The sequence below is a fragment of the Pseudomonas reactans genome, from assembly GCF_013387025.1.
Taxonomy (GTDB): Bacteria; Pseudomonadota; Gammaproteobacteria; order Pseudomonadales; family Pseudomonadaceae; genus Aquipseudomonas; species Aquipseudomonas reactans.
This window is the reverse complement of record NZ_JACAQP010000038.1, coordinates 1-57111: the sequence shown is the minus strand read 5'-3', so window position 1 is coordinate 57111 and position 57111 is coordinate 1. Positions and strand designations below refer to the sequence as shown.

The 57111-nt window shown below is 59.3% G+C and carries 54 protein-coding genes and 1 pseudogene (1 of these 55 only partly in view); 29 read left to right on the top strand and 26 right to left on the bottom strand.

The window, feature by feature from the left end:
• From HX793_RS27290 to HX793_RS27235, 12 genes are all read left to right on the top strand, one after another.
• Positions 1-103, top strand: partial view of a DUF2388 domain-containing protein gene (locus HX793_RS27290; RefSeq protein ID WP_177096719.1) — the 3' end only. 206 nt of this gene lie to the left of the window's left edge; the window shows 103 of its 309 coding nt (coding positions 207-309); the start codon falls outside the window, past its left edge; its stop codon occupies positions 101-103.
• A 39-nt stretch (positions 104-142) separates the two neighbouring features.
• On the top strand, positions 143-463 hold the full coding sequence (locus HX793_RS27285) for a DUF2388 domain-containing protein (protein WP_028618669.1): 321 nt from the start codon (positions 143-145) through the stop codon (positions 461-463).
• Positions 460-2421: a DUF7844 domain-containing protein gene (locus HX793_RS27280; RefSeq protein WP_177052881.1), complete on the top strand. Its 1962-nt coding sequence runs from the start codon at positions 460-462 to the stop codon at positions 2419-2421. The genes HX793_RS27285 and HX793_RS27280 overlap by 4 nt, the downstream gene beginning before the upstream one ends.
• Positions 2422-2800: 379 nt before the next feature.
• Positions 2801-4108 (top strand): CitMHS family transporter, encoded by a 1308-nt coding sequence (locus HX793_RS27275; RefSeq protein ID WP_016978810.1) that lies wholly within the window; start codon positions 2801-2803, stop codon positions 4106-4108.
• 65 nt (positions 4109-4173) lie between these two features.
• A complete protein-coding gene (locus HX793_RS27270) occupies positions 4174-4941 on the top strand; it encodes a TerC family protein (protein ID WP_016978809.1) in 768 nt (255 codons plus the stop codon).
• 210 nt (positions 4942-5151) lie between these two features.
• Complete coding sequence (locus HX793_RS27265) at positions 5152-6810, top strand: Na/Pi cotransporter family protein (protein ID WP_016978808.1); 1659 nt, start codon at positions 5152-5154, stop codon at positions 6808-6810.
• A gap of 57 nt (positions 6811-6867) precedes the next feature.
• Positions 6868-8250, top strand: a complete 1383-nt coding sequence (locus HX793_RS27260) for a M16 family metallopeptidase (RefSeq protein ID WP_177096717.1) — start codon at positions 6868-6870, stop codon at positions 8248-8250.
• A 72-nt stretch (positions 8251-8322) separates the two neighbouring features.
• A complete protein-coding gene (locus tag HX793_RS27255) occupies positions 8323-9354 on the top strand; it encodes a DUF5924 family protein (protein WP_177052879.1) in 1032 nt (343 codons plus the stop codon).
• A 55-nt stretch (positions 9355-9409) separates the two neighbouring features.
• Positions 9410-10558, top strand: a complete 1149-nt coding sequence (locus HX793_RS27250) for an ABC transporter permease (RefSeq protein ID WP_095014153.1) — start codon at positions 9410-9412, stop codon at positions 10556-10558.
• On the top strand, positions 10555-11358 hold the full coding sequence (locus HX793_RS27245; protein ID WP_177052878.1) for an ABC transporter ATP-binding protein: 804 nt from the start codon (positions 10555-10557) through the stop codon (positions 11356-11358). Before HX793_RS27250 ends, HX793_RS27245 begins: the two co-directional genes overlap by 4 nt.
• 1 nt (position 11359) lies before the next feature.
• Positions 11360-12298 (top strand): MlaD family protein, encoded by a 939-nt coding sequence (locus HX793_RS27240; RefSeq protein ID WP_095014151.1) that lies wholly within the window; start codon positions 11360-11362, stop codon positions 12296-12298.
• Entirely contained in the window at positions 12295-12906 is a 612-nt protein-coding gene (locus HX793_RS27235) for an ABC-type transport auxiliary lipoprotein family protein (RefSeq protein ID WP_177052877.1), read from the top strand. The genes HX793_RS27240 and HX793_RS27235 overlap by 4 nt, the downstream gene beginning before the upstream one ends.
• Positions 12907-13018: 112 nt before the next feature.
• Here the strand turns inward: HX793_RS27235 and HX793_RS27230 are convergent, their stop codons facing one another.
• The 5 genes from HX793_RS27230 to HX793_RS27210 form a co-directional block, all read right to left on the bottom strand.
• Entirely contained in the window at positions 13019-14248 is a 1230-nt protein-coding gene (locus HX793_RS27230; RefSeq protein ID WP_016978801.1) for a nucleoside recognition domain-containing protein, read from the bottom strand.
• 98 nt (positions 14249-14346) lie between these two features.
• A complete protein-coding gene (gene gltP, locus HX793_RS27225) occupies positions 14347-15678 on the bottom strand; it encodes a glutamate/aspartate:proton symporter GltP (RefSeq protein ID WP_016978800.1) in 1332 nt (443 codons plus the stop codon).
• A 720-nt stretch (positions 15679-16398) separates the two neighbouring features.
• Entirely contained in the window at positions 16399-16866 is a 468-nt protein-coding gene (locus tag HX793_RS27220; protein WP_016978799.1) for an inhibitor of vertebrate lysozyme family protein, read from the bottom strand.
• Between the two features lie 2 nt (positions 16867-16868).
• A complete protein-coding gene (locus tag HX793_RS27215; protein WP_003170804.1) occupies positions 16869-17033 on the bottom strand; it encodes a DUF1328 domain-containing protein in 165 nt (54 codons plus the stop codon).
• 77 nt (positions 17034-17110) lie between these two features.
• Entirely contained in the window at positions 17111-17395 is a 285-nt protein-coding gene (locus HX793_RS27210) for a hypothetical protein (RefSeq protein ID WP_025999928.1), read from the bottom strand.
• Between the two features lie 378 nt (positions 17396-17773).
• On the opposite strand from HX793_RS27210, the gene algB reads away from it, so the two are divergent.
• Positions 17774-19120: a sigma-54-dependent response regulator transcription factor AlgB gene (gene algB / locus HX793_RS27205; RefSeq protein WP_016978797.1), complete on the top strand. Its 1347-nt coding sequence runs from the start codon at positions 17774-17776 to the stop codon at positions 19118-19120.
• A gap of 10 nt (positions 19121-19130) precedes the next feature.
• A complete protein-coding gene (locus HX793_RS27200) occupies positions 19131-20918 on the top strand; it encodes a KinB sensor domain-containing domain (RefSeq protein ID WP_016978796.1) in 1788 nt (595 codons plus the stop codon).
• Here HX793_RS27200 and HX793_RS27195 read toward each other — a convergent pair.
• The 6 genes from HX793_RS27195 to HX793_RS27170 form a co-directional block, all read right to left on the bottom strand.
• Entirely contained in the window at positions 20915-21691 is a 777-nt protein-coding gene (locus HX793_RS27195; RefSeq protein ID WP_177096715.1) for an N-acetylmuramoyl-L-alanine amidase, read from the bottom strand. The two genes, HX793_RS27200 and HX793_RS27195, sit on opposite strands and share 4 nt — an antisense overlap.
• An 88-nt stretch (positions 21692-21779) precedes the next feature.
• Entirely contained in the window at positions 21780-23828 is a 2049-nt protein-coding gene (locus tag HX793_RS27190) for a GGDEF domain-containing protein (protein WP_177096712.1), read from the bottom strand.
• Positions 23825-24703: an endonuclease/exonuclease/phosphatase family protein gene (locus HX793_RS27185; protein WP_016978793.1), complete on the bottom strand. Its 879-nt coding sequence runs from the start codon at positions 24701-24703 to the stop codon at positions 23825-23827. The genes HX793_RS27190 and HX793_RS27185 overlap by 4 nt, the downstream gene beginning before the upstream one ends.
• Before the next feature lie 10 nt (positions 24704-24713).
• Positions 24714-25349 carry a thiol:disulfide interchange protein DsbA gene (gene dsbA, locus HX793_RS27180; protein WP_010207835.1) on the bottom strand — a complete coding sequence of 212 codons (636 nt, stop codon included), beginning with the start codon at positions 25347-25349 and terminating at the stop codon, positions 24714-24716.
• 168 nt (positions 25350-25517) lie between these two features.
• The gene (locus HX793_RS27175) at positions 25518-26129 is read right to left on the bottom strand and encodes a c-type cytochrome (RefSeq protein WP_016978792.1); all 612 of its coding nucleotides are present in this window, start codon (positions 26127-26129) and stop codon (positions 25518-25520) included.
• 34 nt (positions 26130-26163) lie between these two features.
• Positions 26164-26385, bottom strand: a complete 222-nt coding sequence (locus tag HX793_RS27170; RefSeq protein WP_177052873.1) for a c-type cytochrome — start codon at positions 26383-26385, stop codon at positions 26164-26166.
• Positions 26386-26577: 192 nt separating this feature from the next.
• Here HX793_RS27170 and yihA point away from each other — a divergent pair, with 192 nt between their 5' ends.
• Positions 26578-27219, top strand: coding sequence for a ribosome biogenesis GTP-binding protein YihA/YsxC (yihA, locus tag HX793_RS27165; protein ID WP_016978790.1), 642 nt, complete (start codon positions 26578-26580; stop codon positions 27217-27219).
• A 269-nt stretch (positions 27220-27488) separates the two neighbouring features.
• Here yihA and polA read toward each other — a convergent pair whose 3' ends face one another.
• Complete coding sequence (gene polA, locus HX793_RS27160; RefSeq protein ID WP_177096703.1) at positions 27489-30266, bottom strand: DNA polymerase I; 2778 nt, start codon at positions 30264-30266, stop codon at positions 27489-27491.
• Between the two features lie 74 nt (positions 30267-30340).
• Here polA and HX793_RS27155 point away from each other — a divergent pair, with 74 nt between their 5' ends.
• Both HX793_RS27155 and HX793_RS27150 read left to right on the top strand, forming a co-directional pair.
• Complete coding sequence (locus tag HX793_RS27155; protein WP_016978788.1) at positions 30341-30631, top strand: DUF2782 domain-containing protein; 291 nt, start codon at positions 30341-30343, stop codon at positions 30629-30631.
• 56 nt (positions 30632-30687) lie between these two features.
• Positions 30688-31641 carry a homoserine kinase gene (locus tag HX793_RS27150; RefSeq protein WP_016978787.1) on the top strand — a complete coding sequence of 318 codons (954 nt, stop codon included), beginning with the start codon at positions 30688-30690 and terminating at the stop codon, positions 31639-31641.
• A 118-nt stretch (positions 31642-31759) separates the two neighbouring features.
• On the opposite strand, the gene znuA is transcribed toward HX793_RS27150, so the two are convergent.
• Positions 31760-32689 carry a zinc ABC transporter substrate-binding protein ZnuA gene (gene znuA, locus HX793_RS27145; RefSeq protein WP_177052871.1) on the bottom strand — a complete coding sequence of 310 codons (930 nt, stop codon included), beginning with the start codon at positions 32687-32689 and terminating at the stop codon, positions 31760-31762.
• A gap of 58 nt (positions 32690-32747) precedes the next feature.
• Here znuA and HX793_RS27140 point away from each other — a divergent pair, with 58 nt between their 5' ends.
• Genes HX793_RS27140 through HX793_RS27125 form a run of 4 tightly spaced genes read left to right on the top strand, consistent with a single transcriptional unit; the run spans position 32748 to position 35553 of the window.
• Positions 32748-33230, top strand: coding sequence for a Fur family transcriptional regulator (locus HX793_RS27140; protein WP_025854323.1), 483 nt, complete (start codon positions 32748-32750; stop codon positions 33228-33230).
• Entirely contained in the window at positions 33230-34015 is a 786-nt protein-coding gene (gene znuC, locus HX793_RS27135) for a zinc ABC transporter ATP-binding protein ZnuC (protein WP_028618647.1), read from the top strand. Before HX793_RS27140 ends, znuC begins: the two co-directional genes overlap by 1 nt.
• On the top strand, positions 34008-34796 hold the full coding sequence (gene znuB, locus HX793_RS27130) for a zinc ABC transporter permease subunit ZnuB (RefSeq protein ID WP_010207821.1): 789 nt from the start codon (positions 34008-34010) through the stop codon (positions 34794-34796). The genes znuC and znuB overlap by 8 nt, the downstream gene beginning before the upstream one ends.
• A gap of 37 nt (positions 34797-34833) precedes the next feature.
• Complete coding sequence (locus HX793_RS27125) at positions 34834-35553, top strand: PA5502 family lipoprotein (RefSeq protein ID WP_033899234.1); 720 nt, start codon at positions 34834-34836, stop codon at positions 35551-35553.
• Positions 35554-35598: 45 nt separating this feature from the next.
• On the opposite strand, the gene katE is transcribed toward HX793_RS27125, so the two are convergent.
• Positions 35599-37728, bottom strand: coding sequence for a catalase HPII (katE, locus tag HX793_RS27120; RefSeq protein ID WP_177096701.1), 2130 nt, complete (start codon positions 37726-37728; stop codon positions 35599-35601).
• Positions 37729-37956: 228 nt separating this feature from the next.
• Here katE and HX793_RS27115 point away from each other — a divergent pair, with 228 nt between their 5' ends.
• From HX793_RS27115 to HX793_RS27105, 3 genes are read left to right on the top strand one after another with little or no spacing between them, the layout of a single operon-like run.
• Positions 37957-38964 (top strand): methionine ABC transporter ATP-binding protein, encoded by a 1008-nt coding sequence (locus HX793_RS27115; protein WP_177052868.1) that lies wholly within the window; start codon positions 37957-37959, stop codon positions 38962-38964.
• Complete coding sequence (locus HX793_RS27110; protein WP_010207814.1) at positions 38964-39638, top strand: methionine ABC transporter permease; 675 nt, start codon at positions 38964-38966, stop codon at positions 39636-39638. Before HX793_RS27115 ends, HX793_RS27110 begins: the two co-directional genes overlap by 1 nt.
• Before the next feature lie 51 nt (positions 39639-39689).
• Positions 39690-40460, top strand: a complete 771-nt coding sequence (locus tag HX793_RS27105) for a MetQ/NlpA family ABC transporter substrate-binding protein (protein ID WP_016978780.1) — start codon at positions 39690-39692, stop codon at positions 40458-40460.
• Between the two features lie 143 nt (positions 40461-40603).
• On the opposite strand, the gene HX793_RS27100 is transcribed toward HX793_RS27105, so the two are convergent.
• The 5 genes from HX793_RS27100 to HX793_RS27080 are packed head-to-tail and all read right to left on the bottom strand — an operon-like array spanning position 40604 to position 44527.
• Complete coding sequence (locus HX793_RS27100; protein ID WP_177096699.1) at positions 40604-41239, bottom strand: SCO family protein; 636 nt, start codon at positions 41237-41239, stop codon at positions 40604-40606.
• A complete protein-coding gene (cyoE, locus tag HX793_RS27095; protein WP_016978778.1) occupies positions 41236-42135 on the bottom strand; it encodes a heme o synthase in 900 nt (299 codons plus the stop codon). The genes HX793_RS27100 and cyoE overlap by 4 nt, the downstream gene beginning before the upstream one ends.
• Positions 42123-43202: a COX15/CtaA family protein gene (locus HX793_RS27090; RefSeq protein ID WP_177096697.1), complete on the bottom strand. Its 1080-nt coding sequence runs from the start codon at positions 43200-43202 to the stop codon at positions 42123-42125. The genes cyoE and HX793_RS27090 overlap by 13 nt, the downstream gene beginning before the upstream one ends.
• A 10-nt stretch (positions 43203-43212) precedes the next feature.
• Positions 43213-43797 (bottom strand): PA_0111/PP_0108 family redox-active disulfide protein, encoded by a 585-nt coding sequence (locus HX793_RS27085; RefSeq protein ID WP_177096695.1) that lies wholly within the window; start codon positions 43795-43797, stop codon positions 43213-43215.
• Entirely contained in the window at positions 43763-44527 is a 765-nt protein-coding gene (locus HX793_RS27080; RefSeq protein WP_177096693.1) for an SURF1 family protein, read from the bottom strand. The genes HX793_RS27085 and HX793_RS27080 overlap by 35 nt, the downstream gene beginning before the upstream one ends.
• Positions 44528-44555: 28 nt before the next feature.
• On the opposite strand from HX793_RS27080, the gene HX793_RS27075 reads away from it, so the two are divergent.
• Complete coding sequence (locus HX793_RS27075) at positions 44556-44759, top strand: twin transmembrane helix small protein (protein WP_016978774.1); 204 nt, start codon at positions 44556-44558, stop codon at positions 44757-44759.
• A gap of 6 nt (positions 44760-44765) precedes the next feature.
• Here HX793_RS27075 and HX793_RS27070 read toward each other — a convergent pair whose 3' ends face one another.
• The 4 genes from HX793_RS27070 to coxB all read right to left on the bottom strand — a co-directional run bounded on the left by HX793_RS27070 (position 44766) and on the right by coxB (position 49160).
• Positions 44766-45653 carry a cytochrome c oxidase subunit 3 gene (locus HX793_RS27070; RefSeq protein ID WP_177096691.1) on the bottom strand — a complete coding sequence of 296 codons (888 nt, stop codon included), beginning with the start codon at positions 45651-45653 and terminating at the stop codon, positions 44766-44768.
• Positions 45654-45688: 35 nt separating this feature from the next.
• A complete protein-coding gene (locus HX793_RS27065) occupies positions 45689-46240 on the bottom strand; it encodes a cytochrome c oxidase assembly protein (protein WP_177061725.1) in 552 nt (183 codons plus the stop codon).
• Positions 46241-46387: 147 nt separating this feature from the next.
• On the bottom strand, positions 46388-47974 hold the full coding sequence (ctaD, locus tag HX793_RS27060) for a cytochrome c oxidase subunit I (RefSeq protein WP_095014128.1): 1587 nt from the start codon (positions 47972-47974) through the stop codon (positions 46388-46390).
• 58 nt (positions 47975-48032) lie between these two features.
• Positions 48033-49160, bottom strand: a complete 1128-nt coding sequence (gene coxB / locus HX793_RS27055; RefSeq protein ID WP_033899206.1) for a cytochrome c oxidase subunit II — start codon at positions 49158-49160, stop codon at positions 48033-48035.
• 367 nt (positions 49161-49527) lie between these two features.
• Between coxB and HX793_RS27050 the strand changes: the two genes are divergently transcribed.
• Positions 49528-50175 carry a hypothetical protein gene (locus HX793_RS27050; protein ID WP_177052862.1) on the top strand — a complete coding sequence of 216 codons (648 nt, stop codon included), beginning with the start codon at positions 49528-49530 and terminating at the stop codon, positions 50173-50175.
• A gap of 68 nt (positions 50176-50243) precedes the next feature.
• On the opposite strand, the gene HX793_RS27045 is transcribed toward HX793_RS27050, so the two are convergent.
• From HX793_RS27045 to HX793_RS27035, 3 genes and pseudogenes are all read right to left on the bottom strand, one after another.
• Complete coding sequence (locus HX793_RS27045) at positions 50244-51785, bottom strand: SulP family inorganic anion transporter (RefSeq protein ID WP_177052861.1); 1542 nt, start codon at positions 51783-51785, stop codon at positions 50244-50246.
• Between the two features lie 85 nt (positions 51786-51870).
• Complete coding sequence (locus tag HX793_RS27040; protein WP_095014125.1) at positions 51871-52602, bottom strand: carbonic anhydrase; 732 nt, start codon at positions 52600-52602, stop codon at positions 51871-51873.
• Between the two features lie 226 nt (positions 52603-52828).
• A pseudogene (locus HX793_RS27035) lies at positions 52829-53665 on the bottom strand (PA0069 family radical SAM protein); the annotation flags it as partial.
• Positions 53666-53703: 38 nt separating this feature from the next.
• On the opposite strand from HX793_RS27035, the gene HX793_RS27030 reads away from it, so the two are divergent.
• The 3 genes from HX793_RS27030 (at position 53704) to HX793_RS27020 (ending at position 57106) form a co-directional block, all read left to right on the top strand.
• A complete protein-coding gene (locus tag HX793_RS27030; RefSeq protein WP_177061028.1) occupies positions 53704-55323 on the top strand; it encodes a recombinase family protein in 1620 nt (539 codons plus the stop codon).
• A gap of 347 nt (positions 55324-55670) precedes the next feature.
• On the top strand, positions 55671-56267 hold the full coding sequence (locus tag HX793_RS27025) for a hypothetical protein (protein ID WP_177061026.1): 597 nt from the start codon (positions 55671-55673) through the stop codon (positions 56265-56267).
• Positions 56264-57106, top strand: a complete 843-nt coding sequence (locus HX793_RS27020; RefSeq protein ID WP_178905559.1) for a relaxase/mobilization nuclease domain-containing protein — start codon at positions 56264-56266, stop codon at positions 57104-57106. Before HX793_RS27025 ends, HX793_RS27020 begins: the two co-directional genes overlap by 4 nt.
• The last annotated feature ends 5 nt before the right edge of the window (positions 57107-57111 follow it).

The window sequence follows — 57111 nt, the reverse complement described above, 5'->3', positions numbered from 1 at the left end:
GCGGGGGGCACGGTTGGAGTCAGCGCTGGATTATCTGCGCAGCAGCCAACCAAAACTTAACGCCAGCGACCTTGAACTGGCGCAAGCAATTCTCGTCCAATAATCATCTTTATATTTCTATCTTTGTATTCGGAGTCATCCCATGCGTAGCCCGCTGATCGCCGCCGCCCTTGGCCTGCTGTTATTGGCCGATGTTGCCCAGGCACAGACCCTGGTGGCCACCAGTAACATCATTGTTCGCGCCTCTGGCCGCACCATTGATTTCACCTCGGACACCACCACTTCAATACGCGACTCCAAAGTCGTGCGCGAAGCCCACGACGACGCTGCCAGCTTCGTCGCTACCAACGGCGAGATCCGTGGCGCACGCCTGGAAGCCGCCTTCGACACCCTGCGCACACGACTGCCGGAAGCCCGCGACGCCAGTGACCAGACCCTCGCCGAAGCTATCCTCGCACTGTGAGGCGAATGGCCGCCTGGCTCCTGGCCGGGGTTGTGCTGCTGTGCGCCAGCGCAGCCCAAGCCGGGCTGCAACTGCGGCTCAAGACCGATGGCTTGAGCCCGGCTGAACAGCAGGCCAGCCAGGCGTTGCTCGACGAAGCGATGCGCGCTTTACCGCCTAGCTTCATCGAGCAGTTGGACCGCCGCATCGATGTCGGCTGGACCGACAAGATGCCCGAGAACGCCTACGGGCAAGCCTCCCTAGTGTCCGAGCTGGACCTCAACCGCAACTTGCTCGCCAGCCTGACCGACGGCAGCGCCGCCACCCAGAAAACCAATCGCCCCCATGGCACCGTGCGCCGCGAGATGCTCGCCACTGTGCTGCATGAACTGACCCACATTTATGACCGTGCACGCCTCTGGTCCAAAGCAGACCGCGCACTGATCAACCGCTGCAGCCGCCAGAACAATCTCACCGGCCTGATCGGCCTGCCTGATCAATGCCGTGGCCAGAATGGCCGACGCTTTACCCTCAGCGATGACCCGCGCCTGCTGGACCTTGCCGGCTGGCCGCAATACGTCGGTCGTCGTGGCGAGCGCGAACAGAACAACCATCAGGTCGCGCGCAGCCCGGACATCTACGAAACCACCAGCCCCTTGGAATTCGTCGCAGTCAACATGGAGTACTTCCTGCTTGACCCGAGCTACGCCTGCCGCCGTCCCTCGCTGTTCCGTTACTACAAAGAACACTTTGGCTGGGCGCCGCCGAATCAAGACACCTGCGCCAACACCTACGCATTCCTGAACGCCGGCAACGATTTCGCCAAGACGCCGCTGGGCCATGTCGACCCGGAGCGCGTCTACGAAATCGACTACCTGCTGGCCGAAGCCAACCAGAACCTGGTGAGCCGCTGGGGCCACAGCATGTTGCGCCTGGTGATCTGCGCACCGGGTCGCCCACGTGGACCGGATTGTCGGTTGGACCTGGACCAGCACCTGGTGTTGTCCTACCGGGCGTTCGTGGGTGACGTACAGCTGTCGAGCTGGGACGGACTGGTCGGCAAATACCCGTCGCGCCTGTTTGTCCTGCCGTTGGCGCAAGTGATCGACGAGTACACCAAGACCGAGTTGCGCGGCCTGGCCTCCGTGCCGTTGAAACTGACCCGCCAGGAAATCAACGATACCGTCGAGCATGCCGCCGAGATGCACTGGAGCTACGACGGCAACTACTTCTTCATTTCCAACAACTGTGCAGTGGAGAGCCTGAAACTGTTACGCAGCGGCAGCGCCAACCCGCAACTGACCGGTCTGGACAACATCACGCCCAACGGTTTGCTTGAGGTATTGAGTGCCCGCGGCCTGGCCGACACCAGCGTCTTGGACGACAAACGCCGGGCGTTACGCCTGGGCTATCACTTCGACTCCTTCCGCGAACGCTACCAGGCGATGTTCGATGTGCTGCGCAAACACCTGCCGATCAAACAGACCCAGGTCGAAGACTGGCTGTCTCTCAGCGCAGAGGAGCGCCGCCAGTGGTTCGGCCAGGCCGATCTGCGCACCAGCGCCGCGTTGTTACTGCTTGAGCAGGCGAGCTTTCGCAAGCAGTTGATGCTGGCCCAGGACGAAGTCAAACAACGCTACCTCGGCGCCCGCGAACTGAAAAACGGTGGCATGGAGAAAGCCAACGCTACGCTGCAACAGATCCTCGCCAACAGCGGTTTCCTCAGTCGCCCGGCAGAACTCTTGGGCAGCGGCGGCTATGGCCTGCCGCAACCTTCGGAAGCCCAGCGCCTGGAATCGGAAAGCGCCGAGCGCCAGAAGCAACTGCAATCACTGACTGGCGAGCTGGATAAAGAGGTGAGGGCGCTGCTGGAGCCTTCGCGCTCTGCCGAGATCGCCGCCTGCGAAGCCAACCTCAAGCAGGTCGGCGAACACCTGCGCAGCCTGCACAAAGCCGCCGGCGGCCTCGAACTGCCCTGATCAACTGGCGGTAAACACCGCTCTAATGTGGGAGCTGGCTTGCCTGCGATAGCGGTGGGCCAGGCAACGGTAATGCAGGCTGTGCTGACGCCATCGCAGGCAAGCCAGCTCCCACATTTGATCTGCGTGTGCCTTAAGACCGTGCGCCTTCCCCTCATCACCTGTTTTCTCAGCGAAAGCTGGCTGAAAGCTTACCCGTCTAGGATCGCCTCCACTGCCGGCAACAGACCGGCTGTTAACAACAACAATGGTGATTCCCGATGTCCGCTCGTACCCGCCTGTTCGCCCCCACTCCACCCGTACGCCTCGTGCCTTTCGCTCTGCGCTGACCCCCCCTCGGTTCGCCATTCCCTAGCCGCGCTACGCCTGGAGTACTCCTATGCTGACTTTCCTTGGCTTTGCCATGGTCATCACGTTCATGTTCCTGATCATGACCAAGCGCCTGTCCGCGCTGATCGCCTTGATCATCGTGCCGATCCTGTTCGCGCTGTTCGGCGGTTTCGCGCCGGAGATCGGCCCGATGATGCTTGCGGGCATCACCAAGCTCGCGCCGACCGGCGTGATGCTGATGTTCGCCATTCTCTACTTTGCCCTGATGATCGACTCCGGCCTGTTCGACCCGGCCGTGCGCAAGATCCTCAAGATGGTCAAGGGCGACCCGCTGAAAGTCTCGGTCGGCACCGCGGTGCTGGCCCTGGTCGTGTCCCTCGACGGTGACGGCGCCACCACCTACATGATCTGCGTGGCCGCCATGCTGCCGCTGTACCAGCGCATCGGCATGAGCCCGCGGATCATGGCCGGCCTGATCATCCTCGCCGGCGGCGTGATGAACATGACGCCTTGGGGCGGCCCGACCGCCCGTGCCGCGAGTGCGCTGCATGTGGACCCATCGGACATTTTCGTACCGATGATCCCGGCCATGGCCGCCGGCGTCGTCGCCATCCTGGTGATCGCCTACATGTACGGCCTGCGCGAACGTGCACGCCTGGGTGAATTGCACCTGCAAGGCGACGAGATCGACCACAGCGAAATCAGCGTGTCGCAATTCCCGGACGCCCGACGTCCGAAGCTGATCTGGTTCAACGGCGCGCTGACCTTCGCCCTGATGTGCACCCTGATCGCCGGCCTATTGCCACTGCCAGTGCTGTTCATGGTGGCGTTCAGTATCGCGATGATCGTCAACTACCCGTGCCTGCAGATGCAGAAGGACCGCGTCGCCGCCCACTCCGGCAGCGTATTGGCGGTGGTGGGGCTGATCTTCGCGGCCGGTATCTTCACCGGCATCCTGTCGGGCACCGGCATGGTCGATGCCATGTCCAAGAGCCTGCTGGCCGTTATCCCTGAAGCGCTGGGCCCGTACCTGGCCGTGATCACCGCGCTGGTGAGCATGCCGTTTACGTTCTTCATGTCCAACGATGCGTTCTACTACGGCGTACTACCAGTCCTCGCCGAAGCCGCCAGCCACTACGGCATCACTGCCGCAGAAATGGGCCGTGCGTCGATCGTCGGCCAACCGGTGCACCTGTTGAGCCCGCTCGTACCTTCAACTTACCTGCTGGTCGCTTTGGCGGGTATCGAATTTGGCGATCACCAGCGCTTCACCCTCAAGTGGGCAGTGCTGGTATGCCTGTGCATAATGGTCGCCGCGTTGCTGATGGGGATTATTCCGCTGTTCAGCACTCTATAATCGTACCAACTCAACCGCGCGGCGCTGCAGCTTGCGCGGTTTAACACTTGCTCAAAGGAATACACATGGAATGGCTGACCAATCCGGAAATCTGGATTGCCTTCTTCACCCTGACGGCCCTCGAGATCGTCCTGGGCATCGATAACATCATCATGATTTCGATCCTGGTCAGCCGCATGCCCAAGCATATGCAGGCGCGCACCCGGATCTTCGGCCTGGCGCTGGCCATGATCACGCGCATCCTGTTGCTGCTGTCGATCACCTGGGTGATGCAACTAACCGCCGACCTCTTTGTGGTCTTCGGCCAAGGCATTTCCGGTCGCGACCTGATCCTGTTCTTCGGTGGCCTGTTCCTGCTGTGGAAAAGCTCCCAGGAGATGTACCACGCGCTGGAAGGTGAAGACGAAACCCACGACGAGCCGAAGGGCGCCGGTGGCAAGTTCATCTACACCATCATCCAGATCGCGATCATCGACATCGTGTTCTCCCTGGACTCGGTCATCACCGCTGTCGGCATGGTGTCCCATGTCCCGGTCATGGTCGCGGCGATTGTCGTGGCGGTACTGGTGATGATGCTGGCGGCCGGCACCATCAGCGAATTCATCGACAAGCACCCGTCGCTGAAAATGCTGGCGCTGTCGTTCCTGCTGGTCGTAGGTACCGTGCTGATCGCCGAATCCTTCGATGTGCACGTGCCAAAAGGCTACGTCTACTTCGCCATGGCGTTCTCGCTGGCGGTGGAAGCGGTGAACATCAAGATGCGCACCGCCATCGCGAAAAAGAAAAAACAGCAGGATCCGGTGAAACTGCGCAAAGACATTCCGGGTCAATAAACCCGAGCCAGACAAAAAGGGGCTTTTCAAGCCCCTTTTTTGCATCCACAAAAAGTTGATTTCATGACAGTTTTGTTTCAATCCCCACTTTAGCTATGCGATGCTGGCGCAGAGCCCATTCGCCAACTACAGCTTAAGTACAAGACGTAGAGCGGCACGCGGCAACTTTCCTTCGCTCACTTTAGAGCGCACCCACACGGGGGGCCGAGCATGCTGACCTTGCTCAATCTGCTTTCCGCCGTGACCCTGCTGATCTGGGGCACGCACATCGTCCGTACCGGCATCCTGCGGGTCTACGGGTCCAACTTGCGCCAAGTCATCGGGCAGAACATGTCCAAGCGCTGGCTGGCGTTTATCGCCGGTATCCTGGTGACGGCCATGGTGCAGAGCAGCAACGCCACGGCGATGCTGGTGACCTCTTTCGTCGGCCAGGGCCTGATGGGCCTGATGCCCGCCCTGGCGACCATGCTCGGCGCCGATGTCGGTACTGCATTGATGGCGCGGGTGCTGACGTTCGATTTGTCCTGGCTGTCGCCGCTGCTGATTTTTCTCGGGGTGATTTTCTTCCTGTCGCGCAAGCAAACGCGGGCAGGGCAGTTGGGACGCGTGGGGATCGGCCTCGGGCTGATCATCCTCGCGCTACAACTCATCGTCGAAGCCGCCGGCCCCATCACCCACGCCCAAGGCGTGAAAGTGCTGTTCGCGTCCTTGACCGGCGACATCCTCCTCGACGCCTTGGTCGGCGCCTTATTCGCGATGATTTCCTACTCCAGCCTGGCGGCCGTCCTACTGACCGCGACCCTGGCCGGCGCAGGCGTGATCGGCTTGCACGTGGCCATCGGCCTGGTGATCGGCGCCAACATCGGCAGCGGCGTGTTGGCCTTTCTCAGCACCAGCATGCAGAACGCGGCCGGGCGCCAAGTGGCGCTGGGCAGCCTGTTGTACAAATTGATCGGCCTGTTGCTGATCATTCCTGTGCTGGACCCGCTGGTGCTGTGGATGGATGGCTTGGACTACAGCGCCCAAGGCATGGTCATCACCTTCCACCTGCTCTACAACGTCAGCCGTTGCCTGATCCTGTTGCCCACCATCGGCCCGATGGCAAAACTGTGCGCGTGGCTGCTGCCCGAGCGCGAAGAGGTCAACGGCAAGGCCAAGCCGCGCCATCTGGACCTGACGGCACTCAGCACCCCAAGCCTGGCCCTGGCCAACGCCGCCCGTGAAACCCTGCGCCTGGGCGACCTGATCGACAACATGCTGACCGCCATGCAGGAAGTGCTGCGCGGCAAACAGACCGCCATCACCCAGGAAATGCGCAGCCTCAGCGACGACGTCGAATCGCTGTACAGCGCGATCAAGCTCTACCTGGCGCAAATGCCCCGCGAAGACCTCAGTGAACAGGACAGCCGGCGCTGGGCCGAAATCATCGAGCTGTCGATCAACCTGAAACTGGCCGGCGACCTGATCGAACGCATGCTGCGCAAAGTTCAGCAGCAGAAAACTTCCCAGCGTCGCCAGTTTTCGGAAGTGGGCCTGGAAGAACTCACTGGCCTGCACAGTCAGTTGATCGCCAACCTGCGCCTGGGCCTGTCGGTGTTCCTGAGCGCCGACCCGGAAAGTGCCCGCCAATTGCTGCGCGAAAAACGCCGATTCCGCGCCCAGGAACGCCGCCTGGCCCACGCGCACGTGAGTCGCCTGCAGAGAAAAATCGTACAGAGTCTGGAGACCAGCTCCCTACACCTGGAGCTGATTGCGGACATGAAACGCCTCAACTCGTTGTTTTGCAGCAGTGCTTATGTAGTGTTGGAAACGTCCGACACCGGCGCGCTCTCCGCCGAAGATATTGCCGACATCACACACTCGCCTTGAACGGATGATGGCCCGCGAAGTCAGTTAAAACTGACCTCACTCGCCAGGAAGCTTGTTATGCGTCGCCTGTTGTTCGCCTGCCTGCTCATGGGTTCTGCCCATGCCTTCGCCTTTGACCGCCTGCAAGTCGAGGGCTACACCTTGCCCAACGGCCTGCAATTGCTGCTCAAGCCGGGCACCGAACGTGGGCATGTGGCGATCCGCCTGGTGGTGGGCGTGGGTCTGGATGACTTCAGTTGCGAGGACAAAGAGCTGCCGCACCTGCTGGAACACTTGCTGTTCAGCGGCATCGACGGCGGTGGAGAAGGTGAGCTGGAAGACCGCATGCAAGCCCTGGGCGGCGAGTGGAATGCCTATACCAGCAACGCCGACACCACCTTCGTGATCGAGGCGCCCGCGCAAAACCAGCGCAAGGTGCTGGACCTGTTGCTGGCGATCCTCACCCGCACCGAATTGACCGACGCCAATATCGACGCCGCCAAGCGGGTGGTGGAGCGCGAAGACGGCGGCCACTACTCACACCTGCAACGCCTGCTGGACCGCCAGGATCTAGGCCACACCGCCAGCAATCAACTGGCCGTCGAGCTGGGCCTCAAATGCGCCGAACGCGCCGAGGTCGACCATCTGACTCGCGACCAGTTGGAGAACCTGCGCAAAAACTGGTACGCGCCCAACAACATGACCCTGATCATCGTCGGTGACCTCGACAAATTGCTACCGGCCTATCTGGAACGTACCTATGGCCAACTCGACCCGGTCGAACCCACGGAACACCCGGCACTCCCGGAAATCCAGCGTGCCGCCGCCACCCACCGCGAACTGATCCACGGCTGGGTCGGCGATAGCGCCAAACTGCACTGGCTGTTCCCGGAGCCGGTACTGGACGACGGGCATGATGAAACCTACGACCTGCTCAAGGACTACCTCGACTGGGCGCTGTACCGCCAACTGCGCCTCAACCACGGTTTGTCCTACGGCCCGTGGAGTGAACGCGAAGTGCTCGGCGGCGTCGGCTTCCTCAGCCTGAACGCCGACCTGGAGCGGGAAAACCTGCCCGAAGCCGAACAGGTCCTTCAGGACCTCAGGGCGCAGTTGCTCAAAGACGGCCTGGACCCTGCGGTATTCGCCCGCCTGCAACAAGCCGCGGTCGCCCGCCAGGCCTGGGCCGTGCAGGGCAACAGCGCATTGGCCGACTATTACTGGAGCGCTTCCGGTGACTACAACAACGGGCATTTCAGCGACCCGGTCAAACGCATCAAGGCCGTGAGCCTGGACCAGACCAACCAGGCCATGCGCCAAGTGTTCAAGCAGCCGGGCTACTGGCGCATCGAGAAACCGCTGCTCAGTTACGACGGGCTCAGCTGGATCGGTGCCGGTGTCCTCGGGCTGATCGCCTTTGTGTTGATTGGCGTGCGGGTTTATCGCAAACGGATTGCGTAATCGGGCAACGAACAACGGGCTAAGACGTTATTCTATCTGGGATTTTTTCCTACAAAGACTGCGAACTGCCGAATGCAAAACCTCACCCGTTTGATCACCCGCATCCTCGAACTGATGAAGCGCTACCCAGGGGTGATTGCACTCGGCGGCTTCATCTCGGGCGTGGGCAGCTTCATTCTGGTGGATCGCCAGCAGGGCATGGCCAGTTGGATCGCGGTGATCATGCTGGTGAGCTGGTTGTGGCTGATGCTGGAAAACAGCTTCACCCAGCTGTTCACCAAGGTCTTCAAGCGCGAAATCCCCGAACCGCTGCTGCGCTACGCGACCCAGATGATCCACCAGGAAAGCCTGTTCTTTGTGTTGCCGTTCTTTTTCATCACCACAGCGTGGAACAGCGGCCAATCGGTGTTCACCGGCCTGCTCGGCGCGGCGGCGCTGGTGTCGATCGTCGACCCGCTGTACTACAAATGGCTGGCGCCCAAACGCTCACTGTTCCTCGCGCTGCACACCTTCACCCTGTTCGCCGCGCTGCTCACTGCGCTGCCGATCATCCTGCACCTGACCACGGCCGAAAGTTACAAACTCGCCTTGGGCGTGGCCATGGCATTGTCGATTCCAACCCTGGCCGTGAGCATGCCGCTACGCAGCCTTAAAGGCTGGGCGATGTTGCTCGGGGTCACGGCCGCCATTGGGTGCGCCGGGTGGTTCCTGCGCAGTTGGGTGCCGCCGGCCACCTTGTGGATGACCGAAGTGGCCATCAGCACCCAACTGCAAGACCGCACGCCGGGCGACGACCTCAAGGAAGTCACCGCCGCCCAACTGCGCGGCGGCGGGTTGTACGCCTACACCGCGATCAATGCGCCGCGCGGGTTGGATGAGCGCATCTACCATGTGTGGCAATTCAACGGCAAAGAGGTCGACCGCATCGCCCTGGATATCCACGGCGGGCGCAAAGAGGGCTATCGCGCCTGGACCCACAAACAGAATTTCCCCGGCGACGCCGTGGGCCGCTGGCAAGTGCGGGTACTGACCGAAGACGGGCAGGTGATCGGCGTGTTGCGCTTCAAAGTGACGGACTCAGCACAAACGGACAACCCAAAGTAGGCAGGTTCGTGCTATTACGTAGGAATTGTGGATAGCCAAACAAAGCTCGGAGCTTATGACCCCCCCTACGACGGCCGGTGCAGCCCACCTCGACACGTCCACCACCCCGCCACAACTGAGGATTACGGGGGACTGGACGCTTGCCCACTACGCCAACCTGAAGAAGCTGTCGGACACGCTCGACGGCCAATACGATGCCGGCGCACGCATCGACCTCAACGGCCTCGGCGCCCTGGATACTGCCGGCGCGTCGTTGCTGGTGGAGTTGCTGGGGCCAAGCCGCATCGAGCAATCCGCCGAGCAGACCGATTGCAGTCTGTCTGCCGCTGACCGCGCCCTGCTCAAGACCGTCTACCGTTCCCTGAATGATTTTTGCGTGCCGGACAAGGCGCCCGAAGAAACCGCCGGCATCCAGGTGCTGGCGCGCATTGGCCGAGCGGTGGACACCGTCTGGCAGGACAGCAAGAAACTGCTGGGTTTTATCGGCCTGATCCTCGAAACCTTCGCCCGTGGCATTTTCCGTCCCAAGCGCTGGCGCATCACGCCCATGGTCGCGCACCTGGAACAGGTCGGCCTCGACGCCGCGCCCATCGTGGCCCTGCTGACCTTTCTGGTGGGTGCCGTGGTGGCATTCCTCGGCGCCACTGTGCTCAAGAGTTTTGGCGCAACTATTTTTACCGTCGACTTGGTGGCGTTCTCTTTCCTGCGGGAATTCGGCGTGTTGCTGACCGCGATCCTGATCGCCGGTCGCACAGCCAGTGCCTTTACCGCCCAAATCGGCTCGATGAAGGCCAACGAAGAAATCGACGCGATCCGCACCCTGGGGCTGGACCCGATGGAGCTGCTGGTGCTGCCTCGCGTGCTGGCATTGCTGGTGGCGCTGCCGATGCTGACATTCCTGGCGATGCTCTCGGGGATTGTCGGCGGCGGCGTGGTCTGCGCCGTGGCCCTGGATATTTCGCCAGCGATGTTCCTCTCGTTGCTTCAATCAGACATTGGCGTGCAGCACTTCCTGGTGGGCATGGTGAAAGCGCCGGTCTTCGCGTTCCTGATCGCCGCCATTGGCTGCCTGGAAGGCTTCAAGGTCAGCGGCAGCGCTGAGTCCGTCGGCGCCCACACCACCTCCAGCGTGGTGCAATCGATCTTTGTGGTGATCGTGCTGGATGCGGTCGCCGCGCTGTTCTTCATGGAGATGGGCTGGTGAGTCGTCTACACCGAGCGCCCGCCAAGGCGGTGATTGAAGTGCGCGGGCTGTGCAATCGCTTTGGCAGCCAGAGCGTGCACGAGAACCTCGACCTGGATTTGTACAAAGGCGAGATCCTCGCGGTGGTCGGTGGCTCCGGCAGCGGCAAGTCGGTGCTGCTGCGCAGTATCGTCGGCCTGCGTCGACCCAGCGAAGGTGAGGTGCGGGTGTTTGGCAAGAACCTGCCGAGCCTGCCGGAACATGAGCGCTCTCTGGTGGAACGGCGCTTTGGCGTGCTGTTCCAGAAAGGCGCGCTGTTCTCTTCGCTGACGGTCACCGAGAACGTTGCATTGCCGTTGATCGAACACGCGGGCCTCAGCCGCCGCGACGCCGAACATCTGGCCGCAGTAAAACTGGCCCTGGCCGGGTTGCCATTGTCGGCGGCCGACAAGTACCCGGCGTCACTGTCCGGCGGCATGATCAAACGCGCCGCCCTGGCCCGCGCGTTGGCCCTGGACCCGGACATCCTGTTCCTCGATGAACCCACCGCCGGCCTCGACCCGATCGGCGCGGCGCAATTCGACCAATTGATCCTGACCCTGCGCGATGCGTTGGGCCTGAGCGTGTTCCTGGTCACCCACGACCTGGACACGCTGTACACCATCACCGACCGCGTGGCGGTGCTGGCGCAGAAGAAAGTGCTGGTGGCCGATGCCATTGATGTTGTCTCGGAAACGGACGACGCATGGATCCACGAATATTTCCACGGCCCCCGTGGCCGCGCGGCATTGGATGCCGCTCAATCGCTTAACGAGGTATGACATGGAAACCCGAGCCCATCATGTGATGATCGGTCTGTTCAGCGTGATCGTGGTGGTCGGCGCGATGCTGTTCGGCCTGTGGCTGGCCAAGTCCAGCGTCGACAGCGCCTTCCAGGACTACGAAGTGATCTTCAACGAGGCGGTCAGCGGCCTGTCCCAGGGCAGTTCGGTGCAGTACAGCGGGATCAAGGTGGGCGATGTCATCAGCCTGAGCCTGGACCCCAAGGATCCGCGCCGCGTCCTGGCACGTATCCGCCTGGCCGGGCAGACGCCGGTCAAGGAAGACACCCAGGCCAAGCTGGCCCTGACCGGCATCACGGGTACCTCGATCATCCAGCTCAGCGGCGGCACCCCACAGAGTCCCGAACTCAAGGGCAAGGACGGTAACCTGCCACAGATCATCGCCTCACCATCGCCCATCGCGCGCCTGCTGAACAACAGCAACGACCTGATGACCAGCGTCAACCTGCTGCTGCACAACGCCAACCACATGTTCTCCCGCGAGAATGTCGAACGCCTGAGCAATACGTTGGACAACCTGCAACAAACCACCGGTGCCATCGCCGACCAGCGCGGCGATATCAAGGTGGTGATGCAACAACTGATGCAGGTGAGCAAACAGGCGAGCGCCGCCCTGGAGCAGACCACCGTGCTGATGCGCAACGCCAACGGCTTGCTCAACGAACAAGGCAAGCAGGCCTTCGGCAGTGCCGAGCAGGCCATGAAATCCCTTGAACAAAGCACCGCGACCATCAATACCTTGTTGACCAACAACAAGGACTCGGTGAACAGCGGCATGCAAGGCCTCAACGAACTGGCGCCGGCCGTGCGCGAACTGCGCGAAACCCTCGGTTCGCTACGCGCCATCTCCCGCCGCCTGGAAGCCAACCCCAGCGGTTACCTGCTGGGCAGCGACAAGAACAAGGAGTTCACGCCATGAAGCGTGCTTACCAAATGATCGCCCCGGTGGCCCTGGCACTGGTGAGCGCGTGCTCGATCCTGCCCAAGGCCGACCCTTCCGATGTGTATCGCCTGTCCTCGGCCCAGACAGCCAGCAAGGCCGCGCCGGTCAGTTGGTCACTGCGCGTGAACAAGCCGCAGACCAGCGAATTTCTCGACAGCCCGCGCATTGCCGTGGTGCCTAATGGCGACCTGATCAGCAGTTATGCCAACTCGCGCTGGAGCGACCCGTCGCCGGTGCTGCTGCGCAACCGCTTCATGGACGGCTTCCAGCGCGATGGCCGGGTGACGCTGCTGAGCACTGACGATACCAATCTGCAGTCCGACTATGAGCTGGGCGGTCAACTGCAGGCGTTCCAGAGTGAATACCACGGCAGTGCGGTGGAGGTGGTGATTCGCCTGGATGCGCGGTTGGTGCGGGGGCGTGATCAGCGGATCGTTGCCAGCCGACGGTTTGAGGTGCGGCAGCCGGTGAGCGACACCAAGGTGCCAGCGGTGGTGGCCGGGTTTGGGCAGGCGGGGGATCAGTTGAACAAGCAGGTGGTGGATTGGGTGGTGAGTCAAGGCACGGCAGCACACCCACTGTAGGAGCGAGCTTGCTCGCGAAAATCGTCAACGATAACGCAGCGCTATCAGCCAGCCCGCGTTGCCGATACGTTCTTCGCGAGCAAGCTCGCTCCTACAGGTTTGGGTGTAAGCCTCAGCCAAAGAACCAGTAGCACACCGCAATAGCAGCAACGACACCGGCCAATTCCGCCAACAACGCACACCCCACGGCATGCCGCGCGCGCTGGATGCCCACCGAGCCGAAATACACCGCCAACACATAGAAGGTGGTCTCGGTACTGCCCTGGATCGTCGCCGCCACCAGTGCCGGGAAGCTGTCCACACCTTGAGTCTGCATGGTCTCGATCAACATCGCCCGCGCAGCGCTGCCGGAAAATGGCTTGACCATCGCAGTCGGCAAGGCATCGACAAAGCGTGTGTCCATACCGGTCCAGGCGACCACATGGCGAATGCCTTCCAGGCCGAAATCCAGAGCGCCCGAAGCGCGCAACACACCCACGGCACACAGCATCGCCACCAGGTAGGGCAGCAGGTTCTTGGCCACGTCGAAGCCTTCTTTTGCGCCTTCGACAAATGCCTCGTACACCTTGACCTTGCGCAACGCGCCGATCACCAGGAACAGCATGATCAAGCCGAACAGCGTGAGGTTGCCCAGGATCGACGACAGGCCAGCCAGCGCCGTCGCGGACAACGTGGCCAACAACGCCATGAAACCGCCCAACACCAGCGCACCCGGAATCAGATAGGCCAGCACCACCGGGTCCCACAGCCGCAGGCGCTGCATGATCGCCACCGAGAGCAGGCCGACCAGGGTTGAGGCGCTGGTCGCCAGTAGGATCGGCAGGAACACCAGCGTCGGGTCCGCCGCGCCTTGCTGGGCGCGGTACATGAAGATGGTCACCGGCAGCAGCGTCAGCGAGGACGCGTTGAGCACCAGGAACAGGATCTGCGCGTTACTCGCGGTGTTGGGGATCGGGTTGAGTTCCTGTAGCGCCTTCATCGCTTTCAAGCCGATGGGCGTGGCCGCGTTATCCAGGCCCAGGCCGTTGGCGGCGAAGTTGAGGGTGATCAAGCCGATGGCAGGGTGGCCGGCGGGCACTTCCGGCATCAGGCGGCGGAACAGCGGGCCGAGGGCCTTGGCCAGCCAATCGACGATTCCGGCCTTCTCGGCGATGCGCAAGAAACCCAGCCACAAGGTCAGGGTGCCGAACAGCAGCACCATGACTTCCACCGACAGTTTGGCCATGGCGAAAATGCTTTCGACCATTGCCGCGAAAATTCCGGCGTTACCGCCGACCAGCCATTGCGCCAGTGCCGACACCATTGCCACGACAAAGAAGCCAAGCCACAGGCCATTGAGCATCAGTTGAATCCCCCGAAGAATGGAGCGAATGATAGCGGGGCTGGCAGAAACGACAAACCCCGGAATGATCCGGGGTTTGCCTTAGAGCTGTTGTGCTATCAGCTGCGGGTCGCTTGGGCGGCCGGCGCGGCGTCCTTGCTGCGCCAGTGCGGCAGCGAGTTCCAGTAGCGCTCGCCCTTGGCGTCGTCGTACATGCCTTCCCAACGGGAGATGACCAATACGGCCAGGGCGTTGCCGATCACGTTCAAGGCGGTACGCGCCATGTCCATGATGCGGTCGACACCGGCGATGAACGCCAGGCCTTCCAGCGGAATGCCCACGCTGCCCAGGGTTGCCAGCAGCACCACGAAGGACACGCCCGGCACACCAGCGATGCCTTTGGAGGTGACCATCAGGGTCAGGACCAGCATCAACTGCTGGCCGACCGACAGGTCGATGCCATATAGCTGGGCAATGAAGATGGCTGCGATGCTCTGGTACAGGGTCGAACCGTCGAGGTTAAACGAGTAACCCGTCGGCACCACGAAGCTGCAGATGGCTTTCGGCGCGCCATAGGCTTCCATCTTCTCGATCACGCGCGGCAGCACGGTTTCGGAGCTGGCGGTGGAGTAGGCCAGGACCAGCTCATCCTTGAAGATGCGGATCAGCTTGAGGATCGAGAAACCAAACAGGCGAGCGATCAGGCCCAGTACTGCAAAGGCAAAGAACAGGATGGCGACGTAAACCAGGATCACCAGCTTGGCCAGCGGCAGCAAGGAGGCGAAGCCGAAGTTGGCGACGGTCACGGCGATCAGTGCGAATACGCCGATCGGGGCGTACTTCATGATCATGTGGGTGACTTTGAACATGCTCTCGGACACGCCCTGGAACATGGTCACCAGCGGCTCGCGCAGCTCAGGCTTGAGGCTCGACAAGCCCAGGCCGAACAGCACCGAGAAGAAGATAATCGGCAGCATTTCGCCACGGGCGACGGCAGCGAAGATGTTCGACGGGATCAGGTTGAGGATTGTCTCAATGAACGCATGCTCATGCTGCACTTCGGCGGCGGTGGCAGTGTACTTAGAGATGTCGACAGTACCCAGGGTACTCATGTCGATGCCGGCGCCTGGGTGGAACAGGTTGGCCAACAACAGGCCGACCACGATGGCGATGGTGGTGACGATTTCGAAGTAAAGGATGGTTTTGACGCCGATACGCCCGAGCTTCTTCGCGTCACCGACCCCGGCAATGCCGACGATCAGCGAGGAGATCACAATCGGGATCACGATCATCTTGATCAGGCGGATAAAGATATCGCCCGCTGGCTGCAACACATTGCTGATCCACCAGGCCTTTTCAGCACTGAAATGGTTGAGCACTGCACCGATTGCGATCCCCAGCACCAAACCGATGAGGATCTGCCAGGCGAGGCTTAGCTTTGCCTTCTTCATGTCATTACCCTTACTTCAAGTGAACTTAAGGCAAATGCGCCAGCTGCAACGCTCGAGAGCGAAAAAGTGTGTGCATCTGCCTCCATGGAAGGTCACCGCAGCGTGGCCGAAATGGCTTACTGGCAGGCGAAAAAAGGCGCAACTATTCCCATGCAAGGGAGCGACGTCTAATGCCGTAAACGCCTACCCTATGCCGAATCGGCATGGCCTTTTTCTATAATAACTGTCCGAACGGTCAGTTCAAATGTGACATTTTGTCCGACAAATATGCCGTGAACCGGCCAAACCCGGCTCGCTCAGAGAATCCGGACGTCTTTGAAGCGCTGGCAAAAATGCCTGGAAATTCCAGCGTTTAATGTCGGAAATGTCCTATAGGCCCGGCCAAAATTTATCGATAGATGGTCGACCGGACATACCAAGAAATGGTTCTGAACAAGCAGAAGGGAAATATTCGACTATGGAAGGCATAACAAAAGAGCAATAAGCCCGCCGCAAGTTCAGCAAGCCATGAGCTTGTGAACCTGCGTCGCAGCTTTTCGCCTGACCCGGCCCTTGCGCAGGCACTCCCTGTACCCGTAGGTCACGCCGATCCCGATTGATCAGAGCAACCCGGCCCCTTGGTCATGCACCGCCCTTGGCGAGCGATGCAAACAGAAAGAAGCGAGGGGGCTTCTTTCTATGGACGCAAGCTCCGCAGACGACAGACGCGTCAGACGGAACCTAATACCAATTCGGATCTTTCTTCAGTTGCTCCATCAGCAACTTCTGCATGCCTTCATCCGGTTTACCAATGAAGCGGTAATCCGCATGGCGCGTCGGGGACTTATCCGCCGGCAGGCCGGCCGGGACCTCCACCAACATGGCGTAGGCATCTTCCTTGTCGAGGCTGAAGGCAACGATCAGGCGTTTGTTCAGGCACGTGTCAGCGGTTTCGCAGAGTGGCCCGACCAAATACTTGTCGCCATCTTCTTCCACGGCGTTCATCTGTTCGGCTGTACCCGACAGGTTCATCACCCATTCCGGCAAGCGTTCTTCTTTCTTCACCACGCCTTGCCAGGTTTCGCGGTATTGCGGGTCCGCGCTGAGCAATTCGTTGGCCCGGGACTGGCCGTCATTGGCGGCCATCGCCAAGCCGCTGCCGCCCAGGAGCAGGGCGGCAGCAATAGCTTTAAGGGACAAAGTGGTCATGTTCAGCCTCGGCCGCGACGACCAAAGAAGAAGGAAGCGATGAACATCACCAGGAAGACCACAAACAGAATTTTTGCGATACCCGTGGCGGTGCCCGCGATACCACCGAAGCCCAGGACTGCAGCCACAATGGCGATGATCAGAAATGTGATTGCCCAACTCAACATGGTGATTCTCCTTATGCTTTTATAGGGGTAACAGCGGTAGTGCCGTGCAGCCGCTCAATGCGAACGGCTGTTGGTGCCTAGAACACCCAACGCTCTTGGGATGGCAGTTCACTCAGGGCGGACTCCTGGTCAACCATCCGCAACTGCGGGGCTGTTGCATCGGCAGCAACACTGCCAACGGAACGGAAATGGGTTTGGGTCATGAAAGGACGTTCAAACTGGGGGATCTGCTGCTGACTCTGCTGCCAATGTTGCATCTGCTGGCCGCCAATCAGCGTGACCATCAGGGCCAGACTGGCAAACAGACCTTGTTGCAAGCGCAGTGGCGATACACGCAATTGGCTGAGGCTTTGGCGAGTCATGCTGCTGTTCTCCCGCATTTTGATTATTCGTTGGGAGAGATATTGCAGAGTGCATGCCAGCTTTTTTACAAAATAAAAATCAATAAAATCAATGAGTTGAATATTATCGATTGGGTTGACCCCCAGCATCCTGCACGATGCCTCTCTGAGCGCCGTGCGAAATGCACGATGGCCAGCGGTCGGATCAATGGATAGAAAACGAAATGAGTGTTGCCGAAGTGGCAAGACGGCATGAAAACGCCATCAGCCGGGGCTTTGTAGGTAACGATGCAGATAGCTGCACGACGCTGCCTTTTATCGATCAGAATAAACCATGCAACTTGCCCGATTATTCCGGGACTAAACACCATCATTCATAGTTTAAGGAGCGCGGGACAGATGGAATCAGCCAAGGAACTTCAAGGCCGCATTCTTTTAGTGGATGACGAATCCGCGATCCTCCGCACCTTCCGTTATTGCCTGGAAGATGAAGGCTACACCGTAGCCACCGCGAACAGCGCCGCTCAGGCCGATGCCTTGATGCAGCGCCAGGTGTTCGACCTGTGCTTCCTCGACCTGCGCCTGGGCGAAGACAATGGCCTGGATGTGCTGGCCCAGATGCGCATCCAGGCGCCGTGGATGCGTGTGGTGATTGTGACCGCCCACTCGGCAGTTGATACCGCCGTTGATGCGATCCAGGCCGGCGCTGCCGATTACCTGGTCAAGCCTTGCAGCCCTGATCAACTGCGCCTCGCCACCGCCAAGCAGTTGGAAGTACGCCAACTCTCCGCGCGCCTTGAAGCCCTAGAAGGCGAAGTACGCCAGCCCAAAGACGGCCTCGACTCCCACAGCCCGGCAATGATGGTGGTGCTGGAAACCGCGCGCCAGGTGGCCGGCACCGATGCCAACATTCTCATCCTGGGTGAATCCGGCACCGGTAAAGGCGAACTCGCCCGCGCCATCCACGGCTGGAGCAAGCGCTCGAAGAAGTCCTGCGTCACCATCAACTGCCCATCGCTGACGGCAGAACTGATGGAAAGCGAGTTGTTTGGTCATAGCCGCGGTGCGTTTACCGGTGCCAGTGAAAGCACTTTGGGCCGCGTCAACCAGGCAGACGGCGGCACGCTGTTTCTCGATGAAATCGGCGACTTTCCCCTCACATTGCAACCCAAGTTGCTGCGCTTTATCCAGGACAAGGAATACGAGCGCGTCGGCGATCCGGTCACTCGCCGTGCCGACGTGCGTATCCTGGCCGCCACCAACCTGAACCTGGAAGACATGGTCCGCGACGGCCGCTTCCGCGAAGACTTGCTGTACCGCCTTAACGTGATCACCTTGCACTTGCCGCCGCTGCGCGAGCGCAGTGAGGACATCCTGACCCTGGCCGATCGCTTCCTGGCGCGCTTCGTCAAGGAATACGCCCGACCGGCACGTGGCTTCAGCGATGAAGCGCGCGAAGCACTGCTCAACTACCGCTGGCCGGGCAATATCCGCGAACTGCGCAACGTGGTGGAGCGCGCCAGTATCATTTGTCCGCAAGAGAAGGTGGAGATCACCCACCTGGGGATGGCCGAACAGCCTGGCAACAACGCCCCACGCATCGGCGCGGCGCTGAGCCTGGATCAGTTGGAAAAAGCCCATATCGGTGCCGTGCTCGCCACCAGCGACACCCTGGATCAGGCCGCCCGTACCTTGGGCATCGACGCGTCGACCCTGTACCGCAAACGCAAACAGTACAACCTGTGAGCTGCACCTTATGAAGTTAGCGATGAAGCTGCGCACTCGGCTGTTCCTGAGTATCTCAGCGTTGATCACCGTCGCCCTGCTGGGTTTGATCCTGGGCCTGGTCAGCGTCATGCAAATGGCCAAGACACAGGAATCCCTGATTCGCAGCAACTTCATCACGCTGGACTTGGGGCTGAAGCTGCGCCAGAGCTTGGGCGATCAACTGATCATGATGCTGGAGGAACGCCCCGACCCTAAGGCACTGCAAGCCTCCAAGCAACGCTACTTCGACCTACTGGACCAGGGCATCGCCCATGAGCAGCGCGACGATCGCGGGACGGGGTTCAGTGAGGCCCGAGGCCAGTATCAGGATCTGCTGGACGCCTTTGACGAATCCCAGCAACCGACGCCTCCTCCAGGCTCCAAGGAAAAGCTCACCGAAACCTTCAATACGTTGCGCAACGGCCTGATCAACGAACACAAGCAGGCGTTGGAGAACATCAGCAACAGCGAGCACAAATCCCGCGAACGTGCGCTATTGATCGCCGGGTTGCTGGGGTTGGTGGGGCTCGCCGTGCTGATCATCGGGTTTGTGACCGCCCATGGCATTGCCCGGCGTTTCGGCGGGCCGATCGAGGCGCTGGCCAAAGCTGCCGACAAAATCGGCCAGGGCGACTTCGAAGTGACGCTGCCGATTTCGTCCGCAGCAGAAATGAACCAGCTGACACGCCGCTTCGGCATCATGGCCGAAGCGTTGCGCCAGCATCAGGCAACCAATGTCGATGAGTTGCTGGCCGGCCAACAACGTCTGCAAGCTGTACTCGACAGCATCGACGATGGCCTGCTGATGATTGACCGCCAAGGCCGTCTGGAACACCTCAACCCCGTGGCCCAACGTCAATTGGGCTGGGACGAGGAACGCCTCGGTCAAGGTCTTGGCGAAGCACTGGCACGCCCCGAGCTGGATGAACAACTTCAACTGGTCCTGCGCGGCGGTAACCTGGAGCGGGCGCCGGACGATCTGGAAGTGGAGGTCGAGGGTGAATTGCGCCTGCTGACCTACAGCCTGACCCCGGTCAGCCATACCCAGGGGCATATCCTTGGCGCAGTGATGGTGCTGCACGACGTCACCGAACAACGCGCCTTCGAGCGAGTACGCAGCGAGTTCGTGTTACGCGCCTCCCATGAGCTGCGCACGCCGGTGACCGGTATGCACATGGCCTTCGGGCTGTTTCGCGAGCGTGCGAAGTTCCCGGCCGAGTCACGTGAAGCGGACCTGCTGGATACGGTCAATGAAGAGATGCAGCGCTTGATGCAGTTGATCAACGACCTGCTCAACTTCTCTCGCTACCAGAACGGCCTGCAGAAACTCACCTTGGGCCCGTGCGATGTGACTGACCTGCTGGAACATGCCCGTGCCCGCTTCGTCGAACCGGCCAATGCGCAGAACATCGAATTACTGGTAGAAGCTCAATCCGACCTGCCCCGGTTGTATGCAGACCAGGCACAGCTCGAGCGGGTACTGGACAATCTATTGGCCAACGCCCTGCGCCACACCGCAGCCGGTGGGCAAATTCGCCTCCAGGCACGCCGTCATGGTGAGCGAGTGATTGTCAGTGTGGAGGATAACGGCGAAGGCATCGCCTATGGGCAGCAGGGACGGATCTTCGAACCCTTTGTCCAGGTGGGCCGCAAGAAAGGCGGCGCCGGCCTAGGCCTGGCGCTGTGCAAGGAGATCGTGCAACTGCACGGCGGCCGCATGGGCGTATATTCGCGGCCGGGGCAGGGCACTCAGTTCTACATGGCGTTGCCGCTTTAAGTTCGGTTCAACGCGCGCAGGATTGCGGCACTTTCCGCATCCGGCGTGCCGTCAAACAGGGACGGCCGGAAATGCATCTGGAACGCCGAAATGACATGGCGCGTGGCGACATCCAGCTCCCCGGTCTGAGGCGTCTGGTAACCCAGGCGAGCCAATTCTTCCTGGAACCAGGTAATGCTCGGCAGCTGCGCGGCATATTGCACTTGGAACCGCGCTACGGCCTGGGCATCAGGCCACACGCCCAACCCTTCATCGGCCAGGCGTTTCCAAGGGAACAATGGGCCCGGGTCCAGCTTGCGCAACGGTGCGATGTCACTGTGGCCAATGATGTTCTTGGGGTCGATGCCGTTGCGCTTGCTGATGTCCTTGAGCAACACCACCAGGGATTTAACCTGCGCTTCGGAGTACGGGTACCACAAGCGACCGGTAGGGGTGTCCTTGTAGCCAGGGTTCACGATCTCGATGCCGATGGAGCTGGAGTTGAGCCAGGTACGGCCCATCCATTCGCTTTCGCCGGCATGCCAGGCGCGCTGGCTTTCATCCACCAGCTTGTAGATGGTGCCGGAGGCGTCGTCGCCGATCAGGTAATGGCTGCTGACCTGGCCGTGGGTAAGCAATGCCAGGGAGCGTTCAAGGTTGGTGGAGGTGTAGTGGACAATCACGAACTGCACGCGGTTGTCGTGGTTCACCGAAGGATGGCTGGTGTCCAGGCGCGGGCCGCTGGCGCAACCTGCGAGCAGAAGAAACACAAAGGCGAAGTACAAGGATTTCATGGCGGAAGACATTACACTGAAGACGATAATGCAACAGTGTAACGTACCCTTTGTGACCCAACCGTCAAATTACAAAATGGAACATCTTTTAGGCGGCCTGCACCTGGTTCCTTCCCGCCGCCTTGGCCCGGTACAGCGCCTCATCGGCACGTTTGAGCGCCAGGTCACTGCGCTCTCCCGGCTGGAACTGCGCCACGCCCATCGAAACGGTGATGGTCACCGGTTCGCCTTTGAAGTGAAACGGACACGCTTCAATCGCCGCGCGCAGCACTTCGCCCGCCGCCAGCGCATCCGACAGAGATGAGTTTGGCATCAGCAACACAAACTCTTCCCCGCCAAAGCGCGCGATAAAGTCGCTCGGACGCAGGCGCTTGCGCAGCACGTTGGCGATGATTTTCAGTACCTTGTCGCCCGCCAGGTGGCCGTAGCCATCGTTGATGCGCTTGAAATGATCCAGGTCCAGCATCGCCAGCGACAGGTTGTTGCCGCGCTGGTGCCAGGTGTTGACCTCCTGATCCAGGCGTTCGCTCCAGGCCGCGCGGTTGGGCAGCCCGGTGAGCGGATCGATCAGGGCCTTCTGGCGCTGCACCTCCAGGTGCTCGCGGTAGCCCTGGGCTTCCTGCTCCATATTGGCAACACGCTCGGCCAAGCCTTTCAGACGTGCTGCCGTTTCCTGCTCGCGCTGGTCACGCTGCTGCTGGTGCTCGTCCATTGTGCCCAGCAGGCCTTCAAGGTGGCTTTCCAGCACGTGCTTGAGGCTGTCCAGGTCGGCAGCTTCCTGCACGCTGCTTTGCAGGCCATCGACCTGCTCGCGGATCTGCGTGTCCAGCTCGCGGGCGGCAGAGCGGCTGTCGGCGTGTCCGTCGCTGGCGACCTGCAAGTGCCCCTGGAAGGCTTCAAGACGCTCGTTGAGCTGCTTGAGATATGCCTCGAACTCATGCTGACCACTGTCGGTGATCGCCAGCATCAATACGGCCAGGTCGTCGAGGATCGGCAGCAGTTCGTACCAGTTCAGGCCGTGGGCCAGACGCTCGCGCATGGCTTCGGCCTGGGGTCGGTGGCGCTCGGGCAGCGAGAGTTCCTCCAGCAAGCCGAGCAGAGTGTCCTCGATGTGCTTGGCCACGGAGCTGTAGGACGGTTCCGGCGAGTCGGGCAAGGCATAGGTGCCATCCGCTTGCAGCTCGTCGGGATCTGGCTCTTCGACCTCCAGCACCGGAGGCAGCGACAGACTGCCGATGACGGTCTCATCCGGCGCTTCGACCTGAATCTCAGGCGTTTCGATGAAGGCGGCTAGCGCACTTTCCGGCGCATGCTCTTCGACTTGAGGCTCGGGCTCGACCCGCGCTACTGGCGTTTCAATGGGTGCGGCTTGAGGCGGGGCCTCATAGACGAAGGTTTCGCTGGAGGGCTCGGCCACCTTGGCGGGCGCTACGGGCTCAATGACAGGGGCGAGCGTTTCTTGAGGCTGTGGCGCAAAGGCGCGCAACGCTTGCGTCAGCTCCTCGGATTGCTCGGGCGGCTGTGGCTCGGTAGCCGCAGTCTTGGCTACCGCAGGCTGCGGGGCCGGGCGGGGCGTCGGTTCATTTTCCACCGCCTCGTTCACGACTTCTTTGGAGCCGAACAAGCGCTGCAAAAGCCCTGGCCCCGGACGCGGGGTTTCGCCGTCCGGCTCCAGGTTGTTCAACGCCTGACCTTGCAGGCCGCTCAATTCGCTGAGCAGCAAGGGAATCTCGCGCGCTTGGCTGACTCGGCCGTCTAGCTGCTTGGCGAACGTCTTTAGCGGACGGGCCACTTCACGCGGTAGCGGCAGCTTTTGCAGTTGCGTGACCAGGGACGTCAGCGCCGTGCTGATCTGGTCGACCCGGGTTTCGCGGCGCTGCTCCGAATCCAGCACAGCTTTTTCCAGACGTGGGAGCAACGCGGCGAGGGCGGCGTCCATATCATCGGTGCGGACAACGTCACGCATTTCCTTCATGCATTGGTCAACGGCGCGGTCAGTGCCCTCAGCGGCCAGGGTGCTGCGCACCAGTCCACGGCGCAGCAGGTCGAGACGGGCGGCCCAACGGCGTTCGAGCTTGTCTTGTTGCTCGATACTTTTAAGGTATTTTTCTTTCCAGCGCTGGGCGTCGTCGCTCATGCAAGGGGTCCGCGAGGGCCGGAACTCAACGCGGGCAATGCATCAGCCGTGAGCGAACCCGGCAGACGAATCTCTACCGCGACCGGCAGGTGATCGGAGATGGGCTGCGCCAGCACCTGCACACTTTCGAGTGTGAGGGTAGGACTGAGCAGGATATGGTCAAGACAGCGTTGCGGACGCCAGCTGGGGAACGTGGCTTCGGCTTGTGGCGCCAGTAGCCCGAGGTCGCGCAACGGGGAATTTTGCAGCAGGTCGCTGGCGTGGGTGTTCATGTCCCCCATCAGCACCTGATGTTTGTAATTGCCAATCAGCTCTCGGATGTAGGCCAGTTGCATGGTGCGGGTGCGGGCACCCAGCGCCAGGTGCATCATCACCACGACCAAGGCTTCCGGGCCTTCGCCAAAGCGCACAAGGATCGCACCCCGGCCCTTGGGGCCTGGCAGCGGGTGGTCTTCGATGGCGGAGGGCTTCAAGCGGCTGAGCACGCCATTGCTGTGCTGCGCCAGGCGCCCGAGGTTGCGATTGAGTTGCTGGTACCAGTAGGGGAAGGCACCGAGCTGGGCCAGGTGTTCGACCTGATTGATGTAACCGGAGCGCATGCTGCCGCCGTCGGCTTCCTGCAGGGCAACCAGGTCGAAGTCGCTCAACAGGTTGCCGATCTTCTGCAGGTTGCCGGCCCGCCCGTTGTGGGGCAGCAGGTGCTGCCAGCCACGGGTGAGGTAATGCCGGTACTTCTCGGTACTGATACCCACCTGGATATTGAAGCTCAGCAGGCGCAGACGGCTGTCGGCCGGCAGGCCCGTGGATTCCAGGTGATGTTCGTTGACCTGCGGGTCATGCAGGCCAACCACACGTTCGGTACCCCAGCGGCGCATGACGGGCCCCTTACTTGGCTGCGCGCTCTTTGGCGATCAGCTGGTCGGCAACATTGAGGGTCTGCTCAGGACCACCGGAGGTGCCCAGGTCGAAACGGTATTTGCCGTTGACGATCATGGTCGGAACACCTTGCACGCCGTACTTCTGCGCCAGCTCTTTGGCCTGTTTGATCTGGCCCTGGATGGCGAAGGAGTTGAAGGTGGCCAGGAACTTGTCCTTGTCGACACCTTGGGTGGCCACGAAGTCAGCCATTTCGTCTGGCTTGGTCAGGCGCTTGCCCTGTTTCTGGATCGCATCGAATACTGCGTTGTGGACCTTGTGCTCCACACCCATCGCTTCCAGGGTCAGGAACAGCTGGCCGTGGGCGTCCCACGGGCCGCCGAACATGGCGGGGATGCGTCGGAAGTTCACGTCCTTAGGCAGTTTCTCAACCCATGGGTTGATGGTCGGCTCAAAGGCGTAGCAATGCGGGCAGCCGTACCAGAACAGCTCCACCACTTCGATCTTGCCGGGTTCCGAAACCGGAACCGGGTTGGCCAATTCGACGTAGGTTTTACCGGCTTCAAGCGGCACGTCGGCAGCTTGTGCGGTCATGCCGAAGAGGCTGGCAGTGACGAGAGCGGCGCTGAGGATCAGATTACGCATGCTTTACTCCTGGACAAATAAAGTCGCCTCACGCGACCTTTGTTGTGACAGGTCTACGCGGGCATGAGTTCGTTAGTGTAACGGCACCGGCCACAAAAAAGGGCGGCCTGGGCCACCCTTTTTATGCTTGCATCAACGGATTAATCGAGTGTTAACGTTGCGTGCAACTTAGTGCAGGCCCTGGATGTAGCTAGAGACCGCCGCAATGTCTTCATCACTCAGCTTACGGGCGATGGTGCGCATGATTGCCGCGTCGCCATCGTTGGCTCGCCCGGCTTCTTCCTTGCGGAAATCGGTCAGTTGCTTGGCGATATAGGTGGCGTGCTGGCCGCTCAGGTGCGGGAAGCCGGCAGCGGCGATGCCCGCGCCATTGGGCGAGTGGCAACCGGTGCAGGCAGGCAGGCCTTTTTCCAGGTCGCCGCCGCGGAACAGTTTCTCGCCACGGGCCACCAGTTTCGGATCAGCAGCTCCCACACTGCCTTTCTGGCTGGCAAAATACGCCGCGATGTCTGCAAGGTCCTGATCGCTGAGATTGGTCAACAAGCCGGTCATTTCCAGGACCGTGCGCTTGCCGGACTTGATATCCTGCATCTGCTTGGTCAGGTAACGCTCGCCCTGGCCGGCCAGTTTGGGGAAGTTCGGCGCCGGGCTGTTACCATCCGGTCCATGGCAAGCACCACACACGGCGGCTTTCGCCTGGCCCGCTGTAGCGTCGCCTGCAGCATGGGCAACACCGGTGATGCCCAAGGTCAACAGCAGACTCACGATCAGTTTGTTCATCAGCTAATCCAACTACGGCTAAGGGGTTTAAGAGTTATCTACCGGGTTTACTCACCATCAACTGAATGATGGCCTGGTAATCCTCAGTACTGCAGTCCATGCACAAACCACGCGGCGGCATTGCCTTGAAACCCTGGGTCACGTGATGCACCAGCGTGTCCACGCACACTCGGTTGTACACCGCTTCCGGATCCTGTGTAGCCTGAGCGCCGTAAAGCGGGACCAGGACACCGATAGCGAGCAACCACTTGGTCATACGTCGACCATTTCAGGGTTTGAGAGCGTTTTGCGTTCTAATGCGCAATAAAGGTCTATCGCTCCCGTGAACCTCATCCTTCGCTGGGACAAAGCACACACAAAATCTGCGGCATTATATACTGGCGCTACTGAAACGGAAACGACACCGCTTGCCGCACCCTTTTTCGGCACCGCCCACATCGGAAATCTCATGCAACTCAAGAATCCCATCCTCGGTCTGTGCCAACAGTCCACGTTCATGCTCAGCGCCGCCAAAGTTGACCAATGCCCCGATGACGAGGGCTTTGAAGTCGCCTTTGCTGGTCGCTCCAACGCCGGTAAGTCCAGCGCGCTGAACACCCTGACCCACGCCAGCCTGGCACGCACCTCGAAAACCCCGGGCCGCACGCAACTCCTCAATTTCTTCAAGCTAGACGAAGATCGGCGTCTGGTCGACCTGCCGGGCTACGGATACGCAAAAGTACCCATCCCGTTGAAGCTGCACTGGCAGCGTCACCTAGAGGCTTACTTGGGTGGCCGCGAGAGTTTGAAGGGTTTGATTCTGATGATGGACATCCGCCATCCGATGACCGACTTCGACCTGTTGATGCTCGACTGGGCCGTCGCCAGCGGCATGCCGATGCACATCCTGCTGACCAAGGCCGACAAGCTGACCTACGGCGCAGCCAAGAACACCCTGCTCAAAGTACAGTCCGAAATCCGCAAAGGTTGGGGTGATGCGATCACCATCCAGCTGTTCTCGGCGCCAAAACGCATGGGCCTGGAAGAGGCCTACACGGTGCTGGCAGGCTGGATGGAACTGGCCGACAAAGGCGCGGAACTGGCCGAGTAACTTTTCTGCAGGCAAAAAAAACCCCGGACTTCTTATGGGGAGGGGAAGTTCGGGGTTCAAGTTCCGGACCGCTAGGGCGGGGTCCAGATATCTGCCAACACTTAACACAACATAGGAGCATTGAAGGGCTTCACCACCCATTCAGTAACTCTGAGTAGCAGTTCACGGGTTAAGTTCCGGCAGGTTCGAAAAACTATTTGAAATAACCAACGGTGATTTCCGCACTAAAGCACTCTGCCAGCACGCAAGGTGATGGCAGAGTCTCGGACTCAGTGCGCTTCGTCCCAATTGTTGCCCACGCCCACTTCCACCAGCAGCGGCACATCCAACTGCGCGGCAGCGCTCATGTGCTCGCGAATCTTCTCGCTGACTTGCGCTACCAGATCCTCACGCACCTCCAGCACCAGTTCATCGTGCACCTGCAGGATCACCTTGGCATCCAGGCCTGACTCAGTCAGCCAGTTATCCACGCGCACCATGGCCTTCTTGATGATGTCCGCTGCCGTACCCTGCATCGGCGCGTTGATCGCGGTGCGTTCTGCCGCTGCGCGCTCCTGGGGCTTGTTGGAGTTGATGTCCGGCAAATACAGGCGACGACCGAAGAACGTCTCGACATAACCCTGATCAGCCGCCTGGGCACGGGTGCGCTCCATGTATTCGCGCACGCCGGGATAACGGGCGAAATACACATCGATATACGCCTTGGCCGTCTTGGTATCGACGCCAATGTCCTTGCCCAGCTTCTGCGCGCCCATGCCGTAGATCAGGCCGAAGTTGATCGCCTTGGCACTGCGACGCTGATCCGAGGTGACCTCGCCCAGCTCAACCTTGAACACTTCAGCCGCCGTAGCGGTGTGCACGTCCAGGTTGTCGCGGAAGGCGTTCATCAGGCCTTCGTCCTTGGACAGGTGCGCCATGATCCGCAGCTCGATCTGCGAGTAGTCCGCCGCCAACATTTTGTAGCCCTTGGGCGCGACGAACGCCTGGCGAATGCGCCGCCCTTCAGCGGTACGCACTGGGATGTTCTGCAAGTTCGGATCACTGGAGGACAACCGCCCGGTCGCCGCCACCGCCTGGTGATAGGACGTGTGGATGCGCCCGGTGCGTGGGTTGATCTGCTCCGGCAGGCGATCGGTGTAGGTACTTTTCAGCTTGCTCATGCTGCGGTACTGCATCAGCACCTTAGGCAGCGGGTAGTCATCTTCGGCCAGTTTGGCCAGCACTTCTTCAGCCGTGGAGGCCTGGCCCTTGCCGGTTTTCTTCAGCACCGGCAGGCCGAGTTTCTCGTAAAGGATCGCACCGAGCTGCTTGGGCGAGCCCAGGTTGAATTCCTCGCCGGCGATCTCGAACGCCTGGCGTTCCAGCTCGACCATCTTGTTGCCCAGCTCAATGCTCTGGATGCCCAGCAGATCCTTGTCGACCAGCGCGCCTTGGCGCTCGATACGTGCCAAGACCGGCACCAACGGAATTTCGATATCAGTGAGCACGCTCACCAGGCTTGGGATGGCGGACAGTTGCCCAAACAGCGCCTGATGCAGGCGCAAGGTGATATCGGCGTCTTCTGCTGCGTACGGGCCAGCCTGCTCCAGCGCGATCTGGTCGAATGTCAGCTGTTTGGCGCCTTTGCCGGCGATGTCCTGGAAAGCGACAGTGTCGTAGTCCAGGTACTTCTTGGCCAGGCTGTCCATGTCGTGACGGGTGGCGGTGGAATTGAGCACGTAGGATTCAAGCATGGTGTCGAAGGCGATGCCGCGCACGGTAATGCCATTCGCCGGATCGCCACCGATGGCACAGTTGGCCAGGATGTTCATGTCGAACTTGGCATGCTGGCCGACCTTGAGCTTGGTCGGGTCTTCCAGCAGCGGCTTGAGGGCCAGCAGCACGGTGTCGCGATCCAACTGCTCCGGCGCGCCGATGTAGGAGTGGGTCAGCGGGATGTAGGCCGCTTCGTGGGGCTGGACGGCGAAGGACACACCGACCAACTGCGCCTGTTGGGCGTCGATACCGGTGGTTTCGGTGTCGAAAGCGAACAACTTCGCGTCGTTGAGCTTTTTCAGCCAAACATCGAAGGTCGCCTGGTCGAGGATGGTGGTGTAGCTCGCCTCTGTCGGCGCCACTGCCTCAACGACTTCCTCAGCAACAGGTGCCGCCTTGAGCTCCACACGCTTGGCGTCGCGCTGGATTTCATCAAACCAGCTCTTGAACTCCAGCAGCGTATACAGCTCCAGCAGCTTCTCGCGATCCGGCTCGATCAGGTGCAGGTCATCCAGGCCCACATCCAGCGGCACATCGCACTTGATCGTCGCCAACTGGTAGGAAAGAAACGCACTCTCGCGATGCTCTTCCAGCTTGGCTGGCAGCGTCTTGGCGCCACGGATAGGCAGGGTCGGAACGATGTCCAATTGCTCATAAAGCTCTTTGATGCCGCCGTTCACGCCGACAAGCAAGCCGGAAGCCGTCTTGGGACCAATACCCGGAACGCCTGGAATGTTGTCGGACGAATCGCCCATCAACGCCAGATAGTCGATGATCTGCTCCGGTGCGACGCCGAATTTCTCCTTTACGCCGTCGATATCCATCGAACTACCGGTCATGGTGTTGACCAAGGTAATGTGCCCGTCGACCAACTGCGCCATGTCCTTGTCACCGGTCGAGATCACCACCGGGCGGTTGGCAGCCGCGCTGCTGCGCGCCAGGGTGCCGATCACGTCATCGGCTTCGACGCCTTCGACGCAGAGCAACGGGAAACCCAGGGCGATCACGCTCTGGTGCAGGGGCTCGATCTGCAGGCGCATGTCATCGGGCATGCTTGGGCGGTTGGCCTTGTATTCGGCGTACATGTCATCGCGAAAGGTCCCACCCTTGGCGTCGAACACTACTGCAAACGGGCTGCCCGGATACTGCTTGCGCAGGCTTTTGAGCATGTTCAACACACCCTTGACCGCGCCGGTGGGCAGGCCTTTGGACGTGGTCAGCGGTGGCAACGCGTGGAACGCACGGTACAGATATGAAGAACCGTCCACCAGGACGAGGGGTGCTTGGCTCATGAGCAGAATCAACCTTTTCGGCGGGTCAGGCGCTAGAATAGCCGGACCAATGACGACAAAGGGACAAGGTTATCATGCGTACATTCAATCGCCTGCTGTTGACCGGCTTGATTGCACTCGCTCCGATGGCTGCCATGGCGGCAGACAGTGCCCCTGGGGGCGATCCGGAAGTTACCATTCGCACGGAAGGCGACAAGACCATCCAGGAGTACCGCCAGAACGGTTTCCTGTACGCAATCAAGGTAACGCCGAAGGGCGCGCCTCCGTATTTCCTGGTGCGCGCGGACGGAACCGATGCGAACTTCATCCGCTCTGACCAGCCGGATATGCTGATCCCATCATGGAAGATTTTCGAATGGAAATGATTTCTTAACTTAAATTGGCGCCGCGCACTGCGGCGCCCGTACTGGCAGTTTTAACCATGTCTGTGTTCACCCCCCTGGCTCGGCCCGAGCTGGAAACCTTTCTCGCCCCTTACGGCCTCGGCCGCCTGATCGACTTCCAGGGGATTGCCGCCGGTAGTGAAAACACCAATTTCTTTATCAGCCTGGAGCAGGGCGAGTTCGTCTTGACCCTGGTCGAACGTGGCCCGGTCGCAGAAATGCCGTTCTTCATCGAACTGCTCGACGTGCTCCACGACGCCGACCTGCCCGTGCCCTACGCCCTGCGCACCACCGACGGCGTGGCCTTGCGCGAGCTGAAAGGCAAGCCGGCATTGCTGCAACCGCGTCTGGCCGGCAAGCACATCAAGGATGCCAACGCCCAGCACTGCGCCCAGGTGGGTGACCTGCTGGGTCATCTGCACCTGGCAACACAGGGCGAGAAGGTGCTGGAGCGCAAAACCGATCGGGGCCTGGATTGGATGCTCAGTGAAGGCGCGCAGCTGATTTCACACCTGAACGACGCACAGCAACGCCTGCTGCAGGACGCACTGACCGAGATCCAAGCCCACAAGGCCCAGATCCTCGCCCTGCCGCGCGCCAACGTCCACGCCGACCTGTTCCGCGACAACGCGATGTTCGAAGGGACGCACCTTACAGGGCTGATCGACTTCTACAACGCCTGCTCCGGTCCGATGCTGTACGACGTGGCAATCGCCCTGAATGACTGGTGCTCGGATGCTGAAGGCGTGATCGATGGGCAGCGCGCACGGGCATTGCTGGGGGCTTATGCGAGCCTGCGGCCGTTTACCGCCAAGGAAGCCGAGTTATGGCCGACGATGCTGCGCGTGGCCTGTGTGCGGTTCTGGTTGTCACGCCTGATCGCGGCTGAGTCGTTTGCGGGTCAGGACGTGTTGATCCATGACCCGGCGGAGTTCGAGCATCGGTTGGTGCAGCGTCAGCACGTGACTGTCCAACTCCCATTTGCGATGTAACACCTCTAACTGTAGGAGCGAGCTTGCTCGCGAAAAACCCGAGAACGCCGCGCTTATCCAGGGTAAGCGCGTCATCGTTAACGTTTTTCGCGAGCAAGCTCGCTCCTACAGTGTGCCGTTATAGCGATTCCAGACACCCAGCCAGATCATTGCCCAGCTTCTCCAACACCTGCTCATAACCCTGAGCGGTAGCCGGCGTGTAACCACCCAACGCATCCAACTCCGCCAATTTCACCGGCAAACCGGAGACCAGCGTTTCAGCCAAACGCGGACGCAACGGCGGCTCACTGAACACGCAGGTCTTGCCCACTTCCTGCAAACGCGTACGCATCGCCGCCACATGCTGGGCCCCGGGTTGTACCTCAGCGGCTACGCTGAAAACGCCGGTGTGCTTGAGGCCGTAAGCATCTTCGAAGTAATCGAAGGCTTCGTGGAACACGAAGTAAGGCTTGCCATCAATCGGCGCCAGGCGGGCTTTCAGGCGAGCATCCAGCGCATCGAGGCGCTCATCGAAAGCCTTCACGTTGCTCTGGTAACGCGCAGCATTGGCCGGGTCGGCGGCGGCAAGATCAGCCGCTATGCGCGCCGCAATCACCCGAGCGTTCACCGTCGATAGCCACAAGTGCGCGTCCAGGCTGCCTGGGCGGTGATCGTGGTCGTGTTCGTCGGCTTCATCGGCGTGCGAGTGGCTATCTTCGGCAAAACGACGCAACTTCATGCCTGGCAGATCCTGCACTGCCACTGTCGCAGCCGTACGACCTTTCAGCACGCGCGGCAGGAAACTCTCCATATCCGGGCCGATCCAGTACAGCAGGTCCACCGACTGCACACGCCGTACGTCGGATGGGCGTAGCGCATAGTTATGCGGCGATGCACCCGGCGGCAATAAAACCTCAGGAACCGCCACCCCGTCCTGCACAGCCGCGGCAATCAGTTGCAACGGTTTGATGCTGGTCAGCACCTTGACCTCGGCCTGAGCGGCGCTCGCGACGAACAAACTGGTGACAAATACGACAAAAACGGGAAAAAGTCGGGACACGATGACCACTCAATGGCGTAGGAACGGGTAACATAATAACGTCTCTATCAAATGTCTGTCGCCGCTCATGCCTAAAACACCGCTTGCCAGCCGTCCCCACGACCACTCTCACTGCGTGCATACCGCGCTGTCGGAGGCCGATACCCTGTGCACACAGAAGGGTCTGCGCCTGACCGCCCTACGTCGTCGCGTGCTGGAGTTGGTGTGGCAGAGCCACAAGCCGCTGGGCGCCTACGACATCCTGGGCGTGCTCAGCGAGCAGGATGGCCGCCGCGCTGCTCCACCGACCGTGTACCGCGCGCTGGATTTCCTGCTGGAAAACGGCCTGGTTCACCGCATCGCCTCGTTGAACGCCTTTGTCGGTTGCAGCCACCCGGAACACGCGCACCAGGGCCAGTTCCTGATCTGCCGCGAGTGCCACGCCGCCATCGAGCTTGAACAAAAAAGCATCAGCGACGCCATTATCAAGAGTTCTGCCGAGGTCGGCTTCCGGGTCGAAGGGCAAACGGTCGAAGTGGTCGGCCTGTGCTCGGGCTGCCAGGGGGCTTGATGAGCAACGCGTTAATCCGCCTGGAACAGGTCGGGGTCACGTTCGCCGGGCAAGCCGTGCTGGATAACATCGCACTAAGCGTGGAGCCTGGGCAGATCGTCACTCTGATCGGCCCCAACGGCGCCGGCAAGACCACCCTGGTGCGCGCCGTACTCGGCCTGCTCAAGCCCGACACCGGCAGTGTGTGGCGCAAGCCCAAGCTGCGGGTCGGCTACATGCCGCAGAAGCTGCATGTGGACCCGACGCTGCCACTGTCCGTGTTGCGCTTCCTGCGCCTGGTACCGGGCGTGGACCGTGCCCGTGCGCAAGCAGCGCTCAAGGAAGTCGGCGCCGAACAGGTGATCGACAGCCCGGTGCAAAGCATCTCCGGCGGCGAAATGCAGCGCGTACTGCTGGCCCGCGCTCTGTTGCGCGAGCCGGAACTGCTGGTGCTGGATGAGCCCGTACAAGGCGTCGACGTCGCCGGCCAGGCCGAGTTGTACAGCCTGATCACCCGCCTGCGCGACCGCCATGGCTGCGGCGTGTTGATGGTGTCCCACGATTTGCACCTGGTCATGAGTACCACCGACCAGGTGGTGTGCCTCAACCGTCACGTGTGCTGCTCCGGCCATCCGGAACAAGTCAGCGGCGACCCGGCCTTCGTCGAGCTGTTCGGCAAGAACGCCCAGAGCCTGGCGATCTACCACCACCATCACGACCACGCCCATGACCTGCATGGCGCCGTGGTCGACGATCCCGCCACACCTCATACCCACGTTCATGGAGATAGCTGCAAGCATGGCTGATTTTCTGCTCTACGCCCTGCTGGCAGGCTTGGCTTTGGCGTTGGTGGCGGGCCCACTGGGTTCGTTCGTGGTCTGGCGGCGCATGGCCTATTTTGGCGACACGTTGTCGCATGCCGCGCTCTTGGGCGTGGCCATGGGCTTCTTGCTGGATGTCAGCCCGACCATCGCCGTGACCGTGGGCTGTCTGTTACTGGCGGTGCTGCTGGTGACCCTGCAACAGCGCCAGCCGCTGGCCTCCGACACCTTGTTGGGTATCCTGGCGCCCAGCACGCTGTCCCTGGGCCTGGTGGTGCTGAGCTTCATGCATGAAGTGCGCATCGACCTGATGGCCTACCTCTTTGGCGACCTGCTGGCAATCAGCACCACCGACCTGGCCTGGATTCTCGGCGGCAGCGCAGCCGTGCTGGTCTTGCTGGTGGCCCTATGGCGCCCACTGCTGGCAATCACCGTGCATGAAGAACTGGCCACGGTGGAAGGTTTGCCCGTGCCGAGCCTGCGCATGGCCCTGATGTTGTTGATCGCCGTGGTGATTGCTGTCGCGATGAAGATTGTCGGCGTATTGTTGATCACGTCGCTGCTGATCATTCCCGCAGCCGCCGCCCAGCGCCATGCCCGTTCGCCGGAGCAGATGGCCATCGGCGCAAGTTTGCTGGGGATGCTTGCGGTGTGCGGGGGCCTGGCGTTGTCCTGGTTCAAGGACACGCCGGCCGGGCCATCGATTGTGGTCACGGCCGCCGCCCTGTTTCTGCTGAGTTTTGTCCTGCCCCGTCGAGGGGTGTAGACTTGCTCGCTTTTTGCGCAAATAGAGAGTCGCAGGAATGAAGCCGTTCACCTCCCGTTATCTGCTCCTTGCCGCATTTTCCTTGCTGCTGGGCGCCTGTCAAAGCACACCGCCCGCCGCCCCCGAGGCCCCGGACGCACGCGCTGCGGCCATCGCGCAGCTGGAACAAAACCTGGCCAGCAGCGAGTTGGCCACCGCCGAAGACCAGCTGGCGGCACTGCAAGCCCAGTCGCCCAACGACCCGGCGCTGGAAAACTATCAGCGCCAATTGGCAGAAGCCTACCTGCAGCGCAGCCAGATCGTGCTGCAAAAGGGTGACGTCAACGCCGCTGCCACCGCCCTGAGCCGCGCCCGCGCCCTGATGCCCAAGGCGCCCGCACTGACCGGCGGCGTCAACAGCGCCATCACCCACGCCCGCAAGGCCGAGCTGGATAAAGCCGAAGCCGCCCTGAAAGCCGCCGAAGCCAAGCCCGCCGCCAAGGTCATCGACCCGGCGGCGCCCAGTACCACGGTGGCGCTGAACCTCACCGATATTGAAGAACTGCGCCATCAGCTGGATGCGATCGCCACTGACGTGGTGAATTACCAGTGCGATGTGACCATCCAGGCGCCGCGCACCCAGGATTACCCGTGGCTGGCCACGTTGCTGACCAAACGGGTGAAGCGAATTGATTCGGGGTATGACCTGAAGATTCACCGGCAGATCTTGAAGAAGATTCCGGCGCAGGTGGTGCTGATTCCGCGCAAGGCGGAGTAAGAAAAGATGATCGCTCCCACCCAGTGGGAGCGATCCTTTTAACGCTTAAGCCGGAATCGCCTTGGCCTTCGGCTCCCGATCCCAGACCCGATGCTGGGCAATCGCCGCCACAAACGCCTTCAATGCCTTGGCATCCCCACCGACGATCAACCCCGCATCAACTTCCAGCTTCAACAGGTCCAGCAACTGCTTGGCCTCGCCCACCACCGCAATCGCCTTCAGATGCTTGTACGCCTCCAGCAGGTAGTGCAGCGCCACGCCGTCCTCGCTCAACGCCTTTACCGACTTGGCGCCGCCGGGTACAAACACCGCGTCGAACGCCACGGACGGCAAGCCCTCCATGGACGCATCCACCGGCAAACTCTTGCCGTCCGCCGTGGTGACCGGTGCCGAGGTCGGCCCGAGCAATTTGGCGTGGGCGCCTTCGGCCTTCAGCACTTTCTTCAAAGCCTCGATCGCCGCGCCATCCACACCGTTAGCTGCGAGGATCGCCACCTTGCGCGTCTTGATGTCGCCCGACAGCAGGTTGGCCTGACTCAAAGCCGGTGAACGCGACAGCGACGTCTTGCGCTCCGGCACCGTGCCTTTCTTCGGCACCGGCAAGCCCAGGTTTTGCGCCACACGCTTGGCCAGTTCAAGGTCGATATTCGCCAGGATCTCATTCACCTGGCGCGCGCGAATGAACTCACGCTCCACCTTGCCCAGCTCAAAGCTGTAGGCGGCAATGATGTGTTCCTGTTCATGCTTGCTCATGCTGCGGAAAAACAGGCGCGCCTGGGAGAAGTGATCGCCAAACGACTCGCTGCGCTCACGCACTTTATGGGCATCGATGCGCTCATGGTACGACTCGAAGCCGCCGTCCTGCGCCGCAGGCGGGGTTTCCTTGGGCCAACCGCCATCGATGGAGTTGGGCTCGTACGCCGCACGCCCTTTGTCGATGGTGGTGCGGTGCATGGCATCGCGCTGGCCGTTATGGAACGGCGCCACCGGGCGGTTGATAGGCAACTCATGAAAGTTCGGACCACCGAGTCGGCTGATCTGCGTGTCGGTGTAGGAAAACAGACGGCCCTGCAACAACGGGTCATTGGAGAAGTCGATACCCGGCACGATGTGGCCTGGGCAGAACGCAACCTGCTCGACTTCAGCAAAGAAGTTATCCGGGTTGCGGTTCAGCACCATCTTGCCCAGCGGGGTGATCGGCACCAATTCTTCGGGGATCAGCTTGGTCGGGTCGAGAATATCGAAGTCGAACGCATGCTCCTTCTCCTCGGGAATCACCTGCACGCCCAGCTCCCACTCGGGGTAATCACCCATCTCAATCGCTTCCCAGAGGTCGCGGCGGTGGTAGTCGGTATCTTTACCGGCGAGCTTTTGCGCCTCGTCCCACACCAGCGAGCAGGTGCCGGCAGTAGGGCGCCAGTGGAACTTAACGAAGTTGGACTTCCCTTCAGCGTTGATGAAACGAAAGGTGTGCACGCCAAAGCCCTGCATGGCCCGTAGGCTTTTAGGAATCGCCCGGTCGGACATCGCCCAAATCACCATATGCGCCGATTCCGGCTGCAGCGACACGAAGTCCCAAAAGGTATCGTGGGCCGAACCGCCTGTAGGAATCTCGTTGTGGGGCTCGGGTTTTACCGCATGGACGAAGTCAGGAAACTTGATCGCGTCCTGGATGAAAAACACCGGCATGTTGTTGCCGACCAGGTCGAAGTTGCCTTCGTCGGTGAAAAATTTCACTGCGAAACCGCGCACGTCGCGCACCGTATCACCCGAGCCACGCGGGCCCTGCACGGTGGAAAAGCGCAGGAACACCGGGGTTTTATGCCCAGGATCACGCAGGAAACCGGCCTTGGTCAGCGCCGAATGGTTTTCATAGGTCTGGAAGTAACCATGGGCGCCGGTGCCACGCGCATGCACGATGCGCTCCGGGATGCGCTCATGGTCAAAATGCGTGATCTTTTCACGCATGATGAAATCTTCGAGCAGCGAAGGCCCGCGCACGCCGACCTTCAAGCTGTTCTGGTTGTCGGAGATCTTCACACCCTGGTTGGTACGCAGGGCCTGGCCGGTAGCGTCGGAGCGGAATTCTTCCAAGGCCTCCAGCTTGGCGTTGGTGTTCTTACGGTCCAGGGTGTCGGTTCCGGCGAGTTCGCTCTTTGGCTTTTTCGTACTCATCAGTCAAAACTCCTTATTCAGACCCAGGCACGGCACCCGGGAATCGCTTTGCTTAAGTAGTGACTGACGGGGTTTTGGGCCGTTCCTTTTTTATGACCTTTGATCGCGTTATTGCCAAATCGCTGGATGAATGCGAAATAAATGCTAAGAAACGCTATACGGACAGGCTAAAATGCGCGCCCGGCTAACCGCTGATCCCTTTTCCATGCGCCCCACAAGGTTCGCTACGTGATCGAGTTTCAAAACGTCCATAAAACCTACCGCGTCGCCGGTAGGGACATTCCCGCGCTGCACCCCACCAGCCTGACCGTCGAAAACGGCCAGGTGTTTGGTCTGATCGGTCATTCCGGCGCGGGCAAAAGTACACTGCTGCGCCTGATCAACCGCCTCGAAGAACCGAGTGGCGGCAAGATCACGGTGGATGGCGAAGAAGTCACTGCCCTGGACGCCAACGGCCTGCGCCGTTTCCGCCAGCAGGTCGGGATGATCTTCCAGCACTTCAACCTGCTCGCGTCCAAGACTGTCGCCGACAACGTGGCGCTGCCACTGACCCTGGCCGGCGAATTGTCGCGCAAGGACATCGACCTACGCGTCGCGGAGTTGCTGGCGCGCGTGGGCCTGTCGGACCACGCCAAGAAATACCCGGCGCAGTTGTCCGGTGGCCAGAAGCAACGTGTCGGCATCGCCCGCGCACTGGCGACCAAGCCCAAGATCCTGCTCTGCGACGAAGCCACCAGCGCCCTCGACCCGCAGACCACCGCCTCGGTGCTGCAACTGCTCGCCGAGATCAACCGCGAGTTGAAGCTGACCATCGTGCTGATCACCCATGAAATGGACGTGATCCGCCGCGTTTGCGACCAGGTGGCAGTGATGGACGCTGGCGTGATCGTCGAGCAAGGCTCGGTGGCCGACGTATTCCTGCACCCCAAGCACCCGACGACCAAGCGCTTCGTACAAGAGTCCGAGCAGGTCGACGAAAACGAGCAACGCGACGACTTCGCCCATGTCCCAGGCCGCATCGTGCGGCTGACGTTCCAGGGCGAAGCGACCTACGCGCCGCTGCTGGGCACTGTCGCCCGCGAAACGGGTGTGGACTACAGCATCCTCGCCGGTCGTATCGACCGCATCAAAGACATCCCTTACGGGCAATTGACCCTCGCCGTCACCGGTGGCGACATGGAAGCCGCGTTTGCGCGCTTCACCGCCGCTGACGTCCACATGGAGATCCTGCGCTAATGGACGTCCTGTTGAGTTTCTTCGCCAATATCGACTGGTCGGAAATCTGGCTCGCCACCGGCGACACCATGACCATGTTGTTCGGCTCGCTGTTCTTCACCGTGGTGCTCGGCCTGCCGCTGGGTGTGCTGTTGTTCCTGACCAGCCCGCGCCAACTGTTCGAACAGAAAGGCCTGTACGCGCTGCTGTCGCTGATCGTGAATATCCTGCGTTCGCTGCCGTTCATCATCCTGTTGATCGTGATGATCCCGTTCACCGTCCTGATCACCGGCACTTCGCTGGGCGTGGCGGGTGCGATTCCGCCGCTGGTCGTGGGCGCAACGCCGTTCTTCGCGCGCCTGGTGGAAACCGCCCTGCGTGAAGTGGACCGCGGCATCATCGAAGCCACCCAGTCCATGGGCGCCAGCACGCGCCAGATCATCACCAACGCCTTGCTGCCCGAAGCGCGTCCTGGCATTTTCGCGGCGATTACGGTGACGGCGATTACACTGGTGTCCTACACGGCAATGGCCGGTGTGGTCGGTGCCGGTGGCCTGGGTGACCTGGCGATCCGTTTCGGTTACCAGCGCTTCCAGACCGATGTGATGGTGGTCACCGTGGTGATGCTGCTGATTCTGGTGCAAATTCTGCAAACCGTCGGCGACAAGCTGGTGGTGCACTTTTCTCGAAAATAACGGCCATTGCCGGCCGCACGCCGGTACATGCCCGAACAAGGAGCTTGTTGGATGAAAAAACTACTGGTTGCTTTCGCCGCCGTTGCCGCGTTTTCCGCCCACGCCGAGACGATTACAGTCGCTGCTTCGCCGGTGCCTCATGCGGAAATCCTGGAATTCGTGAAACCTGCCCTCGCCAAAGAAGGCGTAGACCTGCAGGTCAAAGTCTTCACCGACTACGTGCAGCCGAACGTACAAGTCGCTGAAAAGCGCCTGGACGCCAACTTCTTCCAGCACCAGCCGTACCTGGATGAGTTCAACAAGGCCAAGGGCACTCACCTGGTGAGCGTCGGTGCCGTGCACCTGGAACCCCTGGGCGCCTACTCCAGCAAGTACAAGAAGCTGGACGAGCTGCCAAGCGGCGCTAATGTCGTGATCCCGAACGACGCCACCAACGGCGGCCGCGCGCTGTTGCTGCTGGCCAAGAACGGCCTGATCACCTTGAAGGACCCGACCAACATTCTGTCGACCATCAAGGACATCACCAAGAACGATAAAAACCTGAAATTCCGCGAACTGGAAGCCGCCACCCTGCCGCGCGTGCTGACCCAGGTCGACCTGGCGCTGATCAACACCAACTACGCGCTGGAAGCCAAGCTGGACCCATCCAAGGACGCACTGGTCATCGAAGGCAGCGACTCGCCTTACGTGAACATCCTGGTGACCCGCGAAGACAACAAAGACTCGGACGCCGTGAAGAAGCTGGTTGCAGCCCTGCACACGCCTGAAGTGAAGAAATTCATCGAGGAGAAGTACAAAGGCGCGATCAAGCCGGCGTTCTGATCTCGACCGATCTTTGTAACACCGAAGATCAAAAAATGTGGGAGCGGGCTTGCTCGCGAATGCAAAGTGTCAGTCGATACATTCGTGACTGATACACCGCATTCGCGAGCAAGCCCGCTCCCACACTTGTTTTGCGTTGCCTGTTATTGACGTTTCAACAAACCGGGCAGTTGCGCCACCAGCTTCTGGTTATTCAACGGCGCACGAATAAACCCTCTCTGGGTTCCATCCGGCCCGATCAGCGCCAGGTTGCCGCTGTGGTCGACGGTGTAATTGGGCTTGCTGATATCGGCCGGAATGAACGGAATGCTCACCGCATTCGACACCTTCTGCACCTCCTCCACATTCGCGCCAGTCAACCCGACAAACTGCGGATCGAAGTAACCCAGATACTGCTTCAGCTGAGTCGGCGTATCGCGATGCGGATCGACACTGACCAAGATCACCTGCAACTTATCCACAACGTCCTTGGGCAGCTCGCTCTTGATCTGGCGCAGCTGGGCGAGGGTGGTCGGGCAGATGTCCGGGCAGAAGGTGTAGCCGAAAAACAGCAGGCTCCACTTGCCTTTCAATTCGTTGACCACCACCGGCTGGCCGTCCTGGTTGGTCATGGTCACTGGCGGCAGCTGACGGCTTTGCGGCAACAGGATGATGCCGGCGTCGATCAAGGCGGTGGGGTCGCCCTGGCCCTTGCCCGAGAGCACTTTATTGACGGTCAGGCCCATGATCAATGCCACCAGGGCCACCAGGATGAAGACAGTTTTTTGAGTTCGAGTCATAGGTTCAACAGTAGGTAGTGGTCGAGGAGCAGCGCGATAAACAGCAGCAGCAAGTACCAGATAGAGTACTTGAAGGTGTTGATCGCCGCGTGCGGCCGACCGCCACGGTACAACACCCAGGCCCATTGCAGAAAGCGCCCGCCCAATACCAGGGCACTGGCGAGGTACAACAGGCCGCTCATGTGGATCACATAGGGCATCAGGCTTACCGCCAGCAGGGCGAAGGTGTAGAGCAGTATATGCACCTTGGTGTAATGCTCGCCATGGGTCACCGGCAGCATCGGGATATCGGCCTTGGCGTATTCCTCCTTGCGGTGAATGGCCAGGGCCCAGAAGTGCGGCGGGGTCCAGGCGAAGATGATCAGCACCAGCAGCAGGGGCTCGGCGCTGATATGCCCGGTGACCGCGACCCAGCCCAGCAAGGGCGGCGCAGCACCGGCTAATCCACCGATGACGATATTCTGCGGCGTCGCCCGCTTGAGAAAGCCGGTGTAGATCACGGCGTATCCCAGCAGCGAAGCCAAGGTTAGCCAAGCTGCCAATGGATTGGTAAACGCCAGCAGCAGCGCCAATCCTGCAACAGCCAGAAACAATGCAAAGGCCAGCGCCGCCAGCGGCGATACACGGCCCTCTGCCAGCGGCCGCTTATGGGTGCGCGCCATGACGGCGTCGATCCGCCGGTCCACCACATGATTCACCGCCGCCGCGCCGCCCGCGCACAGAGCAATCCCCAGGTTGCCGAACACCAGCACCGTCCACGGCACACCCGCACGGGTCGCCAGGAACATACCCACCAATGAGGTGATGAGCATCAACACCACCACTTTCGGCTTGGTCAGCTCCAGGTAGTCACGCCAGATTGCCTGGCCGTGACGCGCGCCGATCAAGGTCGCCATGGCATCTCTCCTTTAAGGGTGATGAGGCCCGATACGTGTTTGCGTGGGATAAAACGCCAGCCGAACGGCAGTTGGTTGCGCACCCGGACCAGGCTGGTGCGGGCGTGGTAATTGACCAGCACCAGACTGAGCAACAACGCGGCGCCCCCGGCGTTATGGCCTACAGCCACTGCCAGCGGCAGCCCGAAAGCCACATTGCTCAGGCCCAGGCAGATTTGCGCGGCCAGGGCGACCAGCAATAAGCCCGCCAAACGCGTCATGCCCACCGCGCGCAATTGCCAGGCTAGGCCCAGCAGCACCAGGCTGACGATGACGGCGCCGATGCGGTGGGTCAGGTGGATGGCGGTGCGCGCTTCACTGTCCAATTGCCCGCCCAGGTAATTGGGCCCGATGTGCTGGGTGAGATGAAATCCGTTGGCGAAATCCGCTGTCGGCCACCATTCGCCATGGCACGTCGGCAAATCAACACAGGCCACCGCCGCGTAGTTGGAACTGACCCAGCCGCCCAGCGCGATCTGGCCGATCACCAGCACCAGGCCCGCCGTCGCCCAGTATTGCAGGCGCTTGGGCACGATCAACGCGGGCAACACGCCGGACAAGCGCAGGGTCAGCAGAAACAGCAGGCTCAAGGTCGCAAAACCGCCCAATAAATGCCCCGTCACCACCTGCGGCCACAGCTTAAGCGTCACCGTCCACATGCCAAACGCCGCCTGGGCAAACACCACCGCCAACAGGAACAGCGGCAGCTTCACAGGCTGGCCCGGATCACGCCGATGACTCCAGGAACGCGCGGCCAGCAACACGATCAGCAAGCCCAGGGTGCCAGCGAAGTAGCGATGAGTCATCTCGGCCCAGCCCTTGTCGGCCTCCACCGGCGTATCGGGAAAATGCAGCTCGGCATGGGCCAACTGAGCTTCGGTCTTGGGCACGCTGATGAAGCCGTAGCAGCCCGGCCAATCCGGGCAACCCAGGCCCGCGTGTGTCAGGCGCGTATAGGCGCCGAGCAGCACGACGATCAAAGCCAACAAGGTGGCAAACAACGCGAGGCGAAATCCAGGTTTGGCCATGACGGTGCCCTTATCCGATGTTCGACAGTTTCAGCAGGTGGCGCAGGTCGTTGAGCAAATCCTTGCCCTTGACCTTGGCGTCGTAACGCAACACCAGGTTGCCGTGGGGATCGACGATCCACAGTTGCGCGTCACCCGGCGCTGCGGCGTCTTTGCTGAAGGTCGACAGGTCCAGCGGGTAGCGTTGCAGTTGCGGGTATTCAACGTTCAGCTTGGTTTCATACTCCGCGCTCACCGGCTGCGCGCTGGCCAAGGCATGGCTGGCGCGGGAGGCATCACGGCCCAGGCTGATTTGCAGTTGGCGTGAGAGGTACACCAGTTGCTGGCAATCCGCCGCGCAGGCAGTGGGCGAGGTCACCAGCAGTTGCCAGCGCTGCTCATCGGTTTGTACGCCAATATCGGCACGGGTCTGGCCGTTGCCGATCATCTCGCCGTGATAGCTGCGGCTTTCCGGCACCCAGAACTGCAACTTGTACATGAAGGTGGCCAGCGCCATCGGGCCGATCACCATCATCAGGATCAGGATCAACTGCCAGCGGCCTTTGCGCCGATTCGGGGCTTCAGACATGTTGAGTGGATTCGTGGCCGCTCCCATGGGGCTTCTCCTTTTTGTTGTGCCATCCGAGGTAGAGGTAAAGCGCCAGCAACGCCAGCGACATGGCGAACCACTGCACGGCATACGCCAGGTGTTTTTCCGGGCCCATGGCGACGATCGGCCAGGTGGTTTCGTAGGTGCCGGGGCCGGCTTCGGCCCGCAGCTCGTAGGTGAAACCGTTGCGACCCAACTCGGCCCAGAGCGCGGCAGGGTGCAAGGCCGTGAGGAGGCGTGGCCATTGCGCGGTCGTGGGGTCCGGGTGCAACTGGAAAGTTTCGCCGGGAGCGACGTACACCCAGGCATCGAGATTCACCGGCTGATCCGGCGTGGTGAAGGCGGGCGGCGTGCGCCGATCCGGCCAGGGCAGCCAACCGCGATTGAGCAACAGCCACAGGCCACTGGCCTGGTCGTGGAAGGGTTGCAGCAGCTCTACGCCGGCCTTGCCGTCGCGCATGCGGTTGTCGAGGAATACGCTGTGTTCGGCGTCAAATTGGCCGCGCAGACGAACACGGCGAAAGGCCGGGTCCGCCATGTCGCTAAGTTGCGCGCTGCTGATCGGCTCAGCCGCGCGCCGCTCGGCGTAGCTGTCCACCAGCAGCTGTTTTTCATGGCCGCGAGACAACTGCCAGAACCCCAGGCCGACCATCAACGGCAGCAGCACCAACACCACCAATGTCGGTGCGATTCCTGGCCGAAAGCATTTTATGGCGCTGGCTATACTTGTTTTCATTGCCCGCCCATCCCGTTGGAGCCCGACCATGCTCAAAGCCGCTATTGCCCTGATGCTGATCGCGACCGTTGTGAGCCTGTTCAGTGGCTTGTTCTTTCTGGTCAAGGACGAGGGCAACTCCAATCGCCTCGTCACTGCCTTGACCGTGCGCGTCGTACTGGCCGTGATCACCGTGGCGCTGATCGCCTGGGGCTTTTTCAGCGGCCAGCTGGTGTCTCATGCGCCGTGGTAAAGCGCTTCACAGCACATAGACGAAGAAAAACAGCCCGATCCACACCACATCCACAAAGTGCCAATACCAACTGGCAGCCTCGAAACCGAACTGGTGCTCGGCATTGAAGTGCCCCTTGAGGATGCGCATCAGCATCACGAACAGAATGATCGTGCCAATGGTGACGTGGGCGCCGTGGAAACCGGTGAGCATAAAGAACGTCGCGCCGTACACGCCGGAACCCAAGGTCAGGCCCAGCTCTTTATAGGCGTGGATGTATTCCTCGGCCTGAAACCCCAGGAACGCCAGGCCCAACAGCACAGTTATCGCCAGCCAGATTTTTAGCGCGCCACGATGGCCTTTACGCAGCGCGTGGTGGGCGATGGTGATGGTCACGCTGGAACTCACCAGCAGAATGGTGTTCACCAGCGGCAGGCCCCACGGGCTGATGGTGCCTTCCGGTGCCGGGTACAGTTTCGGGTCGGGGTTATTCAGCAACGGCCAGGCAAACTCGAAGTTCGGCCACAGCATATGTGCGACGCCCTTTGAGCCTTCACCCGCCAGCCAGGGCGCCGACATGTGTCGCACATAAAACAGCGCACCGAAGAAGGCGATAAAGAACATCACTTCGGAAAAAATGAACCACGTCATGCCCCAGCGGAACGAGCGGTCCATCTGCGAACTGTACAAACCGGCGCGACTTTCCTTGATCACCGCGCCGAACCAGCCGAACAGCATGTAGGCCAATAACAGCCCACCAACGAAAAAGATCCACGGGCCATGGGATTCCGGGCGCGCGGCCTTGAGGTCGTTGAACCACAGACCCAGTCCGTACACCGTGATCAACAGGCCAAACGTGGCAATTATTGGCCATTTGCTTTGCGCTGGTACGTAGTACGTATCATGAGACGACATGTATTCGCTCTCCTGATTGAGGGGGCAAACAGTAGCTAGCCGCCGCTGTGGGCAGCCACCGGCGGTTGGCGCGCAGTGATATCAAACAGCGTGTACGCCAGGGTCAGATGCTTCACATCCTTGGGCATGTCGCGGTCGACAATGAAACGCACCGGCATCTCGATGCGCTGGCCCGGTTGCAGCACTTGCTGGGTGAAGCAAAAGCACTCGGTCTTGTGGAAGTACATCGCCGCTTCGGCCGGGGAAATACTGGGCACGGCCTGGGCCGTCATCGGCTTGTCGGTGGGGTTGTGGGCCACGAACAGCATCTCGGTCACCGCCCCCGGATTGACCACCACTTCGTCTGCCTTGGCGTAAAAATCCCAGACCATGTCGATGGCGTTGGTGGATAAAAACTGCACCCGCACCTGGCGCGTTGGGTCGACGATCTGCTCGCCCTCGTATTGCCCAGCCGTCTTGCCATTGATGCCGAACGCCTTGCACATCACGTCGTAGATCGGAACCAGTGCGAAGCCGAAGGCGAACATCGCCACCACCAGGATCAGCAGGCGGGTGACCAGGCGCTTGGTGGGCATGGATTCAGCCATGACGCTCACCTGAAGCGAACTCGGTCAATGTGGGAGCGGGCTTGCTCGCGAATGCGGTTTTCCAGTCACTCCTTGTGGCGACTGATACACCGCTTTCGCGAGCAAGCCCGCTCCCACATTGACGGTGTTCACAGCCCCAAAGAGTGTTCATTTGACCTCCGGCGGCGTGGTGAAGGTGTGGTACGGCGCCGGCGAAGGGACGCTCCATTCCAGGCCTTCAGCGCCATCCCACGGCTTGGCCGGTGCGGGTGTACCGCCACGGATGCACTTGATCACAATGAACAGGAAGAAGATCTGCGTGGCGCCGAACATGAACGCGCCAATCGACGAGACCATGTTGAAATCGGCGAACTGCAGGTTGTAGTCCGGCACCCGCCGCGGCATCCCCGCCAGCCCGACGAAGTGCATCGGGAAAAACGCCATGTTCATGCCCACGAAAGACAGCCAGAAGTGCAGCTTGCCCAGGGTTTCGTCGTACATGTGGCCGGTCCATTTCGGCAGCCAGTAGTAGGCCGAGGCGAAGATGCCGAAGATCGCGCCGGGCACCAGTACGTAATGGAAATGCGCCACCACAAAATAGGTGTCGTGGTACTGGAAGTCCGCCGGGGCAATCGCCAGCATCAGCCCGGAGAACCCGCCGATGGTGAACAGGATCACAAAGGCCACGGCAAACAGCATCGGCGTCTCGAAGGTCAGCGAGCCTTGCCACATGGTGCTGACCCAGTTGAACACCTTCACCCCGGTGGGCACGGCGATCAGCAGCGTCGCGTACATGAAGAACAACTCGCCCACCAGCGGAATGCCCACCACGAACATGTGGTGCGCCCACACGATGAACGACAAAAACGCGATGCTCGCCGTGGCGTAGACCATCGAGGTGTAGCCGAACAGCGGCTTGCGCGAGAAGGTCGGAATGATCGAGCTGACGGCGCCGAAGGCCGGCAGGATCATGATGTACACCTCAGGGTGACCGAAGAACCAGAACACGTGCTGGAACAGCACCGGATCACCGCCGCCGGCCGCACTGAAGAAGCTGGTGCCGAAGTGGATATCCATCAACATCATCGTCACGCAACCCGCCAGCACCGGCATCACCGCGATCAGCAGGAACGCGGTGATCAGCCACGTCCACACGAACAGCGGCATTTTCATCAAGGTCATGCCGGGCGCACGCAGGTTGAGAATGGTGGCGACCACGTTGATCGCGCCCATGATCGAACTGATGCCCATCAAGTGGATCGCGAAAATAAAGAACGTCACGCTTTCCGGCGCATAGGTGGTGGAGAGCGGCGCGTAGAAGGTCCAGCCGAAGTTCGGCCCTCCGCCGGGCGTGAACAGCGTCGAGACCAGCAGCAGGAATGCCGCCGGCAACAGCCAGAAGCTGAAGTTGTTCATGCGCGGCAGGGCCATGTCGGGCGCGCCGATCATCAACGGGATCATCCAGTTGGCCAGGCCGACAAACGCCGGCATCACCGCGCCGAACACCATGATCAACCCGTGCATGGTGGTCATCTGGTTGAAGAAGGCCGGCTGCACGATCTGCAGACCGGGCTGGAACAACTCGGCGCGGATCACCATGGCGAACGAGCCGCCAAGCAGGAACATGGCAAAGGCGAACCACAGGTACATGGTGCCGATGTCTTTGTGGTTGGTGGTCAGCACCCAGCGCATCAAGCCCTTGGCGGGGCCGTGGGCATGGTCGGCGTGACCATGGTCATCGATCACAGCGCTCATGGCCGTTCTCCTGCAAGCGGGTGGGCGGGGCGGGTCGAGGTAAACGCCTTGAGAGAGGTCATTTGCTTTCCGCCTGCTTGATGGCCAGCACGTCTTTAGGCGTGACCATGTCGCCTTTGTTGTTGCCCCAGGCATTGCGCTCGTAGGTCACCACGGCGGCGATATCCACTTCCGAGAGCTGCTTGCCGAAGGCCGCCATCGCGGTGCCGGGCTTGCCGTGGTAGACAATGCTCAGGTGGTCAGCCGCAGGGCCGGTGGCGATCTTGGAGCCCTTGAGCGCCGGGAACATCGGCGGCAGGCCCTGGCCTTCGGCCTGGTGACAGGCCACGCAGGTGGTGTGGTAGACCTTGTCGCCACGGGCCACCAGCTCTTCGAGCGTCCACTCTTTGGAGGTCAACTCCTTGAGCTTGGCGGCCTCTTCCTTGCGCTCACCCAGCCAGGTCTCGTAGTCGGCCTTGGACTTGACCTCGACCACAATGGGCATGAAGCCGTGGTCCTTGCCGCACAGTTCGGCGCACTGGCCGCGATAAATGCCTGGCTTCTCGACACGGGTCCAGGCCTCGTTGACGAAACCGGGAATGGCGTCGCGCTTGACCGCAAAGGCCGGCACCCACCAGGAGTGGATCACGTCGGCGGCCGTTACCAGGAAGCGCACCTTGGCGCCCACCGGCAATACCAGCGGCTGGTCGACTTCCAACAGGTAGTGTTCGCCCTTGGTGGCCTGGTTATGGATCTGTTCGGCGGGCGTGGCCAGGTTGCTGAAGAACTCCACGTCCTGGCCCAGGTATTTGTAATGCCACTTCCACTGGTAGCCGGTGACCTGGATATCGATATCCGACTCACTGCTGTCGTAGATATTGATCAGGGTCTTGGTGGCTGGAATGGCCATCGCGATCAGGATCAGCAAGGGCACGACGGTCCAGAGGATTTCCACGGTGGTGCTCTCGTGGAACTTGGCCGCGACCTGACCCGTGGACCGGCGATGAACGATCATCGACCAGAACATCGCGCCAAACACGATGATGCCGATCACCACACAGATCCAGAAAATGGTCATGTGCAGGTCGAACACAGCGTGACTGACTTCTGTCGCCCCTGGCGCCATATTCGTTGTCCAGGCGGCATGTGCCTGGCCGAATACTGACCACAACAGGAGGCCCATCCAAACGTGTGGATGTCGCATCATTGCGGGTTCCCCTTATCGTTCTTGTTATCCCGCCGGTTTGCACCTGCGTCGAAGGGAGCGGCTTCCATACTGCTTACAACCGCCTGGCCTTGCCTGCTTATGCAGTCTGGCGTCATCAGCTAATCGCGTACAAATCCGAGTATAGACAGGCTCTGCAACCCCGCAATGTGTAGGGGCAAATGAGTAGAAATGGCCGGTCAGGACTAATAAAACCGGGGGCGGAATCGTTTATCCGACGAACGATGGCAATTCAATATAACGCGGGCGCATAACCATGAAATAATTATGACAAATGCGTCTTAGGCGCTCGTATAAACGAGCTACCTTATCCTCTCCCTTTTCCTACGCCTGCATCACTGGAGCTTTCATGAACACCGCCGCATTGCGCGAGCAGATTTCCCGTGCCCATCAACACGAAGCCAGCACGGGCCAGCTTGCCCAGCAACTGGAAAAACAATTGCCGCACCTGCATTCGGCCATTTCCCTGGCTGACGGTGATCGCAACATTGTCATGACCCGCTTTGTCACCGCCTACATCGACCTCGTCCCGGATTTGCTGGACGCCGCCAATGACGTGGCCCGCGAAGCCGGTATTGAGAGCCAGATCAAGCCGGTGCTGAAGATTGCCGAGCATTTCTTCCTGCAACCACCCGCGATCCTGGCCGGCCACGAAGGGCTCGACGGCCTGCTGGACGAGGCTTACCTGGCTCATCGGTTGGTTGAAGAGGTGAATGATCTGTATATCAAGCACTTTGGCCAGCCGTTGATTCCGGCCGACACTACCGTGGCCAATGTCATCGCCCACCAGCTGATCGGCGAGACCTTCGCCAACCAACTGGATGAAGCGGTGCATCACGCGGTGGATGAAATGCTCAACGAAGACAGCTTTGCGCTGGAGTCGGTGGAGGCTTATCGCGAGACACTCAAGAGCCCGAATACGGAAGCGGCGTGGAAGCGCTGGCCATGCCTGTCGCGGCAGTTGGGGGTTGAGTTGGCGTTGGATCAGCCGGCTTAGTTTCCTGGGTCGCAAACGATCAAATGTGAGAGCCGGGTTTGCCCGGCTCCCACAGGGTTGCTTCGTGGTTAAGCTGGCGCGGAACCTATCCCCGTCGTCATCCTGACCCGACCTTCCAGCCGTCGCTTCAACCCACGCGCTTCGATCACCAGCATCGAGCCCTTGGCCGCATTGGCCCGCCCCCATTCCTCCAGCAGCTCCAGGCAAGAATGGTCGATGTAACTCAGGTTGCTCAACGGCACATGCAAGGTTGTCCCCGCCGGCACCGCCGACAGTACCTGGGTCAGCGCCGGCACTTTCAGGAAAGTCGCCGCGCCCGTCAGACGCAGCTCCATTTCACCCTCCTGGGGCAAGTCGATCAGGCTGACCTTGAGCCGGGACGCCTTGAACGCCAGCTTGACCAGCGTCAATCCGAAGCCCACCAGCACGCCGGTCAGCAGGTCGGTAAAGATGATCGCCAACGCCGTGGCTGCGTAGGTAAACATCGGCATCCGCCCATAACGCCCCAGTGCCTTGAACGCCTTGATATCCACCAGCTTGATCCCGGTGTACACCAGCACACCCGCCAGGCTCGCCACCGGAATGCTTTGCAGCACACTCGACAGCAACAGCACGAACGCCAGCAGCCACAGGCCGTGGAACATCGCCGACAGACGGGTGGTCGCACCGGCCTGCACGTTGGCCGAGCTGCGCACGATCACACCGGTCATCGGCAAGGCACCGACCAGACCGCAGAGCATGTTGCCTACACCTTGGGCGGACAATTCCTTATCGAAATCAGAACGCTGACCACTGTGCATACGATCGACCGCCGCAGCGGAAAGCAGGGTTTCGGCACTCGCAATAAACGCCACGGCAAAGGCGGCGATCAGCAGTTGAGGGTCGGCGAGGTTGAGCAGGTCGCTGGGGCGCAGCCAGTCAATGGCATCGGCGAGGTTTTCCGGGACCTCCACGCGTTTGACCTGCAGCGCCAGCACCAGGCTGACCACGGTAGTCAGGCCCACACCCAACAAGGCCCCCGGCACAAAGCGCAGGCGTTGCGGGCGTAATTTGTCCCAGGCGTACATCACCAGCATCGTCGACAAGCCGAGCAATCCCGCCTGCCAGCCCATACCACCGCCCAGGGTTGGGATCGCCTCGGCCAATGCCGCCGGGAACCCCGCCAGGTTATCCAGCCCGGAAGGCTTGGGCGCGCCGTCGAGCATCACGTGAATCTGGGATAGCACAATCAATACGCCAATCCCCGCCAGCATCCCGTACACCACCGCCGGCGCCGTGACGCGGAACCAGCACCCCAGGCGCAACCGCCCGGCAACCAGTTGCAGAAAGCCCGCCAGCAACAGGATCGGCCCCAGCATCAGCATGCCGTGCTGGCGCACCAGCTCGAACACCAACACCGCCAAGCCCGCCGCAGGACCACTGACCTGCAGCGGCGAGCCCGCCAGCCAACCCACCACCAGGCCACCGATGATCCCGGTGATCAGGCCTTTTGCTGGGGGCATGCCGGAGGCAATCGCGATCCCCATGCACAACGGCAGGGCAACCAGAAACACAACCACCGAGGCGAGCAGCTCCCGTGGCAATACAGCTTTCAATTGAGCAGCACGCATGATGACTCTCCCGAGGCATTCGCCGGGCGCGGCAAAGCCTGGCTGCGTCCATGGCAGCCACCGCTTTACCCGGCAGGGAAGTGTTTTAGAAGCGCGCTTTAGGCGTCGCGGAAGGAATCGGCCCGTCGCCGCTCAGCGATCGGAACGCTGACTGATCCGCATCGTAGGCCCGGATTTCACTGGTCTCGATGTTGTAGATCCAGCCATGGATAAACAGCTGACCATTGGCCATGCGCGAAGCCACGGAAGGGTGGGTGCGCAAGTGTTGCAACTGGGCGATGACGTTTTCTTCAGTCAGCACCTTCATGCTCTCGCCTTCATTGGCACAGTCGCAGTTGTCCTCGACCATGGACCTTGCGACCTCGGCGTGCCGCAGCCAGGCCCTGACCGTTGGCATCTTCTCCAGGCTGGCGGGGTTGAGTACCGCACGCATGGCGCCGCAATCGGAGTGCCCGCAGACAATGATGTGCTGCACGCCCAAGGCCAGCACCGCGTACTCGATGGCCGTGGACACACCGCCGTTCATCTGACCGTAAGGCGGCACCACATTGCCGACGTTACGCGTCACGAACAGGTCGCCAGGCGAACTTTGGGTGATCAGTTCAGGCACGATGCGCGAGTCGGCACAGGTAATGAACATCGCACGCGGGCTTTGGGCCGTGGCGAGTTTCTTGAAGAGTTCTTCCTGCTGGGGGAAGACGTCGTGATGGAAATGCAAAAAGCCGTCAACGATATGCTGCAGCGCTGCATCGGCGGTTTCAGCCACCGGAGAGGCAGAAGCCGACGCAGCCAACGGCTGTTTATCCTTGTCACTCATGATTCATCCTCTTGATTAATGCAGGGGAGTGTTCAGTCAGTTCGACGCCGGGCCAGGGGAACAGTTGCAAACGCCTCAGAACCGCACCGCCGACTCATCAGTCACTCGCTGAACAAGGTAACCGCCGAAACTTAACTCAAACTGAATGAACCGCTCTAGATCGCGGGTTTCAGTGATATCAAAACGCGACTATTCCTACAGGAAGGGTGCATTCTTCCTCTTAAGTCTACAACAAAGCCATCTGCCTGCCCGGCGGACAGAACGCAGTGCAATCCAGATTGAAACCTTCTCGCTGATCAAGCCCCAGGCGCTTGATTGCCTTGCTGAAGCGCTGGGCCAGCAAATCGGCAAACGGCCCTTCACCGCGCATGCGCAGGCCGAAGCGGCTGTCATACACCTCACCGCCACGCACCTGGCGCACCAAACTCATCACATGGGCCGCGCGCTGCGGGTAATGCGCCGCGAGCCACTCCTCGAACAGCGGCGCCACCTCCAGCGGCAGGCGCAGCATCATGTACGCCGCGCTTTGCGCGCCCGCAGCATGGGCCTCGGTCAGCAGGCTCTCCAATTCGCTGTCGTTGATCATCGGGATCATCGGTGAACACAGCACGCCCACCGGAATTCCCGCCTCACGCATCACCCGAATCGCCCGCAACCGCGCCTTGGGTGCTGCCGTGCGTGGTTCCAGGATGCGCTTGAGCTCATCGTCCAGGCTGGTGAGGCTGATCATCACCGCCACCAATCGCTGGCGCGCCAACTCGGTGAGCAAATCAAGATCACGCAGAATCAGCGAGCCCTTGGTGATGATGGTCACCGGATGCCGATAACGCAGCAGCACTTCGAGGGTTTGCCGGGTAATCCTGTACTCACGCTCGATCGGCTGGTACGGGTCGGTATTGGAACCCAGGTTGATCGGCGCGCACACGTAACCCGGCTTCGAAAGCTGCTGCTCCAGCACGTCCGCGGCATTGGTCTTGGCGATCAGTTTGGTTTCGAAATCCAACCCCGGCGACATGTCCCAATAGGCATGGCTGGGCCGCGCATAGCAGTAGATACAGACATGCTAGGCTATACGTTCCATCGAACCGGGTTGATTAAAAAATGACCAAAAAATGCTTTCCATACGTTCGTTTCTCATCGACCCGCCAAGAAGATGGCAGCACTAGAACCCGTCAAAACGAGCTTATAGACGCTTTTGTGACCAAGCATGGGCTAGAAGTGGATCGGCACCTTGAAGACGCTGGCACGTCCGCGTATCACGGCAAAAATGCGGGTTCGGAAGGTGTATTGGGTAAATTCTTGAAAGAAGTGCGGATGGGTGAAATCGAAAAGGGTTCATATCTGTTGATCGAAAACTTTGATCGGCTTTCGCGTGACAAAATTGTCCGAACTAATAAAATTTTTACCGATCTCATCTTTTCGGGCATCAAGATTGTAATTCTTGATAAAAATAAAATTTATGAAGAAGATAATCTTGATTTTGCAGACTGGGTAAACGCTCTATTAGAATTTGAACGGGCAAACGTAGAAAGTAAACGAAAAAGCGATTTTTCAAGCAAGGCATGGAAATTTAATCGCGAAAAAATGCGTAATGGTGAAATCGTTACTAAAAAGGTGCCGACGTGGTTAAAAGTCGAAAATAATGCTTTTGTCATTGATCATGCAAAAGTCGAACGAATTAATACGCTTTTCAAGCTTTCATTGTCCAAAGGTCTACAAGAAGCAACGCGAGAATATAACGATCTATACAGTGAAAAGCTCGCTATTCATCAAACCCAATACCTTTTATCCAATCGTAAATTGATTGGCGAGCATTCCCCGCAAACAATTCACTACGATGAATCCGGCCAGTTGAAAAGAAAAGATGAAGGCGATTCGATTCCGAATTATTATCCCGCTGTTGTCGATGAAAAGCTTTTTTATCAAGTTCAAGAAGTCATTAAATCCCGTAGACCTTTCGCCGGTAGATATTCCAATCAACGGTATAACGTCTTTCGCGACCTGATTTATTGCAAGTGGTGTGGTGGCACCATTCGATATATGAACAAGGGTGAAAGGGACTATTTTATCTGCACAAACTCAATGACCGGAAAATGTGATTTGAATAGTCACTTTGGTCAGCAATCTATTCGCGGCAAAAAATTATTTGGTATGTTCTTTGCCTTTACAGATGGCTTGAATGTTTCCGCTTTGCTTGAAGAAAATACAAACGCAAAAGAAATTAAAACTGAAGTATTGAAACTGGAAGCTAAAAGAAAACAGATTGCAAACAGACTACAAGATTTCAAAGTCGAAGTTAAAACAATGATTTTGGACGGTAAAACTATACCCTCTACATATAATGAGGTTATTGCAGAGTTAGAGAGCAATCGCAACCATATAGACAATGAAATCGACACAAGAACGAAAGAGCTTGACCAGATTTACATATCCGAAAAATCCTTCATGGGATTAAAAGATATTGATGTGAGCGGCATTATTTATGATCGAACAAATGAAGCGATAGAAAAGCGAGTGCAATACAACAACGAACTAAAGAAAATCATCAAACACATTCGCATAGATTTCCTAAATACCTCGATTGAAATAGAGTTCGCAAACAAACTTTGCCGTCTTGTTAATAGTGATGGCGACGTTATTGATTATGTAATCGACCATGTGCCCGAAGAGTTCACGACCATATACAACTATGACAAGGATTACATAAATCCAGATGCCTAGATTTTAACCAAATTATTTTTAAAGTGCTATTGCATGGCTGACACTTTGATTGCTGTATAAGTTACTTTTAACTTCCAGATTATGGCCACCAATTAGTGGCCTTTCTTTTGTGCTATACATTTTAAATTTCAAACTTGCTTTGAGATTTCCACCCACTTGAAAATATTATAATGTATGTTACTTTATATATAGGCTACTTATCTAGGCAAGCAATGTTCTTGGTTCCCAAATAAGCAACAAAATGGTTCCCATTTTATTCCTTATTCGGTTCCCAAGAACGCTTGATATTTCGCACTTCGTTTGAAATATATAGGAGCGAACAACAAACAAACCACATCAGGACCATTATGAAAAAAGATAAAGATACAGATATAAACAAAACCAAAAGAGGTGAGATTACGAAAGAAATTCTAGGTAAGAATTTCAATGGCAAGTCAAAAAACAAACTAGATGAAAATGAGTTGAAAGAGTTTAAAAAAATCTACTCACAACTATCCGAATCAAAAAGAGGTGAAAGTTTCCATCTTCGCTTTTCGGGTGATAGTGCAAAGTTCATGAAAGAACTATTTCCAAAAGATTTTAAAGCCAACAAGAGCAGCCTCGTTACAAAAATAATTAAAAGACGAGTTACATCATGCATTGAATATACAGACCCTAAGCTAATTGAAGCAGCTAAGATTATCGACGAAGTTTGTGGTGCTGGTAAACTTTTCAACACGCTGAACGGCATTTCATCAGCATTAGATAAATTAGACAGTAATGGGATTGCGATATTTAATAACGGAAAAGAAGTTGATTTTAATAGCATATTAGACGCATTGAACAAAAAAATAACACAAGCAGAAATCCTGATGGACAGAGTTAACAGCTTGCTTGATGGTGTAAATATTCAAAGTAGAATTATCTACAACAAAGAAAAGGACAACAACAATGGTGATATATGATAATCAAAAAACCAGAAGGAGATTTATCGGCCAATCTATCTAATAAGAATGAAATAGTATTCAATATTGATTATTTCTTGAAAAAAGCTTTTCACAAAAACGAACCAGATACATGCAGCTTGCCTTTTGTGAAAAATTTCAATGATAACCATTCATACAGCAATTTTATTGCTGATTACTTTATGGATGATTTAAACAAAGGGCAAAAATTCGCTGCATTATGCGATATTGTTTCATTTTCACCTGATGACTTTGATGTTGACAATCTAACACTAGAAGATAAACAGAAGGCTTTCAAAGTAGTAAAGTCATATGTTAGGCAGGTCTATGGTTCAAGGACATTCGTAGCAGATTATCACATTGATAATGGTAAGCTTCATTATCATATCGTCGTTAAAAACAAAGATAAACTTGGGAATTGCTACACAACAAAAGCTTTCAATGACTTTGACAAGAAAGAAAGAATTGCAGCAAAGCTAGAAAAACAATTTAACCTTGAAGTTGTTGAAAATAGAAAATGTGTATTGGAAGAGCAGCAACGTCTTAATGACTTCCAATATTCTCCTACGGCTCACTTACAACGCTTTAAAAAACATAATCCAGCAGCTTATGCTGATAAAGTTGACCAACTTACAGCGATGAATGATTTCATCAGGTCAACCGCTAAAAAATCAAAATCACCACAAGAGCTTTTCCAAATCTTGAAGGCCAATAACATTGGCATCCGCATAAATAATGATAATGCAGCTAATCTTGCTTTTTCATTTGTTGATGGCAATGACAACTCACTTAAAGCATCACAAGTTAATCTTTCAATGAAGTACTTAAGGATGGTCTGAAGTAG

Coding starts and splice junctions, on each gene's coding strand:
- HX793_RS27065 (WP_177061725.1), bottom strand. CDS start 46,240: ATGGCTGAATCCATGCCCACCAAGCGCCTGGTCACCCGCCTGCTGATC.
- HX793_RS27250 (WP_095014153.1), top strand. CDS start 9,410: ATGACCCCCCCTACGACGGCCGGTGCAGCCCACCTCGACACGTCCACC.
- HX793_RS27100 (WP_177096699.1), bottom strand. CDS start 41,239: ATGACTCGAACTCAAAAAACTGTCTTCATCCTGGTGGCCCTGGTGGCA.
- HX793_RS27275 (WP_016978810.1), top strand. CDS start 2,801: ATGCTGACTTTCCTTGGCTTTGCCATGGTCATCACGTTCATGTTCCTG.
- yihA (WP_016978790.1), top strand. CDS start 26,578: ATGCAACTCAAGAATCCCATCCTCGGTCTGTGCCAACAGTCCACGTTC.
- HX793_RS27085 (WP_177096695.1), bottom strand. CDS start 43,797: ATGGGAGCGGCCACGAATCCACTCAACATGTCTGAAGCCCCGAATCGG.
- ctaD (WP_095014128.1), bottom strand. CDS start 47,974: ATGAGCGCTGTGATCGATGACCATGGTCACGCCGACCATGCCCACGGC.
- HX793_RS27195 (WP_177096715.1), bottom strand. CDS start 21,691: ATGAAATCCTTGTACTTCGCCTTTGTGTTTCTTCTGCTCGCAGGTTGC.
- HX793_RS27090 (WP_177096697.1), bottom strand. CDS start 43,202: ATGGCCAAACCTGGATTTCGCCTCGCGTTGTTTGCCACCTTGTTGGCT.
- HX793_RS27020 (WP_178905559.1), top strand. CDS start 56,264: ATGATAATCAAAAAACCAGAAGGAGATTTATCGGCCAATCTATCTAAT.
- znuB (WP_010207821.1), top strand. CDS start 34,008: ATGGCTGATTTTCTGCTCTACGCCCTGCTGGCAGGCTTGGCTTTGGCG.
- HX793_RS27175 (WP_016978792.1), bottom strand. CDS start 26,129: ATGAACAAACTGATCGTGAGTCTGCTGTTGACCTTGGGCATCACCGGT.
- HX793_RS27070 (WP_177096691.1), bottom strand. CDS start 45,653: ATGTCGTCTCATGATACGTACTACGTACCAGCGCAAAGCAAATGGCCA.
- HX793_RS27150 (WP_016978787.1), top strand. CDS start 30,688: ATGTCTGTGTTCACCCCCCTGGCTCGGCCCGAGCTGGAAACCTTTCTC.
- HX793_RS27125 (WP_033899234.1), top strand. CDS start 34,834: ATGAAGCCGTTCACCTCCCGTTATCTGCTCCTTGCCGCATTTTCCTTG.
- HX793_RS27040 (WP_095014125.1), bottom strand. CDS start 52,602: ATGAGTGACAAGGATAAACAGCCGTTGGCTGCGTCGGCTTCTGCCTCT.
- HX793_RS27200 (WP_016978796.1), top strand. CDS start 19,131: ATGAAGTTAGCGATGAAGCTGCGCACTCGGCTGTTCCTGAGTATCTCA.
- HX793_RS27025 (WP_177061026.1), top strand. CDS start 55,671: ATGAAAAAAGATAAAGATACAGATATAAACAAAACCAAAAGAGGTGAG.
- katE (WP_177096701.1), bottom strand. CDS start 37,728: ATGAGTACGAAAAAGCCAAAGAGCGAACTCGCCGGAACCGACACCCTG.
- dsbA (WP_010207835.1), bottom strand. CDS start 25,349: ATGCGTAATCTGATCCTCAGCGCCGCTCTCGTCACTGCCAGCCTCTTC.
- HX793_RS27260 (WP_177096717.1), top strand. CDS start 6,868: ATGCGTCGCCTGTTGTTCGCCTGCCTGCTCATGGGTTCTGCCCATGCC.
- HX793_RS27240 (WP_095014151.1), top strand. CDS start 11,360: ATGGAAACCCGAGCCCATCATGTGATGATCGGTCTGTTCAGCGTGATC.
- HX793_RS27265 (WP_016978808.1), top strand. CDS start 5,152: ATGCTGACCTTGCTCAATCTGCTTTCCGCCGTGACCCTGCTGATCTGG.
- HX793_RS27110 (WP_010207814.1), top strand. CDS start 38,964: ATGGACGTCCTGTTGAGTTTCTTCGCCAATATCGACTGGTCGGAAATC.
- gltP (WP_016978800.1), bottom strand. CDS start 15,678: ATGAAGAAGGCAAAGCTAAGCCTCGCCTGGCAGATCCTCATCGGTTTG.
- HX793_RS27285 (WP_028618669.1), top strand. CDS start 143: ATGCGTAGCCCGCTGATCGCCGCCGCCCTTGGCCTGCTGTTATTGGCC.
- HX793_RS27030 (WP_177061028.1), top strand. CDS start 53,704: ATGACCAAAAAATGCTTTCCATACGTTCGTTTCTCATCGACCCGCCAA.
- HX793_RS27080 (WP_177096693.1), bottom strand. CDS start 44,527: ATGAAAACAAGTATAGCCAGCGCCATAAAATGCTTTCGGCCAGGAATC.
- HX793_RS27270 (WP_016978809.1), top strand. CDS start 4,174: ATGGAATGGCTGACCAATCCGGAAATCTGGATTGCCTTCTTCACCCTG.
- HX793_RS27235 (WP_177052877.1), top strand. CDS start 12,295: ATGAAGCGTGCTTACCAAATGATCGCCCCGGTGGCCCTGGCACTGGTG.
- HX793_RS27170 (WP_177052873.1), bottom strand. CDS start 26,385: ATGACCAAGTGGTTGCTCGCTATCGGTGTCCTGGTCCCGCTTTACGGC.
- HX793_RS27045 (WP_177052861.1), bottom strand. CDS start 51,785: ATGCGTGCTGCTCAATTGAAAGCTGTATTGCCACGGGAGCTGCTCGCC.
- cyoE (WP_016978778.1), bottom strand. CDS start 42,135: ATGGCGACCTTGATCGGCGCGCGTCACGGCCAGGCAATCTGGCGTGAC.
- HX793_RS27140 (WP_025854323.1), top strand. CDS start 32,748: ATGCCTAAAACACCGCTTGCCAGCCGTCCCCACGACCACTCTCACTGC.
- HX793_RS27210 (WP_025999928.1), bottom strand. CDS start 17,395: ATGACTCGCCAAAGCCTCAGCCAATTGCGTGTATCGCCACTGCGCTTG.
- HX793_RS27185 (WP_016978793.1), bottom strand. CDS start 24,703: ATGCGCCGCTGGGGTACCGAACGTGTGGTTGGCCTGCATGACCCGCAG.
- HX793_RS27190 (WP_177096712.1), bottom strand. CDS start 23,828: ATGAGCGACGACGCCCAGCGCTGGAAAGAAAAATACCTTAAAAGTATC.
- znuC (WP_028618647.1), top strand. CDS start 33,230: ATGAGCAACGCGTTAATCCGCCTGGAACAGGTCGGGGTCACGTTCGCC.
- HX793_RS27215 (WP_003170804.1), bottom strand. CDS start 17,033: ATGTTGAGTTGGGCAATCACATTTCTGATCATCGCCATTGTGGCTGCA.
- HX793_RS27050 (WP_177052862.1), top strand. CDS start 49,528: ATGAACACCGCCGCATTGCGCGAGCAGATTTCCCGTGCCCATCAACAC.
- HX793_RS27075 (WP_016978774.1), top strand. CDS start 44,556: ATGCTCAAAGCCGCTATTGCCCTGATGCTGATCGCGACCGTTGTGAGC.
- HX793_RS27255 (WP_177052879.1), top strand. CDS start 8,323: ATGCAAAACCTCACCCGTTTGATCACCCGCATCCTCGAACTGATGAAG.
- HX793_RS27220 (WP_016978799.1), bottom strand. CDS start 16,866: ATGACCACTTTGTCCCTTAAAGCTATTGCTGCCGCCCTGCTCCTGGGC.
- HX793_RS27230 (WP_016978801.1), bottom strand. CDS start 14,248: ATGCTCAATGGCCTGTGGCTTGGCTTCTTTGTCGTGGCAATGGTGTCG.
- polA (WP_177096703.1), bottom strand. CDS start 30,266: ATGAGCCAAGCACCCCTCGTCCTGGTGGACGGTTCTTCATATCTGTAC.
- coxB (WP_033899206.1), bottom strand. CDS start 49,160: ATGATGCGACATCCACACGTTTGGATGGGCCTCCTGTTGTGGTCAGTA.
- HX793_RS27105 (WP_016978780.1), top strand. CDS start 39,690: ATGAAAAAACTACTGGTTGCTTTCGCCGCCGTTGCCGCGTTTTCCGCC.
- algB (WP_016978797.1), top strand. CDS start 17,774: ATGGAATCAGCCAAGGAACTTCAAGGCCGCATTCTTTTAGTGGATGAC.
- HX793_RS27155 (WP_016978788.1), top strand. CDS start 30,341: ATGCGTACATTCAATCGCCTGCTGTTGACCGGCTTGATTGCACTCGCT.